53 protein-coding genes (2 of these 53 cut by a window edge) are annotated in these 57671 nt (G+C 38.0%); 11 read left to right on the plus strand and 42 right to left on the minus strand.

Annotation, left to right across the window (positions count from 1 at the left end; genetic code table 11):
- The 10 genes from C9J29_RS16985 to C9J29_RS17025 all read right to left on the minus strand — a co-directional run.
- A protein-coding gene (locus C9J29_RS16985; protein ID WP_090002633.1) for a lipid II flippase Amj family protein crosses the window boundary here: on the minus strand, nucleotides 1-363 show its beginning. Its footprint begins 426 nt before the window's first position; the window shows 363 of its 789 coding nt (coding positions 1-363); its start codon is at nucleotides 361-363; its stop codon lies off the left edge, out of view.
- Between the two features lie 189 nt (nucleotides 364-552).
- A complete protein-coding gene (locus tag C9J29_RS16990; RefSeq protein ID WP_107922492.1) occupies nucleotides 553-1821 on the minus strand; it encodes an MFS transporter in 1269 nt (422 codons plus the stop codon).
- Between the two features lie 70 nt (nucleotides 1822-1891).
- Nucleotides 1892-2542, minus strand: a complete 651-nt coding sequence (locus tag C9J29_RS16995) for an ArsR/SmtB family transcription factor (protein ID WP_090002618.1) — start codon at nucleotides 2540-2542, stop codon at nucleotides 1892-1894.
- Nucleotides 2543-2697: 155 nt separating this feature from the next.
- Nucleotides 2698-3885 (minus strand): MFS transporter, encoded by a 1188-nt coding sequence (locus C9J29_RS17000; RefSeq protein WP_107922493.1) that lies wholly within the window; start codon nucleotides 3883-3885, stop codon nucleotides 2698-2700.
- A gap of 226 nt (nucleotides 3886-4111) precedes the next feature.
- Complete coding sequence (locus C9J29_RS17005; RefSeq protein WP_008178609.1) at nucleotides 4112-4981, minus strand: metal ABC transporter permease; 870 nt, start codon at nucleotides 4979-4981, stop codon at nucleotides 4112-4114.
- Nucleotides 4978-5850: a metal ABC transporter permease gene (locus C9J29_RS17010; protein ID WP_090002617.1), complete on the minus strand. Its 873-nt coding sequence runs from the start codon at nucleotides 5848-5850 to the stop codon at nucleotides 4978-4980. Before C9J29_RS17010 ends, C9J29_RS17005 begins: the two co-directional genes overlap by 4 nt.
- A 12-nt stretch (nucleotides 5851-5862) precedes the next feature.
- Nucleotides 5863-6591 (minus strand): metal ABC transporter ATP-binding protein, encoded by a 729-nt coding sequence (locus tag C9J29_RS17015; RefSeq protein WP_107922494.1) that lies wholly within the window; start codon nucleotides 6589-6591, stop codon nucleotides 5863-5865.
- Nucleotides 6592-6600: 9 nt separating this feature from the next.
- The gene (locus C9J29_RS17020; RefSeq protein ID WP_008180974.1) at nucleotides 6601-7515 is read right to left on the minus strand and encodes a metal ABC transporter solute-binding protein, Zn/Mn family; all 915 of its coding nucleotides are present in this window, start codon (nucleotides 7513-7515) and stop codon (nucleotides 6601-6603) included.
- Between the two features lie 165 nt (nucleotides 7516-7680).
- On the minus strand, nucleotides 7681-7836 hold the full coding sequence (locus tag C9J29_RS24370) for a hypothetical protein (RefSeq protein WP_008180975.1): 156 nt from the start codon (nucleotides 7834-7836) through the stop codon (nucleotides 7681-7683).
- Nucleotides 7837-8033: 197 nt separating this feature from the next.
- Nucleotides 8034-8666 carry a TetR/AcrR family transcriptional regulator gene (locus C9J29_RS17025; protein ID WP_170844134.1) on the minus strand — a complete coding sequence of 211 codons (633 nt, stop codon included), beginning with the start codon at nucleotides 8664-8666 and terminating at the stop codon, nucleotides 8034-8036.
- Nucleotides 8667-8802: 136 nt separating this feature from the next.
- Between C9J29_RS17025 and C9J29_RS17030 the strand changes: the two genes are divergently transcribed.
- Both C9J29_RS17030 and C9J29_RS17035 read left to right on the plus strand, forming a co-directional pair.
- Nucleotides 8803-9540, plus strand: coding sequence for an SDR family NAD(P)-dependent oxidoreductase (locus C9J29_RS17030; protein WP_089986349.1), 738 nt, complete (start codon nucleotides 8803-8805; stop codon nucleotides 9538-9540).
- A 126-nt stretch (nucleotides 9541-9666) separates the two neighbouring features.
- Nucleotides 9667-10695, plus strand: coding sequence for an S-layer homology domain-containing protein (locus C9J29_RS17035; protein ID WP_089986348.1), 1029 nt, complete (start codon nucleotides 9667-9669; stop codon nucleotides 10693-10695).
- 22 nt (nucleotides 10696-10717) lie between these two features.
- On the opposite strand, the gene C9J29_RS17040 is transcribed toward C9J29_RS17035, so the two are convergent.
- From C9J29_RS17040 to C9J29_RS17070, 7 genes are all read right to left on the minus strand, one after another.
- Nucleotides 10718-11617 carry a LysR family transcriptional regulator gene (locus tag C9J29_RS17040; RefSeq protein WP_107922495.1) on the minus strand — a complete coding sequence of 300 codons (900 nt, stop codon included), beginning with the start codon at nucleotides 11615-11617 and terminating at the stop codon, nucleotides 10718-10720.
- 178 nt (nucleotides 11618-11795) lie between these two features.
- The gene (locus C9J29_RS17045) at nucleotides 11796-12335 is read right to left on the minus strand and encodes a flavodoxin family protein (protein WP_089986347.1); all 540 of its coding nucleotides are present in this window, start codon (nucleotides 12333-12335) and stop codon (nucleotides 11796-11798) included.
- A gap of 233 nt (nucleotides 12336-12568) precedes the next feature.
- Entirely contained in the window at nucleotides 12569-13669 is a 1101-nt protein-coding gene (locus tag C9J29_RS17050) for an alpha/beta hydrolase (protein WP_107922496.1), read from the minus strand.
- A gap of 111 nt (nucleotides 13670-13780) precedes the next feature.
- Nucleotides 13781-15178: a right-handed parallel beta-helix repeat-containing protein gene (locus C9J29_RS17055; RefSeq protein WP_008180996.1), complete on the minus strand. Its 1398-nt coding sequence runs from the start codon at nucleotides 15176-15178 to the stop codon at nucleotides 13781-13783.
- A 48-nt stretch (nucleotides 15179-15226) separates the two neighbouring features.
- Nucleotides 15227-15844, minus strand: a complete 618-nt coding sequence (locus tag C9J29_RS17060; RefSeq protein WP_164908724.1) for a DUF2306 domain-containing protein — start codon at nucleotides 15842-15844, stop codon at nucleotides 15227-15229.
- Between the two features lie 201 nt (nucleotides 15845-16045).
- Nucleotides 16046-17791, minus strand: coding sequence for an adenine deaminase (ade, locus tag C9J29_RS17065; RefSeq protein WP_107922498.1), 1746 nt, complete (start codon nucleotides 17789-17791; stop codon nucleotides 16046-16048).
- Nucleotides 17792-17886: 95 nt separating this feature from the next.
- Nucleotides 17887-18309, minus strand: a complete 423-nt coding sequence (locus C9J29_RS17070; protein ID WP_008181001.1) for a pyridoxamine 5'-phosphate oxidase family protein — start codon at nucleotides 18307-18309, stop codon at nucleotides 17887-17889.
- A 163-nt stretch (nucleotides 18310-18472) separates the two neighbouring features.
- Here C9J29_RS17070 and C9J29_RS17075 point away from each other — a divergent pair, with 163 nt between their 5' ends.
- The gene (locus C9J29_RS17075; RefSeq protein WP_107922499.1) at nucleotides 18473-19099 is read left to right on the plus strand and encodes a YczE/YyaS/YitT family protein; all 627 of its coding nucleotides are present in this window, start codon (nucleotides 18473-18475) and stop codon (nucleotides 19097-19099) included.
- An 84-nt stretch (nucleotides 19100-19183) separates the two neighbouring features.
- Here the strand turns inward: C9J29_RS17075 and C9J29_RS17080 are convergent, their stop codons facing one another.
- Both C9J29_RS17080 and C9J29_RS17085 read right to left on the minus strand, forming a co-directional pair.
- Nucleotides 19184-19819: a 50S ribosomal protein L25/general stress protein Ctc gene (locus tag C9J29_RS17080; RefSeq protein WP_036148871.1), complete on the minus strand. Its 636-nt coding sequence runs from the start codon at nucleotides 19817-19819 to the stop codon at nucleotides 19184-19186.
- 139 nt (nucleotides 19820-19958) lie between these two features.
- Entirely contained in the window at nucleotides 19959-20660 is a 702-nt protein-coding gene (locus C9J29_RS17085) for a YjjG family noncanonical pyrimidine nucleotidase (RefSeq protein WP_008181008.1), read from the minus strand.
- Between the two features lie 275 nt (nucleotides 20661-20935).
- Here C9J29_RS17085 and yfkAB point away from each other — a divergent pair, with 275 nt between their 5' ends.
- Nucleotides 20936-22048, plus strand: coding sequence for a radical SAM/CxCxxxxC motif protein YfkAB (gene yfkAB / locus C9J29_RS17090; protein WP_089986342.1), 1113 nt, complete (start codon nucleotides 20936-20938; stop codon nucleotides 22046-22048).
- 394 nt (nucleotides 22049-22442) lie between these two features.
- On the opposite strand, the gene C9J29_RS17095 is transcribed toward yfkAB, so the two are convergent.
- Nucleotides 22443-23435: an LLM class flavin-dependent oxidoreductase gene (locus C9J29_RS17095; RefSeq protein ID WP_008181014.1), complete on the minus strand. Its 993-nt coding sequence runs from the start codon at nucleotides 23433-23435 to the stop codon at nucleotides 22443-22445.
- Between the two features lie 76 nt (nucleotides 23436-23511).
- On the minus strand, nucleotides 23512-23937 hold the full coding sequence (locus tag C9J29_RS17100; protein WP_043990776.1) for a hypothetical protein: 426 nt from the start codon (nucleotides 23935-23937) through the stop codon (nucleotides 23512-23514).
- Nucleotides 23938-24139: 202 nt separating this feature from the next.
- On the opposite strand from C9J29_RS17100, the gene C9J29_RS17105 reads away from it, so the two are divergent.
- The 5 genes from C9J29_RS17105 (at nucleotide 24140) to C9J29_RS17125 (ending at nucleotide 29214) form a co-directional block, all read left to right on the plus strand.
- A complete protein-coding gene (locus C9J29_RS17105) occupies nucleotides 24140-24907 on the plus strand; it encodes a TSUP family transporter (protein ID WP_107922500.1) in 768 nt (255 codons plus the stop codon).
- A 156-nt stretch (nucleotides 24908-25063) separates the two neighbouring features.
- Nucleotides 25064-25582, plus strand: a complete 519-nt coding sequence (locus C9J29_RS17110; RefSeq protein ID WP_025116216.1) for a sigma-70 family RNA polymerase sigma factor — start codon at nucleotides 25064-25066, stop codon at nucleotides 25580-25582.
- A complete protein-coding gene (gene rsiV / locus C9J29_RS17115; protein WP_107922501.1) occupies nucleotides 25575-26468 on the plus strand; it encodes an anti-sigma-V factor RsiV in 894 nt (297 codons plus the stop codon). Before C9J29_RS17110 ends, rsiV begins: the two co-directional genes overlap by 8 nt.
- Before the next feature lie 143 nt (nucleotides 26469-26611).
- Complete coding sequence (locus tag C9J29_RS17120; protein WP_107922502.1) at nucleotides 26612-27727, plus strand: endospore germination permease; 1116 nt, start codon at nucleotides 26612-26614, stop codon at nucleotides 27725-27727.
- Nucleotides 27727-29214, plus strand: coding sequence for a spore germination protein (locus C9J29_RS17125; protein WP_008181802.1), 1488 nt, complete (start codon nucleotides 27727-27729; stop codon nucleotides 29212-29214). Before C9J29_RS17120 ends, C9J29_RS17125 begins: the two co-directional genes overlap by 1 nt.
- A gap of 39 nt (nucleotides 29215-29253) precedes the next feature.
- On the opposite strand, the gene C9J29_RS17130 is transcribed toward C9J29_RS17125, so the two are convergent.
- Nucleotides 29254-29673 (minus strand): SRPBCC family protein, encoded by a 420-nt coding sequence (locus tag C9J29_RS17130; RefSeq protein ID WP_008181801.1) that lies wholly within the window; start codon nucleotides 29671-29673, stop codon nucleotides 29254-29256.
- A 175-nt stretch (nucleotides 29674-29848) separates the two neighbouring features.
- The gene (locus tag C9J29_RS17135) at nucleotides 29849-31609 is read right to left on the minus strand and encodes an ABC transporter ATP-binding protein (RefSeq protein WP_090002614.1); all 1761 of its coding nucleotides are present in this window, start codon (nucleotides 31607-31609) and stop codon (nucleotides 29849-29851) included.
- A 416-nt stretch (nucleotides 31610-32025) separates the two neighbouring features.
- Here C9J29_RS17135 and C9J29_RS17140 point away from each other — a divergent pair, with 416 nt between their 5' ends.
- Both C9J29_RS17140 and C9J29_RS17145 read left to right on the plus strand, forming a co-directional pair.
- Complete coding sequence (locus tag C9J29_RS17140) at nucleotides 32026-32787, plus strand: TerC family protein (RefSeq protein ID WP_008180519.1); 762 nt, start codon at nucleotides 32026-32028, stop codon at nucleotides 32785-32787.
- Nucleotides 32788-33127: 340 nt separating this feature from the next.
- A complete protein-coding gene (locus C9J29_RS17145; RefSeq protein WP_069481808.1) occupies nucleotides 33128-33637 on the plus strand; it encodes a ferritin in 510 nt (169 codons plus the stop codon).
- 94 nt (nucleotides 33638-33731) lie between these two features.
- Here C9J29_RS17145 and C9J29_RS17150 read toward each other — a convergent pair whose 3' ends face one another.
- The 19 genes from C9J29_RS17150 to C9J29_RS17235 all read right to left on the minus strand — a co-directional run.
- The gene (locus C9J29_RS17150; RefSeq protein WP_107922503.1) at nucleotides 33732-35816 is read right to left on the minus strand and encodes an ankyrin repeat domain-containing protein; all 2085 of its coding nucleotides are present in this window, start codon (nucleotides 35814-35816) and stop codon (nucleotides 33732-33734) included.
- Between the two features lie 13 nt (nucleotides 35817-35829).
- On the minus strand, nucleotides 35830-36168 hold the full coding sequence (locus C9J29_RS17155; protein WP_107922504.1) for a hypothetical protein: 339 nt from the start codon (nucleotides 36166-36168) through the stop codon (nucleotides 35830-35832).
- Between the two features lie 351 nt (nucleotides 36169-36519).
- Nucleotides 36520-37701: an iron-containing alcohol dehydrogenase gene (locus tag C9J29_RS17160; RefSeq protein ID WP_107922505.1), complete on the minus strand. Its 1182-nt coding sequence runs from the start codon at nucleotides 37699-37701 to the stop codon at nucleotides 36520-36522.
- A 17-nt stretch (nucleotides 37702-37718) separates the two neighbouring features.
- A complete protein-coding gene (ahlS, locus tag C9J29_RS17165; RefSeq protein ID WP_346037839.1) occupies nucleotides 37719-38564 on the minus strand; it encodes an AhlS family quorum-quenching N-acyl homoserine lactonase in 846 nt (281 codons plus the stop codon).
- A gap of 21 nt (nucleotides 38565-38585) precedes the next feature.
- Nucleotides 38586-40007, minus strand: a complete 1422-nt coding sequence (locus C9J29_RS17170) for an aldehyde dehydrogenase family protein (RefSeq protein ID WP_107922506.1) — start codon at nucleotides 40005-40007, stop codon at nucleotides 38586-38588.
- Nucleotides 40008-40102: 95 nt separating this feature from the next.
- Nucleotides 40103-41101: a LacI family DNA-binding transcriptional regulator gene (locus C9J29_RS17175; RefSeq protein WP_090002613.1), complete on the minus strand. Its 999-nt coding sequence runs from the start codon at nucleotides 41099-41101 to the stop codon at nucleotides 40103-40105.
- 72 nt (nucleotides 41102-41173) lie between these two features.
- Nucleotides 41174-42391, minus strand: coding sequence for an RtcB family protein (locus tag C9J29_RS17180; protein ID WP_107922507.1), 1218 nt, complete (start codon nucleotides 42389-42391; stop codon nucleotides 41174-41176).
- 102 nt (nucleotides 42392-42493) lie between these two features.
- Complete coding sequence (locus tag C9J29_RS17185; RefSeq protein ID WP_089986331.1) at nucleotides 42494-44344, minus strand: dynamin family protein; 1851 nt, start codon at nucleotides 44342-44344, stop codon at nucleotides 42494-42496.
- Nucleotides 44345-44611: 267 nt separating this feature from the next.
- Nucleotides 44612-45496 (minus strand): ribokinase, encoded by an 885-nt coding sequence (rbsK, locus tag C9J29_RS17190; RefSeq protein WP_008180503.1) that lies wholly within the window; start codon nucleotides 45494-45496, stop codon nucleotides 44612-44614.
- 76 nt (nucleotides 45497-45572) lie between these two features.
- Nucleotides 45573-45743 (minus strand): hypothetical protein, encoded by a 171-nt coding sequence (locus C9J29_RS24375; protein ID WP_008180501.1) that lies wholly within the window; start codon nucleotides 45741-45743, stop codon nucleotides 45573-45575.
- 195 nt (nucleotides 45744-45938) lie between these two features.
- Nucleotides 45939-46529 carry a 3-isopropylmalate dehydratase small subunit gene (gene leuD, locus C9J29_RS17195; protein WP_043990735.1) on the minus strand — a complete coding sequence of 197 codons (591 nt, stop codon included), beginning with the start codon at nucleotides 46527-46529 and terminating at the stop codon, nucleotides 45939-45941.
- A 31-nt stretch (nucleotides 46530-46560) separates the two neighbouring features.
- A complete protein-coding gene (gene leuC / locus C9J29_RS17200; RefSeq protein WP_008180497.1) occupies nucleotides 46561-47970 on the minus strand; it encodes a 3-isopropylmalate dehydratase large subunit in 1410 nt (469 codons plus the stop codon).
- A gap of 17 nt (nucleotides 47971-47987) precedes the next feature.
- On the minus strand, nucleotides 47988-49088 hold the full coding sequence (leuB, locus tag C9J29_RS17205; RefSeq protein ID WP_043990737.1) for a 3-isopropylmalate dehydrogenase: 1101 nt from the start codon (nucleotides 49086-49088) through the stop codon (nucleotides 47988-47990).
- Between the two features lie 175 nt (nucleotides 49089-49263).
- On the minus strand, nucleotides 49264-50799 hold the full coding sequence (locus C9J29_RS17210; protein ID WP_089986330.1) for a 2-isopropylmalate synthase: 1536 nt from the start codon (nucleotides 50797-50799) through the stop codon (nucleotides 49264-49266).
- Nucleotides 50786-51820: a ketol-acid reductoisomerase gene (gene ilvC, locus C9J29_RS17215; RefSeq protein ID WP_008180491.1), complete on the minus strand. Its 1035-nt coding sequence runs from the start codon at nucleotides 51818-51820 to the stop codon at nucleotides 50786-50788. Before ilvC ends, C9J29_RS17210 begins: the two co-directional genes overlap by 14 nt.
- 105 nt (nucleotides 51821-51925) lie before the next feature.
- Complete coding sequence (gene ilvN, locus C9J29_RS17220) at nucleotides 51926-52441, minus strand: acetolactate synthase small subunit (protein ID WP_025116198.1); 516 nt, start codon at nucleotides 52439-52441, stop codon at nucleotides 51926-51928.
- Nucleotides 52438-54204: a biosynthetic-type acetolactate synthase large subunit gene (gene ilvB / locus C9J29_RS17225; protein WP_107922508.1), complete on the minus strand. Its 1767-nt coding sequence runs from the start codon at nucleotides 54202-54204 to the stop codon at nucleotides 52438-52440. Before ilvB ends, ilvN begins: the two co-directional genes overlap by 4 nt.
- A gap of 479 nt (nucleotides 54205-54683) precedes the next feature.
- Nucleotides 54684-56354 (minus strand): dihydroxy-acid dehydratase, encoded by a 1671-nt coding sequence (gene ilvD, locus C9J29_RS17230; protein WP_107922509.1) that lies wholly within the window; start codon nucleotides 56352-56354, stop codon nucleotides 54684-54686.
- A 369-nt stretch (nucleotides 56355-56723) separates the two neighbouring features.
- Nucleotides 56724-57671, minus strand: partial view of a D-arabinono-1,4-lactone oxidase gene (locus tag C9J29_RS17235; protein WP_089986327.1) — the 3' portion only. The gene runs 375 nt beyond the window's last position; only the last 948 of its 1323 coding nucleotides appear in the window; its start codon lies beyond the right edge, outside the window; its stop codon occupies nucleotides 56724-56726.

The raw sequence follows: 57671 nt of genomic DNA on the forward strand, positions 1-57671 counted from the left end.
AAAACCCTTTTTCATTAATGCTGGGATGGAGCCCCTTTCCTCAGCCAAATGGACGATAGCTCTTGAAAAAATGGCTACGAAAGTTGGGATGAGTAAGATACCTATGAGTGTACCAAGAGATGCCGCTCCAATAATGATTCGAAACTGCTGTTCTACATGTGTCAAGGCATCGTCCACAGGTGCAGTATCGACCAAACTACCCGTAAATGGCTGTTGCATCATATTAGCGAGCCGTGAAACCATGACCATTACATTAAAAAGAGCTAAAGCAGATGCTAGTAACCTGACACGCGCTCCAGATAAACGTACCGCATAGGCAAGCGTTTCAATGGCATGAATGATTAAAATAAACAAGGCAATCATTATTAATTTATTTGTTATTAAATCCACACTGTGTACCTACTCTTTGCTTTCTAACGATTTTACATACTGACGCAAAACAATCAAAATAGTTCCGATAGAAAAATCTTACCCCACAAATGAAAGGGTAAGATTTTTTTCCACTAGGCGTAAGGAGTACTAGTTTAGTTCCAGTCTCCTTCTCCCATTATATTAAACTGCTCTTCTAGACCAAATCACTACGGGAATGAGCAGTAACGACAATAGCCCTCCTGCTAAGGACAATGCCGCATAACTAGCATTCGCTACGACCATCCCTGAAAGAGCACCACCAGACGCCCCTGCCAATGCTACAAAAACATCCATTTTCCCTTGTGTTTTGGCTCGTGTAGACGGCTCGGTCGCATCAACGATTTGTGCGGTACCACTAATTAAACCGAAGTTCCAGCCTAACCCTAGTAAAGAAAGTGCTACTATTAATAAAATCATCGAATCGCTTGGAGCGAATGCCGCTAATAAACCCGCTAGTAGCAACGTAACACCGGCGGCAATACTCATGGCTGTTCGTCCAACTTTATCAACAAGAATACCTGTTACAAGCGATGGCAGATACATAGCACCTACATGAAATCCAATAACAATGCCTACTTCCGATAAACCATGTCCATGATGTTTCATATGTATGGGTGTCATCGTCATAATCGCTACCATAACAATTTGTGTTAAAACCATCACGGTTGCCCCTACTGCCAGGCCACGTTTATTCCCTATTGGATGTGTGGACTGTACTTGATGTTCCTGAGCATATTTTTGCTTATGTGCCTCTATTCCTTTAGCAATTTCTAAGGGATCAGGACGCAGCATCACAAATAGAACAAGTCCTGCTACTATAAAAGCAGCAGCAGATAATAGAAAAGGACCAGCAAGCGCGGGAATACCAATCGATAGCGCCACTTTTCCCATCAATTCTACTAAATTGGGACCTAAAACTGCGCCGAATGTTGTCATAAGCATAGTCGTACTAATAGCTGTCGCACGTTGTTTGTCATTCGCTAAGTCTGTACCTGCGTATCGTGCCTGTAAATTGGTTGCAGTTCCAGCTCCATAGATTAATAGAGAGATAAACAGCATACTAACACTATTAAATATCGCAGCCATGACGACTCCAATGGCTCCTAGCCCTCCAACAATAAAGCCAGTAGATAATCCTGTTCGACGGCCATAACGTTGTGATAATTTACCAACAATGAAAGCTGCACCAGCTGACCCTAACGTAAATAATGCGGATGGTACTCCTGCATAAGCATCAGTTCCAAGCATTTGTTGAGCTAATAAAGCACCTACTGTAATACCAGCTGCCAGCCCTGCTCCCCCAAATATTTGAGATAGGCTCACTACGATTAATACACGCCTGTATAAGCTTTTTAGTTTTTCTGGTGACTCTATATATGATTCTATCGTGACTTCCACTTTTCCAGACATTCTTTACCCCCTCTTTCTAGTTTGCACAAGATTTTATTTGCCCCTATATTTCATTCCAGCTAGCACTACGTTATTCTCCAGCCAACCTCTGCCAATCTAAAACACCCTCTTCTAGCCGGAAAGCCTTGATCCCTTTTTCCTTCAACATTTTTACAGCTTCGGCTGACATTAAGCAATAAGGCCCTCTACAGTAAGCTACAATATCAACATGAGTTGGTATTGTAGCTAATTGATCCTCTAACTCTTCGATAGGCATAGAAACGGCTCCTGGAATATGTGCTTGTTCAAATTCTTCTTTTGGTCGAACATCGAGTAATAGCACTTCTCCCTTATCCATCCGTGTTACGAGATCCGAAAGCGATACCCCCTCTATGCCAAGATGCTCATTAAAAAATTCTTCTTTTATTTGTTGAACCTGAATCAATTGCTTTTCAGATAGTGCATGTAATGTTGTTAAGAATTTAGCAATCACTTCATCTGCCAATTCGTAAATAACAAAATTACCTTCCTTTGAAAACTTTACTAATCTGGCATTAAAAAGTGTCTTTAAATGCTGAGACACATTAGCTACGGACATATCTGTACTTTTAGCTAATGCATCAACAGACTTTGGACCTTGAGAGAGAATATCAAGTATTTCTAATCGTTTAGGACTGGATAAACTTTTGCCAATTCTAGCGAACTCTTGATATAACAAGTCCTTTAAATGTCGTTCATGCAATTTCGAGTCCCACCTTTCAACTATTCAATTAATTTATTGAATAGTTGAATCTTAATTCTTTATTTTACCATTGTCAAGTACTTAATGTTACGAAGAAAACCATTATTTAAGCACAAAAAAAGAACATGTTTTAAAAACATGTTCTTTCAATAGGACTAGAGGGCATGCATAACGACTTTCTTCTTCTTAGAATACAATAAAAATGTCGTCGTTAAGCTTAAACTAATAATGCCGAACACAAGCCCCATTCCACTTAAGCCAATTAAATCTAGCATCATACCTGTAGACAACAGCACGACCTGAAAGACCACCGAATCGATCATATTTCGGAAAGAGAAAAAACGCCCATGGAATTGTTTAGGAACCTGTTTCTGAAAAATAACCATAGTAGTTGGGAAGAAACAGCCTACTGTAAAGCCAAATACCCCAAAAGCTACTAAAGCAAAAAGTTTGATATCTGCTAGTAACAGCAAGAGCTCCATAGATCCAATAATAAATGCCAATGTAAAGAGGAGCGTACCCATTTGTACTCGATCAGCAATTATTTTTAAGCCTGCAGCACCTAGCATAAAGCCAATCCCCTCCACTGTATACAACAAACCTGAAATCGTTGTAGATCGATGCATTTCCGAAATTTTCATAATGACTAAATTAAAAGAGCCTAAAAATAACGTTGGAATTAACATAAGAACCAAAGTCATTAGAACCATTGGATGCTCTTTTACCATCGGTAATACCTCTTTAAAGTTTCCTTTTTCTTTATTCGTTACTGTTTCATTTGTCGTTTCATCTAGTTGTAATAAGCTAGTAATCACAAACATGACGATATAAACGATGATTGAAATGATATATAACCACTTTAAATCAAAAAAGCTTAGCATAAATCCTGCTGCGGCCGTGCCGATGATTCTAGAAATAGTTCTAGCATTCATTTGCCAAGCATTTAGCGTAATTAAATCTTGCTCCTTTGCAATCATTGGAATAATCGATTGCAGTGCAGGCATATAAAAGGCAGCTGCTATTTGCAATGTAATTAAAAATAAAATCATCCATACGACCGAATTGGTATAAAGTGCGATAAACATAAATAAAACACTCACGATTCGCCCAATACTTGCCATTTGTACAACTGTTTTTTTCTTCGATTGATCGATAATGCGACCAGCCATAGGCCCTACGACCAAGCCCGCTAAAATCCCACAAGAAATAATTAATGATTTGTGAAAGTCTGAAGGTACTACCTCTTGCATAAAGGCGAGATTTCCAATAATACCAGCCCACAAGCCTAGACCTACGACAAATTCACCTAATAAAATAATCCATACATTTCGATTTCGCCACATGCTGTTCTCCTCGTTGATCTTACAATGTCATAAAACCTATCGTAACAAAATTTTAAATATTCGTACATAGCGATATAAAAAAATATTACTAGCTTCTATGCCATTCCACCCAATTCAATCTTTTTTAAAGAGTATACTATTTTTCCTATAAAAAATACTCATCCAAAAGTTTGAATTATTCAAGCAAAAAACACCGTTTGATGAAAGTATCAAACGATGTTTTTTATTATGATAGTTCTAGTTTATGCACAAGCGCTTTTCTTCTGCGCTCGATTATTTTTTGACTAATTAATGTAATGATAAATAATAAGCCTACAGTTGTGGCCATCATCCCTGCTATAGAGGTATCCCATAGCTTCGCTAAATAATAGCCAATGACAGAAGCACCAGCACCAAAGAGCATACTGTAGATAAACATTTGCTTAATCGTCTTACTAATTAAATAAGAAGTTGCGGCTGGTCCAATTAGCATGGCAACGACTAAAATGGCTCCTACGCTATCAAATGCTGCAACCGTTGTAAATGAAATCGAGGTCATAAATCCATAGTGGAGAAAGACTACGGGTATACCAATTGTTGCGGCATAGACAGGGTCAAAGGTTGCAAGCTTCATTTCCTTAAAGAATAGTAGCAAAAATACAATATTGATGACTAATACGAGTAAAAGCATCCATACAGCCTTAGGCATGGCTAGACCTAAAACCGTCCATCGATCCCATGGAACGAAAGCAATTTCTCCCATTAAAACATGCTCTACATCCAAATGGACATTACTTGCAAATAATGTAATGAGCAGGACACCCGCCGCGAATAAGGATGTAAATACCACCCCTATCGCTGCATCTTCTTGAATACCAGAAGAATGTAATAATTGTACGAGATAAGCAGTTAAAATACCCGCAACTGCTGCACCTATTAGCATCCAAAAGCCATTCAATGATTGGGTAATGATATAGGCCATCACAATACCAAAGAGGACAGTATGGCTAATGGCATCGGCTATCATAGACATTTTACGCAAAATAAGAAAAACGCCTGCAATCCCACATGTTACACCCACTAATAAGCCAGTTAATACAACCCAAAACTCTATCATCCTATATCACCCTGCTTTCGAAATTGCATTTTTCTACGATATTGATTAATTTGACCAGCAGGACTTATAAAATAGGAGATAAAGAATATACCAGCCGCCACTAGAACGATAATTGGACCAGTTGATAATCCTGTTCGAATCGCGCTAATAAAAGTACCTGTAACACCTGAAATACCTCCAATCGCTGCACTCAACAGGAGCATCGTACTCAGTTTTTTCGTCCATAATTTGGCGCTTGCAGCAGGGATAATTAATAAAGCTGACATTAATATTACACCTACAGCTTGGATACCTGTAACAATCGTCATGACAATTAATACGGTTAGCGTAGCCTTTAAAGCCTCAATCGGTAAGCCAATCCCTTTTGCATAAACAGGATCAAAGATGAGTAATTTCCATTCCTTATAAAAGAACAGACTAACTAAAATAATTACGGCTGCACTAATGAACAGCCACATTAAATCAGCCTTTGTCATCGTTGCGGCTTTACCAAAAATAAAGTTATTAAGACCACTCTGGTTTCCAATTGGACTTCTGTTAACAACAGTTAAAAACACAACACCGATGCCAAAAAATACGGTCAGTACTAACCCAATAGCCGCATCCGCCTTCAACTTTGAAAAAGACACAATCCATTGTATACAATACACAGATAAAGCAGATGTAATACCCGCTCCGAGCATCAAAATTGGTAATTCCTTTTGCCCTGTAAGGAGGAATGCAAGCGCGATGCCTGGTAATGCTGCATGTGCCGCAGCATCGCCCACTAAGCTTTGTTTTTGCAAGAAGGAGAAGGTACCTGTTATGCCTGCAGCTATACCGAGTAACATAGTGCCACTAAGTACCCACAATAAGTTACCACTTATCATCCTGATCCCTCCCTACGCATGCTGCATCATGAATAGTTTACCACCATATGTTTTTTGCAATTGTTCTGGTGTAAAAACTTCTTCTGTTGCACCTGATGCTAATATCGTTTTGTTTAATAGAATTGTATAATCAAAATATTCTTTCACCGTTTGAAGGTCGTGATGCACGACAAAAATACTTTTTCCCTGATCCTTTAATTCTTTTAAAATATCAATGATCGTTTTTTCTGTTGCAGCATCGACCCCAGCAAAGGGTTCATCTAAGAAATAAATATCTGCATTTTGTGCTAAAGCTCTTGCTAGGAATACACGCTGCTGCTGTCCACCCGAAAGCTGACCTATAGAACGCTCTGCAAAGTCCAGCATCCCTACACTTGCTAATGCTTGCCGAGCGACTAGTTTATCCTGTTTCGTCGGTCTTTTAAATAAACCTGTATGACCATATCTCCCCATTAACACAACATCGAGAGCATTTGTCGGGAAATCCCAATCAACGGCATTTCGCTGTGGTACATACCCAACTACTAAACTTTTTGGCTCAAAGATTTTTCCTAAAATTTCTACTTTTCCAACTTTATTTGGAAGTTGGTTTAATATAGCCTTTAAAAACGTTGATTTTCCGGCACCATTTGGCCCGATAATCGCAGCTAGATGACCTTTAGGAACCGTCACACAGGCATTTTCCAATACTGTTTTCTTATCATAAGCTACTGAAAGATTTTCCACTGTTAATGCATCCATTTTATCCACCTACTTTAATGCATCGACAATTGTGTCGATGTTATATTGATACATCCCTATATACGTACCTTCTGTTGTGCCTTCCGCACCCATTGCATCCGAAAATAGTTCTCCACCGATCACAATGTCATGTCCCTTTTCTTTAGCCCCTTCTATAACCGCCTTCATCGCTTTATCAGATACACTAGACTCGATAAAAATTGCCTTGATTTTATGAGCGACTAAGAAATCAACCATTTCCTGAACGTCTTTGACTCCATACTCTGAATCTGTACTTAAGCCTTGTAAGCCACGCACTTCAAAGCCTTGACTTCGACCGAAATAATTAAAAGCATCATGGGCAGTTACTAAAATCCTTTGCGGCTCTGGAATTTCTTCGACACGTTTTTTTGCATAGCTTTGTAAATCATCTAGCTTTTTTAAGTAAGACATTTCATTCTGTTGAAAATCCTCTTTGAATTCTGGGTATTCTTCTTGGAGTTGCAAACTGATTGCTTGGACAACTCCCTTCCAAAGTTCAATATCGAACCATATATGAGGATCATGTAGCATGGCATCACTATCACTAGCAAGTAATTGCTTAGTATCTAATGTTTCCCCAACAGCTAACACGGTTTTATCTTTTGCCATTTGTTCAAAAATGTCGAGCATCTGTCCTTCTAAATGTAAACCATTGTAAAAAATAACTTCGGCCTTATCCAATTTCGATAAATCGCTTTGGGTAGCCTTGTATAAATGGGGGTCAACCCCTGGTCCCATTAATGCTGATACTTGTAAATGATCGCCACTAATTTCTTTTATAGCATCTGCAATTTGTCCTGTTGTGGCGACAACAATTCCTTTTTTTTCTCCATCTGCTTCAGTTGAACAACCGAATAACAGAAGTGAGAGTGATAGTACGAATACACCTAACCATTGTTTCATTGACTTACCTCTACTTTCATTTTATTAGTCATTGCTTGAAAAAAAGCGGTCATGCTGCACCTATAAAGGGGGTGGCGGACATGCCTTATTAAATCTTTCGGCTACGCCCGCCTTGTCAGACTTGCATCATTACATGCATCGCTCTTTCTCATACTGCCACTTTATTTATATAATTTTCCGAATAAACTGGCGCCAGCTCATCCAGAAAAGGATTAATATTATGCCTGCTCCTACAGACTCTGTAAGTTTCCAAAGAATCGTAAGAAGTAATAAAACAACCATTGGAAGAATCGTCAGCTTGAATTCACCTAACTCTTTCATTCACGCACTCTTCTTTCTTTAGAGATATTTTGTTTCCCTTAGGAAAAATATATGCTTAAAACAAAAATAATTCAACTACTTTATGAAAATTTCTTTAAAAAATTTTTTTTCTAGAGGAAAATTTACTTTCGCCCAAACAAAAAAATCTCTAATGCTATGATTAGAGATTTTTTATAAAATAGTGATATTAAATACGGTCAATCGTTGATTGCTAGCGGTTTTCCTATATATTCAAATGCATAAATATGCGTCCGAGTCAATTCAATGACGTCTTTTATTAAAGCTTCTTCTGATTTTTCATAGCCGGTTGCAATCCATTGCATCATTAATCCGTAGAAGCCGTAAGAGGTATAATGTTTGAACATATCCATATTCACTGGTTGATTGTTTATGGTCTCAAAGTTAAATTGCTCTTGATAAATTTTAGTAATCGTCAAAGGCATGCGCGTATGCAATCCAGGAATCGTATCTTCAAAATTTAATAGCTCAAAAAATGTACGATTCTGATACATGTAATGAATAATATTAAATGAAGGAGCTTTGAGCTTCGTTGTGTACACTCTTTCACCAAATAAATATGGTTCCCCCACTGCTTGTTCTAGTCCATTCAACATCTGCTCTAGCAAATTTTCTGCTAGCTCAACTTTATCCTGAAAATGCACATAAAAAGTACTACGATTATAGCCTGCTTGTTCTACAATATCCTTTACTGTAATTGCCTGAAATCCTTTTTTTTTAATTAAATCAACTAAAGTGCTATAAAAATGACGACGGGTTCTTTCCTGTCTTTGTGTCCATTTTGTCACTATTTCTTCCTCCCTTTTAGACATTTTATATAGATATGTCTACTAGTTAGACACTTGCCATAACATTAATGATTGTTTCTGTTTTATAGAGTTTTACAATAAAAGTACACCGTGATTGACACAGTGTGCAAGAAAATTTACTTTTATGGGAGTGTCATATATGGGGAAATTACAAGATAAAGTCGCAATTATTACAGGTGGTGCTTCAGGAATTGGTGCAGCAACTGCTGAATTATTTGTAGCAGAAGGTGCTAAAGTAGTACTTGTAGATCTTAATGAAGAAAAAGGCCAAGCATTTGCAGCCCAACTGCAGGCAGGCGGAGCAGAGGCTCTCTTTATTAAAGCGAATGTAACAGATGAAAATGAAGTGGCCGCTATTTATCAAACAACACTAGAGACATTTGGCAAAGTCGATGTTCTATTTAATAATGCAGGAATTGGACGAGTAACGCCAACTGAGGAGTTACCTTATGCAGAATGGCGTCAAACAGTGAATGTAGATTTAGATGGTGTATTTTTAATGGCACAGGCTGCCATTAAGGAAATGCTAAAAGCGCAAGGCGGGACAATTGTCAATACTGCCTCCATGTATGGATGGGTTGGTTCACCAGGGTCTGCAGCCTATAATGCAGCGAAAGGTGGCGTTATCAACTTAACACGTTCACTAGCACTAGAGTTTGCTACGCGCGGCATCCGTGTCAATGCCCTTTGCCCTGGTTTTATTGATACACCGATTATTCCTGAAGAAAGCAAAGAGCCATTACGTCAAGTAACACCCATGCAACGTTTAGGTCAACCAGAGGAAATGGCAAAAGCCGTTTTATTCATGGCCTGCGATGATTCAACATTTATGACAGGCAACACATTAACGGTGGATGGTGGCTATACTGCCCAATAAATAACACTAAATAATCGCTTCCCCTGTAGAGGGTAGCGATTATTTTTTTATTAAGAAAAATTTGCAGTTTTTATCCATTTCCTGCAAACTATTAACATATCGAGCAGGAAAGGATGAAGATGACAAATGAAAAAATTAATAGGTATATTATTATTTTCCATTCTTATCGTAGGCAGTGCAAGCAATGTACAAGCTGCTGGTTTTAAAGATGTGTCAGAGGATCATTATGCCTATGAAGCTATCTTATGGGCAGAAGAATATGATATTGTGAATGGTTTTGCTGATGGTACATTTAAACCGAATGCTACTATTACCGAACAGCAATTAGCTAAACTTTTAGCTATCTTTTACGAGCTTGAATCTCCCATCGATGAATTAAAAAAACAGACCCCTTCTGCCATCTGGTCGGATGAATTTTATAACCAGCTTGCTAGCTATGGTGTCCCTTTAAACGGCTATTTCGATAATCGGCTACGAGCTGCTACCGTGAAGCGTGGTGTCGTGGCACAGGCTATTACTCATTTAGCCAGTGGAAAAAAAGGATTAGATTCATCTATTCAATTTTTACTTGATTACTATATTTCTTCTGGGCAAAACCCACAGTATGAAGACCGTAATTTACAAAAGTTTTATGGTGTGACCAACAATATGACACGAGCACAGGTTGTGACAATGCTGTATCGCATGGATGAACGAAATTTTTATGAAATTTCAGGGGATGCACAAGCCATTCAAGACAATGCCAACAAATTATCGTTAAACACTCGTGCTAAAAATGCCCAAAATCAGCTCGATAAATCAATGCAACAAACTACACCTAGCAAGAGTGCTTGGGAAGGGGTTTATACGTATTATTATAAATGGGGTAAAGGAACAAATGACTTTAACCGTCGAGATGCTATCATTTCAAACGCCACAAGCAATAGCTTTTCCATTGCTTTAACTGCGAATGATGGGACAGCTACAGGGAAAGTCAACGGAACTGCCACGATAACAAGTTCGAATAAGGCATTAATGAATAAGTCCTCTAACGGCAATCGTTGTGTCGTTGAGCTAGAGCGATTAACAAATAATGCGCTGAAAGTTACAGAAGTGGATTGCCGTGCAGAGCGTAGTGAAGGCACCAATTATTCTGGTACACTAAAACAACAATAGTACACAAAAGAGTCTGATTCGTTCAGGCTCTTTTTTGAGCACCAAAAATTTTATATTGCTCCTTGGCTATGGCAATAAAATCTAGAAGGCAAGGCTGCATATGTTTATCTTTATGCCAAGCAATGTCTGTAAAGATTGGTGCTAAGTTGATTGTCGAGTGAATTTCCTCTAATTGTCCATTTGCTAATTCCTTTTCTACGACCATTCTCGGTAAAAATGTAATACCTAAACCAGCCATCACACATTGCTTAATCGCTTCTATGCTCGCAAACTCTATCATTTGTAGAGGCAAAATATTTTCCTGCTGTAGCTGTGCTTCTAAATGATTGCGATAGGAGCACCCCGTTTCCGTTAGTAGCATGGTTTCTGTTGAAAGATGAGAAGCGACGAGAGGCTCTCTTCTAGCTTTCGAGGCACTCACAAAAATAAGCTGTTCTTCGAGTAAACGTTCTCGATGTAGCATCGCTGTTTCCTGATATGTATCTGTAATAAAGGCCACATCTAACTTACCTGATTGCAATAACTCCTTGGCAATGTCAGTCGTATGCACAGGCTTAAATATAATTTTCACATGGGGATGCGCCTGTTGAAATTGCTGCAAAATGCTTGGAAGTCGATAAACACATTGACTTTCCTGTGCCCCTACTTTTAACACTACTTGTTCTTGTTCATTGGACATCGCCTTTTTCATTTCACGATCTAGCTCTAACATTTTTTCAGCATATTGTTGGAAACGCTTGCCTTCCTCTGTTAAAATGATCCGCTTCCCAAGCCTCTCAAAAAGTATACCCCCTAACTCTTGTTCCAATGTTTTAATTTGCGCAGTAATACTTGATTGAGCGTAGTCTAGGCGCTGTGCCGTTTGTGTAAAGCTTAATGTGTCTGCTGCTGTTAAAAATGTTTGAAGCTGCTTTATATCCATTTCCGCACCCCTCTTAAACAACTTTTTCGATATATTTTTATGAATCATTCACATTTATCGATAGTAAATCCAGTTTACACTAGCTTAGCAAAAATAAATAACTTTTCAACCAAACGAGGTCCATTAAACAGAAAAGGATTTGGAAACTTTATCGTCCAAATCCTTTTTTAATCTAATGCTATTGCAGTTCTTTTCTAAGACATTCGGCTGCTGACATCGCTTTTAAATCTTGAACTATATCTCCTGGTTTATTTCCTTCTCCTAAAATATATCCTTCAAATGATGTCCCCATAAAGTCAAAGATGTGTTGAAACTGCTGGATCATTGGTAGCCCTTTTATATAGGGCATATCACCACCAACTGCAATGACATACGCTTTTTTAGAAGACATATTGTCCTTGAAATTGGGGTAATTTGAATCTCTTAAAGTTTGTGACCAACGATCAATAAAGTTTTTCATCGGCCCTGTCATGCTATACCAATAAATAGGTGTAGAAAATAGTAGAATATCATGCGGAAGTATACGTTCAATGATGGAATTATAATCATCATTGACTGTAGAAAAACCCTCCTCTGTATGGCGTTTATCTATTATAGGTAGAATTGAATAATCCTTTAGATAAATTTCTTCAACTTTTAAATCTTGAGTGACTAATTTTGTTAACGTTTCTGCATTGCCATTCGGACGATTTCCACCATAAATAACGGCTATTGACATGTTGGTGATCCCTTCTTCCTTAAAGTTTTCTAGTATTATTCCCGAATAGTTATATCTTATTATGATTTCACAAATCGATAAAGATGATTATTTCGATAAAATGAATCGAAAAAATCGATTATAGAGAAGTGACTAGCATGGGAAATACATCATGAAAAATTTCAGAAAAAGGATTTTTTTAATGGGATAAATGGCTATCCTCTTGAATGATTCTTCATGATTAGACCTCCACATTATACAGAATCAAAAATTTTCTTTACCCATTCAAGATACTCACGCATATAGTATTGCTGCTTAAAGCCATGATTCTGACCTTCTGCTACAATCACAGTGACATCCGCATCTGCATTTCGTGCGGACTGAATATATTCCTGAGGTCCTTTTACCCCAACTGCTGAATCCTTTGTTCCATAAGCAATAAATTGAGGGATATGAGCCGTTCTGAAATGCTTGGATAAATCAGTCTTAAGCAAAAGCTCTTCTCGTTCTTCTGGATCTCTAACCACTTTATCATCAAAAGATGCAAAGAGCATTGGGATATTATAGCGGTACGTCAATGCAGGGTAAATCATAGCTGCAGATGCTACTTGGTCATCAACTGCATCGATAGCATCAAGCTGATAATTTTTTGGAAGCCGTTTTTCTCCCTGAATGAGATTAATAAAACTTCCTGTTTGAAAACCACCTGCACTAAAGCCTATCAATCCAATTTTATTAGGATGTATACCATAATTATTTGCATGATAACGTAGATAACGGACAGCACGCTGCACATCTAATTGGGGAATGGGCCATTCATAGGGATTGGAACGATAGTGTAGAACGAACGCGTTGATACCTGCCTTATTTAATGATTCAGCGATATCTTTTCCTTCAGTAGTGCCGCCATCCATTTCCTTAAAGCCATAGCCACCACCTGGAATCACAATGACCGCACTATCACTGTTTGACACCGTATATGGAATCAAATATGGCTCATCCTCATAGGTAGACTTTTCATAGCCTCCCTCTATTTCATGGACATATGTAAACGTATCAATGGCAGCCTCATTATTTTGATAGTCTTCTCCTACAATATTGCCGATAAATTTAAATGTAGCCAGCAGTCTATTAGGATTGCCTTTAATATTCATATCGTCTAGCTTGCTTCCAGAATGATTACCTGCAACTTCTTCTCCCCAAATTTCAACCTTACGTTCAATATCGGCAACTGGCTTACCTGGTTTATTGCCAAATGGATTAATCTCAAGAAAAGCATAACCAAACCCTATGATCAAAACCAATATAGCTAGCAATATTCCCACAAACTTGGCTGTTTTCTTCATTATTTTCATAATCACTAACCTCCGTAAGTAGTGAAAAAAGTTTGACGAGCATCTACGAATTACCCAAAGATGATTTTATTGACAACTCAAGCATCTTTTTAGCCTTAGCCTTCGTATTTTTTACTTCACTATATGTTCTGCAGGTGAATCTTTTTCAAGTCTAAAATCAAATTTGTCCATGTTTTTATATTGAGGATCTAGATAACTAGATGTCGCATCACTATTAGAAGCGATTTTAAACTTTTTAAACGAATCATATTCGGTATCCTTCCATATCCAAATACCATCCTCCCCTTTTTCTTGATGAAACACATTCCTCGCCAATTTATTATTTTTATTACTAGTAAAATAGTTAGCTATAAATATTCGAGATGATCCAGCTGTTAGTATATTTTTTTCGATTACATTATTTTGAGTATCATACTGTAATAAAAGCTGTCCTCCATTTAATTCCATCGTATCATTACGGTAAATAATATTGTGTGAGATAATCGAATTTTTCGTCCCTCCTCTTTCTTCATCATACCCACCAATCGATATTCCTGTGAAAAAATTATTATATACTGTATTATTTAGTACTTTTATATTATCTGCATACTTATTTGCATGTTCAGATGTTACTTCAATTCCGATATCATTCTTATAAAGAGTATTGTTCTCAATCGTTATATTCTTTCCACCATCGACATATATCCCCCCAGCAGAATAATTCTCGCCATATGCTGGATTACCATAGGAGGAAATTTCATAAACTTGATTATTTTTTACAACACCGTTTCGTACATAGTCCAATTTTTTATCATTTGAAATTCCTTCAAACCCAATCAGATCAATTCCGATATTATTGCTTCGACGAACTACATTATTTTCTATTGTAAATCCATCAATGTTTCCATTCAGGACCATCGATTCACTTGCACCTACTATTAAATCTTCCACTGTATTACCTACAATATTTATATCTCTCATTGAACCTGTTCCATAGACAGCAATACCATGGCCATTTCCATCCTCGGCAAAGGTTTTTATTCTTTTCACATGATTATTCGCTACGGTAATATGGCTACTGGAGCCTGTTACATAGATTCCCATCACTGTTTCATCTTGTTGTTCCGTCGTTAAATCCTGGATAGTGAATCCACTAATGGTAATGTAATTTTTATTCTTTATCGTTACAAGAGTTGCATCATCGTCAGTATTTTCCATCGACTCTCCACTAAGAATAACTTCTTCATTTTCATACGCCTTGAAAATAACGGGGTTTAATTTTGTACCACTATGTATAACAGAAAGCTTTTCCTTATAAATGCCTTTCCGTATCAATACGGTTGTCCCTGCTTCCGCTTCTAATGCTGCCTTTTTTAGTGTTCGGTATGGGCTTAATTTCGTACCATTATTAGAATCATTTCCATTGCTGTCTACAAATATTGTCCTATCCTGTTTTGTTTCTGTATCATTCGTCGTTAAAACGATCATCACAGCAGCTATAATCAAAAAAAATAAAATCCATTTTTTCATATATTCTCCCTTTTCACGATAATTTCTAAAATCTTTTTTGAAACGACGTTAAATGGTCGATTTTCTAATCACAATCTCTGCCAATACTAAATTAATCATAAAGGCTAACCACGCTCCTAACGAATACGAAAATCCATATGAAAGACCCGCTACATATTGAAATATCGTCACAAGTATGTAAATAGTTAGATTGGCAAACGTTAAGAAAAAGCTTCTTAGCATCCAGCTCCGATGACGATGAACTTGTCCTTTTCTTATAAAGCGATAACCGTTTATCGTCGTAAGCAACCAGAGTGTATTTAAAATGAGAAAACCAATCGTACTCCATATACCCCCATTTGCGTAGAGAGCTACATAATATCCTGGAAGTATATTAAATACAATCACCATTACGTAGATTCGACCATTCCAGCGGTGTAGATGAGGGTTTTTCATTCTCATCACTCTCGAAAGACCTAATGGCCCAGTAATTAAAGCAATAATGGCTAAAGCGATATGTAGTTGGATCATGACAATCCATAATTTTTCATTCGGAAGTTCTATTTCCTTGTTCGAAAGAAATGTCGAAAATGTCGGATCGACCATAAAATTTTTAGATGTTGTATGTAAAATCCACATTACAGCTATCACCGATAAACTAATGACTAAGCCTTTTCTACTTCTCATGTCCTGCTTCCTCTCTGTTTGTAAAGTGCCCTTTAGATACACTAGTGTCCGATCAAAATGGTACATCTGTCTATCTCAAAGTATCTATAAACAGTCTATCATTAAGGACTCTTCTTCCGATACTAATCATTCACCTTTGTTACTAGACAATTTTAAGCAAAAAAACGACCTAATCGCTCTCCGCAACTAGGTCGTTTTTTTCTATGCTTCCACTGCTATATGCTGGAAGGTTGTTACATCAAATAACCCTGTATCTGTTAATTTTAAAACAGGAATTACTGGTAATGCTACAAAAGAGAATGTCAGTAGAAAATGAAAATCTAAAGTTGGGTTGAGCTTCTGTAAAGCACCGTGTAAGCCAGCTAGCTGTTCCTTCGCCTGCTGTGCTGGTACATCTGTCATTAAGCCCCCAATTGTTAAAGGCATCTCCGCGAGAATTTCACCGTCTGCTACAATAACGAAGCCACCTTGGATTTCCTGAATGCGGGAAAGTGCCAGAACCATATCCTCATCATTTGTGCCTACAACAAGAGCATTATGTGAATCATGGGCTACTGTAGTAGCTACTGCGCCTTTTTGTAACCCAAATCCCTTCACTATGCCTAAGCCTGTCGTATGCAATTGATGATGGCGTTCGATAACCGCTAATTTCAGTAAATCTTCCTCTACCGATGGGACAAATACGCCGTCTTTCACAGGTACATCTATGACTAAATGATTGGTAATTAGCTGATTCGGCACAATTTCCATTACATTCGCCTTCGTTCCCTTGGTGAATGATAATTGTAGTCTATCCTTTGTGATGCTTGGTAAATGAACAGAGTGATGAATATGGGCAGGAACTATTGTCTCCTGACGATTTGTCAGCATGTTGCCATTTTCAGCAACTTTATGACCATTCTTCCAAACTGCTTTTGCCTGCATCGTCGATAAATCATCTATACACACAAAATCAGCTTTATAGCCTGGTGCCAGTACCCCTCGATCAAATAAACGATAGCATTCTGCTGTGTTCACGGTTGCTAGCTGGATTGCCTGCAATGGTGTCATCCCCTCCTCTATTGCCATCGCAACATCGTAATTGATGCTACCTTCATCAATCAGCTCATCCACATATTTATCATCCGTACAAAAACCAAAGCGACGTGCAGTGTGTGGCTGAACGGCCGGTAATAAATCACGTAAATTTTTCGCTGCTGATCCCTCTCGAATAAGTACATACATCCCCTGCTCTACACGGTCAATGGCTTCTTCGGCTGTCACACATTCATGATCCGTCTGAATACCTGCAGCCCGATAGCCTGTAATTTGCTCACTTTGTAAGCCCGCACAATGCCCATCAATAACTAGATTTGCTTCCTTTGATAATACAATTTTTTGAAGCATTCCCTCTTCTCCATTTAACACGGCTGGGAAATCCATAACCTCCGCTAAGCCAAGAACTTGTTCATGGTGCAGAAATGGCTCCAAATCTTGGGCTGTTAATGTTGCGCCAGCGTTTTCAAACTGTGTCCCTGGTACACTTGAAGGAAGCATTACAAAAATATCCATATCAGCTTTTTGTGCATCATCCAGCATAAATTGGATTCCTTCTGCTCCTGCTACGTTTGCGATCTCATGTGGATCTGTAATCACGGTTGTAATACCATGAGGAATTAAGACACGACTGAATTCCCCCGGTGTTAGCATCGAAGATTCAATATGTATATGGCCATCTATTAATCCAGGAATGACGTAGCTCCCCGCTGCATCCTCTACCACTTTTGCATGAAATCTGTTGTTAGTATCCAGTGCCACAATCATGCCATTCTTCACAACAATGTCCGCTTTCTTCCACGTTAATGTAAAGACATCGGCAACTTGTGCATTTTTAAGAATAAAATCTGCCTCTAATTTACCTTGAGATGATAAAATATTTTGCGTTAATTGTTGTAATTTTGTTGTCATAGCCTATACTCCTTTTTCTTTTAAGAACTATCATGCCTGAAAGTTGTCTATCATTGCAACTATTAATCGTCAAGTCAGTAAAAAACGACCATTGTTTAATGGTCGCTCGAAAATTCTAGCTCTTTTGGTGGTTGTCCTTTTTTATTCATCAAACGCATACGAATAGGTTCAATTTTTAAGGTCACCATTTCATCCTGATTGCCAATAAAAATACTCGTGAAAATTTCTGCAATTTTATTTTTGATTCCTTCTTCGTGTACTTCCGTGAGCTTGCCCTCTATCTCCACATAGGAATCACCAAAGCCTCCATTTTCATAGCCATATAAAATATGGGTATATGGATTTTGACGGAGCTCCTCCATTTTCTCAGAATGCTTATTTGTCACAGTATATAACACAAAATCCTCATGCTGGAACGTCATATAGCGCGAATAAGGTTTCCCGTTTTCTACAGTAGCCATTGTTCCAATTTTTTCACGGTTCAATACTTCTAAAATTTCTTCGCGTACAGAAGTCATTTCATCCCATCCTTTCTTCTATACCTATATTTTGCCCTCTCCACCTAAAGCTAAACTGTTTTTTTTGAAAAATGTGAAATGACAAACTTCGGACAAATTGAAAATCTCTTGTTATAATAATTGGATGGACAACAGGAATTTACGGATGAATGAGGGTTAAAAAATGAAACAAGCTTTTTTTACGCGCTGTTTATTTTTCATAACAGGCATTATCGTGCTATCTTTTGGCATCACATTAACCATTAAAGGGCAGCTTTTTGGCGTAGGCTCTTGGGATGTTTTACATATTGGCTTAACCAAAACACTCGGGCTAACAATCGGTTCATGGTCCATCATTTTAGGACTGGCTATTTTAGCGTTTGATATGATAATAACAAAAAAATTCCCATTGCCAGGAACTTTTATCGATATGTTTTTAGCTGGCATCTTCATTGATATTTTTAATTATTGGCTACCTGATATCGATGGCTTTTGGATGCAACTTGTTTCTTACCTAACAGGGTTAGTATTACTAGGCTGGGGCTGCGGTATGTATATGGTGGCTAATTTAGGAATTGGTCCTCGTGATACCTTAATGCTAATGATGGTTCATAAACTTGGCTGGAGCGTCACACGTTCCCGTACAACCATGGAAGTTACGGTCGCTGTACTCGGCTTCTTACTTGGCGGTCCTATCGGCATTGGTACGGTGATTATGGCCTTTGGACTTGGACCAATTGTACAATTTGCCTTAACTTATAACGAAAAATTATTTATGAGATGGACGGGCGTGAAAAGCGCCGTCATTTAAGCTTTATGACAATGCAAAGAATGCATTGTCTTTTTTTAGGGAAATAACAAGGAGCCATGTTGGGAAATGGCTCCTTGTTTCACGCTATGCTTCTGGCTCAGACGTATTTTGCCCTGTCGCTTCAATCACTTCAGGCGTGTCGTCCACAGTGTCGTCTTCTTGAACATTTTCAGCAGATGGCGGTGTAATCGTCACCAGTGTATAGTCATCTTCTTGTAAAATTTCAAATGAAAATTGTTGACGTATATCTCCTACGTATAGGGACGTCCCAATTGCTACATTCGTGACATCGATTTCGATTGTTTCGGGAATTTCTGTTGGCTTCACTTTAATACGAACCTCACGATTAGGCTGTAAGAGGAAGCCTCCATCTGCTACTCCGATGGCATCACCGATTACGGTTACTGGAATTTCTACTTCCAGCTCTTCTGACATATTGATCGATTTAAAATCAACATGTTTAATATTCCCCTTTAAAGCACAGCGCTGAACTTCTGATAAAACAGCATTAATACGCTTTCCATCAACATCTAATTGAAAAACACTTTTTGTACCATGCGCTGCAAGTAATTTCGCAAATACTCTTGCGTCTAATGTAATGGCTGTTGATTCCATTTGAAAGCCATAGACAACACCTGGGATGGCACCGTTTTGTCGAAGTTGTGTTAATGAGGATTGACGTCCTTTTTGGCGTTTATTGGCTGTTAAAACCGTATTCATCGAATATTTCCCCTTTCATGGAAACTAGTCTCATAAATGGTTTTGCCCTTTCCTCGGTTTTTTATACCTGCATGACCTGTACTGAGCAAAAAGAAAGCACCTCTCTGTCTAAAAAACAAAGAAGGTGCCTGATGATTACTTATAGTGCTACTTTTTGATTCAGTAAGTCATGTAAGTCCTGCAATTTTTTAATTTCATAATGCGGTTCAATGCCACTTGTGTTTTCAACATTGCGGATATTAAACCAACAAGTATCGATACCGGACTGTAAACCACCCTTTATATCGGATGTCAAAGAATCGCCAATAATTAACGCTTTTTCTTTATCAAAATTATCAATTCGTTCAAACACATAATCGAAAAAGTCGGGCATAGGCTTTTGATAGCCTGTTTGCTCCGAAATAAAAATGCCTTTAAAATATTGCGCTAAATTCGCATCCACAAGACGTTTATTTTGTGTAACGGTTACCCCATTCGATACGACATATAAATGATAATGATTGGCTAGCTGAGCGATTACCTCATAAGCACCCTCAACATAATGGTGGGCCTCACGTAAATATTTTTGGAAAAGTGATTCAAAATAGGTCCCATCAACTTCTATGCCAAATTCCTTTAAAGCAATCGAAAAACGGGTATTATGTAATGTATTTTTCGTTACTTCTCCACGCTCAAAAGCTCGCCACATCGACTCATTAATTTCTTTGTAACGTGCAATCATCTCGGAAGTAACTACTATGTTTTCTTCTTTAAACATGCGGTCAAGTGCAGCATTTTCAGCCAAATCAAAATCTAGTAACGTATCATCCACGTCAAATAATAATATTTCATATTTCGTCATGTCCGTACCTACTTTCTATGATGCATTGTGCTATTTTCTCTATCCATGATAACGTTTTTTTAGAAAAATAACAGTAAAACCACCTTTTTCAGAATAGTAGGACTTGTAGGCGCTTTATCTTCATCCATTTCAGTGTTATTGGATTTGCAAGTATTTTCCTTTATTGGGTAAAAAAATGTTCATCTAATCCTAAAATAGCCCTTTCAGTAATTTCATATTTGAAATTATCGATGAATATGAGACAATAGAATGCTAGAAAGGAAGATGTACGAAAGATGACGACCTTACAAAAAATAACGCCTATCTTTGATCCATGGGAAGCGTATTTAGATGTTGAACAACATGGACAAATGACTCTATCCAATATTGAATTTACAACAACTAACCTTTGTAATATGCGTTGTGCACACTGTGCAGTCGGCTATACATTACAAAATAAAGACCCTGAGGCATTGCCAATAGATTTAATTTTACGTCGCTTAGACGAAATACCTCATTTAAAAACACTTAGTATTACAGGTGGAGAACCGATGATGAGTAAAAAGTCGGTACAAAATTACGTGTTGCCACTTTTGAAATATGCTCATGAACGAGGTGTACGCACACAAATTAACTCTAATTTAACATTGGAGCCGGCACGATACTTATTAATTGCCCCGTATTTAGATGTTTTGCATATTTCACATAACTGGGGTACTATCGATGAATTCGTTGAAACAGGCTTTGCCATGATGGAGCGCAAGCCTACCTATGACCAACGTGCAGCTCTGTTCCAACGTATGATTGATAACTCAAAAATGCTTGCGGAACACGGTGTCATGGTTTCAGCCGAAACCATGCTAAACAAAAAAACTTTACCATACTTAGATCATATTCATAACCAAATCATCCATGAAATGAAATGTGCACGTCATGAGGTGCATCCTATGTACCCATCAGATTTTGCTAGTGCCCTGACATCCCTTTCACTAGAGGAAACACGTGAAGCGATCCATCATCTACTAGATATTCGTGATGACAATACATGGATGTTATTCGGAACACTTCCATTTTACCCTTGCAGTACGAATGAGGAAGATCGACGATTACTTCAACGTCTTCGTACAGCGAAAAATGTCACAATGCGTAATGACCCAGATGGCCGTTCACGTTTGAATATCAACATTTTTACGGGCGATGTCATCGTTACTGATTTCGGTGATACACCAGCTCTAGGTAACATTGTACATGACAAGCTTCCAGCTGTGTTTGATAAATGGATGGCAACTGATCTGGCTAAATCACTCAATTGTCATTGTCCAGCTGTTAAATGCCTTGGCCCTAACGTTTTAGTAAAAAATATGTATTATCAAGATCAAGCGTTTGTTAGTGGCTCTGGCCGCGTTTAAGCGACTTATAACTAAAGAAACTCCTTTTGAAGAATCTGTATCAAAATGGAGTTTTTTTTTATTGTTTAAAAAAATTTCTCAACAATGTATAAAAAATATGTTGTGGTCTATACTATTAAAGATTTCACTTCAAATCCTATGACTAGGAGGGTTAACCCGATGAGTGCGATTGATCGATAACTCAAAAGGACCATCAAAGCTGAGTAAAGTACAGTTCTTAGGAATATCTTAAGATTCTATGCGGAAGCGAGGCAGTGTGTCATGGAGTATTTAATGTAAGTGGTAATCGAACCCGGAAATTTATTTCCGGGTTTTTCTATTTTATGTATGGTAAAAAGCTGTCAAGCGCCCAATAAAAATCACCTCGAAGCGTAACAACGAGGTGATTTTCGTTTTATAATAATTCCTTTGCAAGGAATTTATACGTATTTAAACGACTTGCTAATTCATATTGATTACAGTTCAGCATGACTTCATCAAAGCCATAGTGTTCTTGTTCTTTCACTAAAAATGCGGCAATATCCTTTGGTGTGCCGACAAGATTTGCTTTGCGATTATTGGCGATTGTCATTTTATCCATTTCTGTTAATGGATAATCCTTTGCTTCTTCGGGTGATATAGTTTGAATAATTTGCCCCTTCATCAGCTGAAGACGAGAAATATCGATTGGTTTTGCCAAGTATTCCGCTTCCTCTAAAGTAGGAGCCACCGTCGCCGCATAGGTCACAATGATTTGTGGTTTTTCCATATAATAAGAAGGCGTAAAATAGGCTTTATAGGCATCAAAAATATCCTTCGACATATTGCCTGTGAAAAATTGGGCATAGGAATAACCAACACCTAGCTGTCCTGCCTGCATCGCACTTTGACCACTTGAGCCTAGTAGCCACGCCTCAGGTAATGTAATATGAACCGGTGCCGCCACGACTTGATCATAGACATGTTCACCCGTTTTTTGATTATTCATCAGCTTTAAAATAATTTCAAGCTTATCATATTGCTCAGTGAAGCGTTGTCTTCTTCCTTCTGCAAGCGCATAAATAGAGGCATGATCACCACCTGGCGCTCTCCCCACTCCGAAATCAATTCGATGAGGTGCTAATCCTGACAATGTTTTAAAAACCTCTGCAATCTTATATGGTGAATAATGCATCATCATGACGCCACCCGTCCCAATGCGAAGTCGCTTCGTTTTCGCAGCTAAAAAAGCAGCGGTTACTTCGGGAGCTGAACTTGCCAGCGACTGACTATTATGGTGTTCAGCTAGCCACATACGATGATAACCGAGTTCTTCCCCTAATAAAGCTAGTTGTTCTGTACGTTGGAAGGCTTCCTCTGCCGAATGACCTTTTGGTATAGGCATTTGATCTAAAATACTTAACTTCATTCAAAACATCCTCTCTGTCTGTAAGCTCCCCCTTTTAACTGTAATATAGTTCTGCTTATTTACAAAGCAAAAAACCTTACTCATAAGCTAGTTGTTTCATTTCCCATGTTTGATAGACCATGCCGACGAGTTTCTGTTTTTGTTCAGCATTTAGAACTTTTTCATTAAATTTCATCGCACGAAGGGAAAATTGCGTTGTTTGTTCGTCAACGACGAATTGTAAAATAGCATGTCCTTTTTCATCTTGAAACGTAATATCACCTGATAATTCTACAACTTGCTCCCCTGTTTTCGCTTGATAATATCGCCAATATGGTTCAAAGAATGCATAGTTAAATGCATTACGAACCGTGACATCAGAAAAATTTTCCAAATAACCTTCTTTGACAATATCAATATACTCATGATCTGTTATATCTTTTTTAGCATTAAAGACATATCCAACAAGCATCCCCATAAACACGACACAGAGAAATACACGTATATGATTTGCTAAACTCATGTCATCACGTCCCCTTTACGTAAAAACACCACCATTTACATAATACATCAAATTTCTAACTCCAAGTAGAAAATATTTGATTATTGTAGAAATTTTACGAAAACTCATTATACAAGCTCCGCAAAATTATAGAAAGAGTATTTACAGCCCAACCTCAGTTCGCTACTATCAGATTATTATGATAGAAAAGAGATGACCTGTTGTGCCATTTGATTTAGATTTAAATATTTTAGTCATTCTTATCGTTTTTGGTTTTTTAGCCGCATTCATTGATTCAGTTGTTGGCGGCGGTGGACTTATTTCTTTACCAGCCCTTATGTTTGTAGGTCTCCCACCTTCTAGCGCTGTAGCAACCAATAAATTAGCAGGTACAATGGGATCACTTACAAGTACTTTGACATTTTATCGCTCTGGCAAGCTTGATATTAAAGCGGTCTATAAGCTATTTCCATTTGTCTTTTTCGGATCAATGCTTGGAGCTTGGGTTGTCCACTTAATGGATCCTAGTGTCCTGAAGCCGCTCATGCTGTTTATGCTGGCTGCCGTAGCTATCTATACGATCTTTAAAAAGGATTGGGGAAGCATCACTACCTTTAAAAAGTTAACACCAAAACGTTATTTATTTTTTGTAGTAGTAATTACTGGCATTGGTTTTTATGATGGTTTTTTAGGTCCTGGTACAGGTTCATTTTTATTATTTGCCTTTCTCATGGTCGGTTTTGATTTTTTACAATCTGCAGGTAATGCGAAATTTTTAAATTTCGGTAGTAATGTTGCAGCCCTTCTTATGTTTATATACTTAGGGCAAATTAATTATGCCTATGGTTTACCAATGGGGCTTGCGCAAATTGCTGGGGCCATTGTGGGCTCCAAATTTGCGATTAAACGTGGCAGCGGTTATGTACGTAAGTTATTTATCGTTGTGTCCATTCTATTACTCTTGAAAAATACATATGACTATTTCTCATAATCATCTGTTATGCTGACGTATGCCAACAATATAGAAGGCTAAAACTTATCTCATATTGGGGTAAGTTTTTTTAATGGCTTTCAACTTTTTCCCTCATTTCGTACGTCTAGTACATGTATACAATTTGACAATGTTAAAAAAGGAGCTTCTTTGGACATGAAAACAAGAAATGCATTTCAACATGAAGAGGTGTTTGTCCAATTCATTCGTGAACAAAAAGAGCGTTTTTATTTGCTCGCGTATAGCTATACAAAAAATGAACAGGACGCACTAGATGTTGTACAGGACAGTGTTCAAAAAGCCATGCTGTCATTAGATCGACTTGAAAATGTTGATTATATGAAAAGCTGGTTTTATAAAATAGTCGTTCGTACAGCCATTGATTTTTTACGAAAGCATAAACGCTTACAAGTAACTGATGATGATACTTTGCAATATTTAACCCCCGCTCAAGAGGATGTCTATGAAAACGTCGATTTAGAGCATGCGTTAGATGAGCTACCGCAAATGTATCGAGAGGTTGTGATTCTCCATTATTTCGAGGATTTAAAGCTCGCAGACGTTGCGAACATCCTCGATATTAAGTTAAGTACAGCCAAATCGCGTCTTTATAAAGCATTAAAACTATTGAAAATACAATTGGAAGATGTGAAGGGAGAAACTGCACATGGATAAAAAATTAAAAAATTTAGAAAAACAATATACAGATGTTTCCATTCCTAAGGAATTAGATTTGGTGGTAGAACGAGCATTAAAGCAAGGTCGAAAAAAGAAAAAAAACCGTACTCCTCAATGGTTGCTTGGTTCGGCAGCTGCAGCTATGCTATTTACTGCTAGTTTAAATGTGAGTCCAGCAATGGCTCGAACACTTTCAGACATACCTGTTGTAGGAAGTGTTGTCAAAGTATTAACTTGGACAGAATATGAGGTGGCAGAAGATAATTTTGATGCCAATATTAAAGTACCTGCTATTGAAAATTTAGACAATCAAGATCTTGCCAATACATTAAATGAAAAATATCGTGCAGAAGGGAAAGCTCTTTACGATGAATTTATCACTGAAGTGGGTGATTTAAAAGCCAGTGGTAGTGGTGGTCATTTAGGCGTTGATAGTGGCTTTGAAATTAAAACTGATAATGACCAAATTTTATCGATTGGTCGTTATGTGGTAAATACTGTCGGCTCTTCTTCCACTGTGATGGAATACGATACGATTGACAAAGAAAACGAAATTTTAATTACTTTACCTATGCTTTTTAAAGATAAAAATTATATTGAAGCTATTAGTGAAAATATTAAGGAACAAATGCGTACGCAAATCGCTGAATCCAATCAGGATAAAGTTTATTGGGTGAAGGGTGCTGGCATGGCCGATGAAGATTTGATGGAGGAATTTACAGCCATTCAACCTGATCAGCAGTTCTACATTTCAGATAAAGGTAAGCTTGTGATTTCCTTTGATAAATATGAAGTGGCACCAGGCTTTATGGGCGTTGTGGAATTTGAAATCCCAACAGACGTCTTAAAGGATGATCTTGTGAGCGCAAAATACATCCATTAATTATATAGGACTTAACGAGGTATTTGACGATTACATCATCAAATACCTCGTTTTTTCATGGAGAAGAACCCATTTTCTGCTTATAAAGCTACTGTTTTTTGTCTAAGCTAATATGTATCAATCAATGTTAGAGGGTTTTCATCATGAAAAGTGTAGGATCCATCAGTATTTTACATGTAATCTTCCTATCAATGACCGTTATTGGCTTAAAAAATCATGTAACTATTATTCCTCCACTGCTAGATGCCGCCAAAAGAGATGGCTGGCTATCTGTACTATTTGCTGGGGGTGTTATTTTCTTTTGGTTATTTTTATTAGTTTACATCCAAAAAAAATCTAAACAGGAACCCATTCGAGACTGGCTCAGCGAAAAAATAGGAAAAGTCGCTTCTACTACCATCATCTATATTGTCGCCATTTTTCTATTGATTATCGCAGCATTTACAATGGTGGAAACATTACAATGGGTAAATAGCACATTTTTACCTGTCCTTATATTATTGTTTGTTTATACTATTCTTTGCATTTTACTTGTGACAACTAGCTTACAAACAATTGTTATTGTCAATGTCTTTGTATTATTTGGAGTTGTAATCCTTGGTTTTTTTGTCGCCTTTACCAATATACAAGTAAAAGATTATAGTTTATTGCGCCCCTTTTTTGAGCATGGTTTTCAGCCTATCATACATGGTATGATTTTTCCTGCTTCAGGATTTATAGAGCTATTATTACTATTATTTTTGCAGCACCAATTTAAAGAACGTCTTCGTTGGTACCATTTCACTATTATACTGGCTATCTTAATTGGCCTTACATTAGGTCCATTAATTGGAGCCATTACTGAATTCGGACCAAGTGAAGCATCGAAACAACGTTATCCTGCTTATGAAGAATGGGGATTAGTGACCATCGGACGCTATATTGAGCATTTAGACTTCTTCTCTATTTACCAATGGTTAACAGGGACTTTCATTCGTGTAAGTTTCCTCTTATATATTGTGGCAGACTTATTAAAAATGACTGGCGATCCAAAGCGTATTTGGCAAATGCTCGCTCCACCCTTCTTCATCATTTGTTTACCGTTAATTATGTTAAATGAAAGCTTATTTTTAAAAGTAAAGGGACATTATATTTTAAGTGCTACGTTTATTTTCTTTTTTGCTTTATCAATTTTTTTCATTGTCGTTGCTTACTTATCGGATAATTCTTCTAAAAAGGGGAAAACTGAAAAACAAGACATGAAAAGTGGTGAATCATAATGTCTCAACAGGAGCATGAGTTAGAGATAGATTTAAATACAATAAAAAAACTATTTCAAAAATCTGCAGATATACAATTTCAGGAATATAGCTTTAATGAACAAAAGGTACAATTTATCACATGTGATGCCATGATTGATCAGCAAATGCTGAATGGTGTCATTATTCAGCGGACCCAGTATTTGTATGATCATTTGGATGACGTTTCTTTTGAGGAAAATATAGCGAGGCATCTCCATGTTCCAAGCCTTCAAAAAATCCAAGATAAGGAACAGCTTATTTCATCCGTTTATAGTGGCTTCCTGTTGATGTATTTTGAGCAAGATCATCTGTTATATGCAAGCAATATCGCTAAAAAGCCTAATCGTAAGCCGGAAGAAACACGTATGGAGGTTCTTATTAAAGGGCCAAGGGATAACTTTATTGAAGATATCCGCGTCAATATCGCTTTAATTCGCAAACGATTACCGACCAATTCATTTTGCGTCGAAAAGGTGGAGCTCGGAAAACGCTCAAAAACAACAGTGGCGATTCTGTACTTTGAAGATATTGTGGATATGGACATTCTACATGGTATTAAGAAACAGCTAGCTGCGGTCGATACAGATATCGTTTTTAGTGGCGATTTATTGATGGAACGCGTGAATAAAAATTCTAAATTATTTCCAAAGTTCGATTATACAGGGCGACCCGATTATGCCGTTCAAGCATTAGCAAGGGGCCGCTTTGTTATTTTCGTAGATGGTGTCGCTTATTGTATTATCACGCCTGTGAATCTCTTCTTATTATTGAAATCTGCGGAAGATAATGAATATCCGGTCATTTTTAGTTCTGTAGAACGAGTACTACGGATACTCGGTATTCTTATAGGATTACTACTGCCTGCCTTTTGGCTTGCCTTAACAACCTACCATCAAAATCAATTGCCATTACAGTTACTGGCAACCGTTGTACAGGCCAAAGCTGGATTACCCCTCCCTTCTTCACTTGAAATGCTACTAATGCTTTTGATGTTTGAATTGTTCCGTGAAGCAGGGTTACGGCTTCCTTCAGTAATTGGGGGAACCATCAGTGTTGTAGGTGGAATCATTATTGGAGATGCTGCAATTCGAGCAGGTGTAACAAGTCCTGAAATGATTGTTGTTATCGCCATCTCTACCATCGCTTCATTTACCTTGGTCAATCAATCCCTAGTGACATCCGTCAGCATATTACGTGTTGCCTTTATCCTAGCTAGTGCCTTTTTCGGATTATTTGGCTTCTTTGTTTCTTTATATTTGACACTTCTTTACTTATGCAATATCCGTATTTACGGCTACTCTTACATGAACCTTGCAACAGATTTAAACTGGTCTACCATCAAAAAATCTATTTTTCGTCTATCACCAAAAGGTTACACGGAGCGCAATAAAGCACTTGCTCCTCAGGATGCAACCCGTTCAGCTGATGCTCATAGCGTAGACAAAAAAGACCAAGAAAATAACTAGCATCCCCTCACATATTGAGGAGATGCTAGTTATTTTTGGCTACATCTTTTGTATGCTCTCTTCGATAGATGCTAACCTCGATTCCCAATATCGCTTCATTTCTTCTCTTATTTGCTGATTAGCAAGATGTTCCTGATGAAAACTAATGGTCGTTTTATTATTTTCTTTGGATAGGATTCGAATTTGTATGGTAGAAGGTCGTTGCCACTCCTCTTTTTTCCAAGTAAGACGGAGTTGCAAAAGTGGTTTGACGATCCGAATTTCTCCGGTTCCCACCGTTGTACGATACTGATGACCAGGTTTAAGGATTATATTTCCCCCTCCTCCTAACCATGCATTCAAACCTTCCTCCGCTGTAATAAGTGACCATGCTTGCTGTTGCGAGATTGGAAACGTTTTTCTAACCCCTACTTGATAACCAACTGTTTTGGTTAGTCCAATACTTTTGTGGCTGTCCATGTCTTAACCTCCATCTATTAATCTGTCATTGTCTATTCACTACTAATAATTCCTCCCCTCTTCTAAAATTCCTTGTCCTATTAGTCCTTATCCTTTGCGATAAATATATAAAAATAGGAAAAGACAGAAATGCTCTCACACATTTCTGCCTTTTAATAATCGGGCCGACATACTGTTACGTCAGCTCTACATAATCATTTTGTATGCTTTGTTCGTTTTGTCCCTTACGGAATTGAATGTGATGGAGCTTCGCAAAGATACCATTGTGAGCCACTAACTCATCATAAGTACCATCTTCCTCAATACCTTTTGGCGTCACGACCATTACCCGATCTGCGTTTCTAATAGTTGCCAGGCGATGGGCAATAACTAACGTAGTACGGTTTTCAGCTAGCTCTGATAAAGATTGCTGAATAATCATCTCTGTTTCGGTATCTAATGCAGAGGTCGCTTCATCTAAAATTAAAATTGGTGGGTTTTTCAAGAACATACGCGCAATGGCTAATCGTTGTTTTTGTCCACCGGATAATTTCAAGCCTCGTTCCCCAATTTGCGTATCATAACCATCAGGTAGCTCAGCGATGAATGCCTCTAAATGGGCCTTTTTCGCTGCTTCACGAATTTCTTCTTCACTGGCGTTTAGCTTTCCATAGGCAATGTTTTCACGAATTGTCCCTGTAAATAAGAAGACATCCTGCTGTACGATACCAATTTGAGATCGTAAGGAAGCCTGGGTCATATTGCGAATATCGATACCGTCAATCGAAATAGCACCTTTTGAAACCTCATAGAAGCGAGGAATTAACGAACAAATGGTCGTTTTACCGGCACCTGAAGGGCCAACAAAAGCAATAGTTTGTCCAGCCTTTACATCGAATGAAATATCTTTTAAAACCTGTTTCGAAGTATCGTAATTAAAGTGAACATTATTGAAGGAAATATTACCATCTAAATGGTTAATGACCTTCGCATTCTCATGATCTTGAATTTCTGGTTCCTGCTCAATTAATTCACGGAATCTCTTAAAACCAGCCATCCCCTTCGGATAAAGCTCTAATAAAGCACTAATCTTATCAATTGGTTTAATGAGTACATTTGTATATAAAACAAAGCTCACTAGCTCCCCGTAAGATAATTTTCCATTAAAGCTTAGCCAAGCGCCGACTACTAACACCATTAATGTAAGGAGGCGTGTCATCATGTAAATACTCGAGTGGGTTCCTGCCATTATTTTATAGGCATATAATTTAGCCGTACGGAAAAATCCATTCTGCTCCTTAAAGCGTTTGATTTCAAAATCTTCATTTGTAAAGGATTTCACAACACGGACTCCGGACACACTATCCTCTACACGTCCGTTAACATCAGCAATTTTGCCATACATCGTTTTCCAAGCATTATTCATTTTTATATTACTAAATGTCACAAGCCATGTTAAAAATGGCACCATGATCGCTGCAATTAAAGCGAGTGTTGGGTTCACATTAAACATAATAGCAAAGGCCCCAACAAAGGTCATAATGGCAATGAATAAATCCTCAGGTCCATGATGGGCAAATTCCCCAATATCAAATAAATCATTGGTAATACGGCTCATGATATGACCTGTTTTCGTATTATCAAAGAATCGGAATGATTGCCTTTGTACATGCGTAAATAATTCCTGACGCATATCTGTCTCAATATTAATCCCCAATTTATGCCCTAAATAGTTCACGATAAAGTTTAAAAACGTACTTATTGCGTACACTAGCAGCAATAATACACTTATTTTTACAATCATTCCCCAATCGCCTGTTGGTAATAGCTCATCAATAAACCACTGAACGGCTAATGGAAAGGCGAGCTCTAAAATGGCTACAATGATTGCACTTGAAAAATCGATGACAAACAATCGTTTATGCGGCTTATAATAGGAAAAAAATTTTCTATACATGTTTGTCTCCTTTCTAAGTTGTAAAAATTTCGCCTATCTTTTAATAGTACCATTTGTGCAAACGTAACGGAAAAGTATTTTTTCTCCATAGCAGTATATTTTTATTTACTTTCAGTTTTTCGCATGCTATGATTGGTGTAAGAATTGAATAGCTTTTGACTTTATTGTCAAAGGGGAGTAGCTAGCGGATGCGATCGAAGCATCTGATTCACATTCGTCATTACATGGTTTCGTACCATCGGGTGTGATGGCATAAATTGTCTCACAGAATAATTTCTGTGCAACGAACAGTAAATTGCTTAGCAAGACCTTTGCCTATTTTTTAGGCAGGGGTCTTTTTCTTTTGCTTAAAATTGGGAAGAATATGTTAGAAGCAACCATTCATTTCTGTTCAATAATTAAAGGAGGAAACAAATTTGGAGGCAATTATTTTAGAATACGCATGGGTACTCGTCGTATTAATTGTATTAGAAGGATTGTTGGCAGCTGACAACGCAGTGGTAATGGCAGTTATGGTTAAGCATTTACCAAAAGCACAACAACAAAAAGCTTTGTTATATGGATTAGTGGGGGCATTTGTTTTCCGCTTCGCCGCATTATTCCTTATTACAACACTCGTTAATTTCTGGCAAATTCAAGCAATAGGTGCAGCTTATCTATTGTTTATGTCTATTAAGCATATTTATGATTCACGGAAAGCATCGCAAAGCTCCGATGAGATCCAAGAGCCGAAAAAGCAATCCGGCTTCTGGATGACGGTTGTAAAAGTAGAACTTGCTGATATCGCGTTCGCGGTAGATTCTATTCTAGCTGCGGTTGCTATTGCTGTAACATTACCACATATCGGTGATTTTGATATTGGTGGTATTAATGCAGGACAGTTCGCCGTTATGTTCTTAGGTGGTCTTATCGGGGTTATCATGATGCGATTCGCGGCTCGTTGGTTCGTGAAAGTTCTTGATAAATTCCCTTCACTAGAAACGGCTGCCTTCCTAATCGTTGGTTGGGTTGGTGTGAAATTAGCTGTGTTAACATTAGCACATGAAAAATTAGGCATTATTCCACATGAGTTCCCACATTCTACAATTTGGAAAGCTATTTTCTGGATTGTCCTAGTAGCAATTGCCCTAGGTGGTTACTTAATTGGGGTCAAAAACCAAAAAACTCAAGCACAATAATGATTAAAAAAATCGCCACGACCTATGTCGAGGCGATTTTCTATTTTATATGTAACATTTTATTTTATTAACAGCGCCATGCTAAATAAATTTTCATGTCATTGTAACCTCGCTAGGTCGCCCTATCCAATTCCCCCGACTAATACTTGACTTTACAAACGACACAATAGCCTTTCCTGCCGTTGTATCGAAAAATAAAGAAGTGTAAATTTTCTAATTGAGAACAAATATCAATTAAGTTTTGCACATATTTCCATGAAATTTAAAATTTTTGTATGAAGAACCTCTAACATTGTATACTAGTGAAGAAGGCATTTACTGCAAAAGGAGGAAAACTTTTATGTTATCTGAAAAACTACACACAGCACTTAACGAACAAATGAATTTTGAATTTTACTCGGCTCATGCTTACATGGCAATGGCGGCTTATTGCACAGACCAGGATTACGATGGTTTCGCTAACTTCTTTTTAGTACAAGCCGAAGAAGAACGCTTCCATGCGATGAAATTTTACAACTTCTTAAGTGATATGGGCTACCGTGCAACAATTCAAGGCTTTGAAAGCCCAGGCAATCATTTTGAATCGATTTTAGATGCCTTTAAAACAGCTCTTTCTCATGAAAAAGAAGTGACGCGCCGTATATATAATTTATCAGATATCGCTTTAGATGAACGTGAGCATGCGACAATGGCCTTTTTAAAATGGTTCATCGATGAGCAAGTAGAGGAAGAATCTACATTTGATACATTAATTCGTAAAATCGAACGTATCGAAAACGACTCCAACGCTATCTTTATGCTAGATGCAGAATTAGCTACGCGTACATTTACGCCTGATGCAGAAGCATAACATACTTACTAAATTAGCTAACCCATGACAAAGGCTACGAAGTTTCATCAAAGAAGCTTCGTAGCCTGATTTTTAGGCTTTAAATATACTAATCCTACTGGTACAAATTATTATAAAATTCATAGCCTGCATAATAAAGAAACCCTATTTCTTCTTTTGGTTTTAATAGCAGTAATTGTTCCGTTCCCTTTAGATAATATAACGGAGCATCATCATCGATAAACGGTTTTCCTAAATCTTTATACCATTTTTCATTTAGCTGTTTAGGATATAAGTTAAACGAAATATATTCAATCTTATCGCTTATACCTATATAAGAACAATAATGCGTCTCTATATCTTTTTCGGTACTATCTTTTAGATAATAAATATTACAGTCTATGTCACCATCTATAGATTCGAATTGTTTCCTCTTAGCAGGGTTTCCTAACTTATTAACTACGTCTTTTCTTGAATTGCCCAAGGTAACCCCACTTACTAAGAAAACATTCTTTTGTTTATCATGCTTAATTGTAAACCTATCTTGCTCAAATAATTCTACCAATGATTTATTATACTTTTCGGCAATATCTTTAGCAGAGTCCCCATTACTATTGACAATATTTTTATCCACCTTAAGTTTAAGTAGCCCCTCAACAGTTTTTTTATCCCCGTTTAGGATCGCTAAATACAATGGTGTTTGTCCTTGTTTATTAAGTCCATTTACAGCCGTTCCTTTAGTTATTAATTCTGCCAAATAAGTCAGATTGTCTTTTTTGTGATTAAGGAGAATGTGAATCGCATTATTTCCTAATTCATCAACCTGATTAAGATCTAATCCTTTATCTATAAATAGTTGAACTATCTCTTTATTTTGAGTAAGTATAGCTGTTGTGTATGTATTTTGACCACCTATATTCACTTTTTTTAAATCAATGTCCAAGTTTAGTAAATCCTTGATTAATGCTGTATTGTTTAATGGCTGTAATAAGGCTACTTGAACAATATTGTTACCGTCATTATCCACTTCTTGAAGATTTACTTTCCATTCATAAATAAGGTATTCAAGTATCTCTCTATTCCCTGTCTGCAAAGCAGAATATAGTACAGTATGCCCCATCTCATTCTTTACGTTCATATCAACTTCGAATTTATGAAGCTCTTTTAGTATCTCATATTGTTCATTTTTAACTGCAACATGTGCAAGACTATCCTCTTCTTTTCCTACTCTAATATTTCCCATATCTTTATTCATTAAGGAAATAACTAACTTTTTATTCGGTAATTCGATGGCTTTACTAATTGAATTTTCGCCATCCCTATTTACAAAATTAGCGTTGGCCCCATTTTCAATCAAAAAATTTATATCATTCAAATTTTGGTTTTTTACTGCCTCAATCAAAGCGTTGTCCTTATCTTTTAACAAAAGATAATTATCCCATGAAAAAGTAAATTTTGTTATAAAACCATAGGTTGCAATACCAATAAGCAATAGAAAAAAGATTATCACAGAGCTATATTTTACTATTCTCTTTACTTTTTTCCTAAATGTTTCATGTTGACGTTCTTTTTCTAATAGCTCTTGCTTTTTTTCCTCTTCTATTTGTTCTTCATATAACTTAATATTTTCACTAATCGTTTTTTCATTCATATAAATGGAAAGAACATTATCTTTTTCTCTTTTGCAACGTTTACATATTTTCGTGTTCTCCAAGTTCAAACGTCCACATACACATGTCCATTTATCATTTATCAATTGTGAATAATATTTTGCATCATTTCCTTCATGCGTTTGTACAAACATTAATTGACCTGGATCGTTAAATTGTTTTAGTTCTACTTTCTCTAACTCTGATTCCGTTTTTGTCCATATTGTTTCATCACTAAAAAGTACTTTCTCAAAGACTATATCTATGCTTCTGGCATGAGAAAAACTATCTAATGCAATTTTTTCATTGTTATCAAATGCTTGGTTAGGTTCTATTGATTCACTTAGATGCAGTTTATATTCAATGTTAGTTGATTCCCAGCCAACTGGTTCACCAAATTGATCAAAACAATAAATAGTAGCATTTAAGCCTTTTATTCTTTTTTCTGAAATATTATTAAACTTCAATGAACAATAAACTTTACCCGTTTTCTTACTTCTATATAGCTGATACTCAAGTAATTCAACTGGACAATTTATATCAACTAACATTCGTTTCCTCCTATTAATTCAACAATTCGAACTCTTCTTCTTGAGGCTTATTTGTAACCTTGGAATTTATGTCTTGAAGCAATGCAATAATTTTTGCTATTGCAAGAAAGAATATTCCTGTTAGTACCATGGATATTGCTGATACTAAGGTTGTTGTAAGATGTGAGCTATATATATTTTTAACAACAAAATATCTTTCTTCAATTAGGTTGTTATCATAATGTTCTTTAGCTGCTTCTTCCCAGTATTCCATATCCTCTTTTTCTTCCTTTAAGATTGATATTTGAGATAAACTAAAAACTATAGCTGCAATAAATAATATATAACTTGATATCTGTAGTACTAGTTTCATTAGCACACCCTCCATATATTGAAAAATAATTAATATTATATACTAATTACCTATTATTTACTATAAATTTTAAAATAACTAAGAGAAAATATTCATAAATATAAATTTTTGAATATTATTTTATATATAAAAAAAACGCTCTAAATGATGATTTATTCTTGCTGTTTCTTAAGTAATTTAGTCATAAAACCTTTCATTTCAAAGTGGGTGGGGTATGTACGTTTTCTCCAATCTCCAATCTCTCTTCCTTTAATAAATCTCATACTTTTAGGACGCAAATTAATAAGTTTAATTTTGAATACCTGCATAAAAAAAGAAAAACGTCAACAATCAACGTTTCTCTTTTCTTCTTTATGATTTAGCTGGCTCTCGGACTTCTCCATCGAATGCAGCCCGATAAATAGCATAAATATCTTCTCGTTCTAATGGCATCGGACTTCGAGCTAAAATTCTTGTTTGCTTTGTTGCATCGTCAGTTAATTGTCCTAGGGCTTCTTCTGGTATATTAAATCCCTTTAACGTGGAAGGAATTTTTACATCTTGAACGAGCTGTTGTAATGCATCCACACATTTATAGGAAGCCTCTTCTTGCGATAAGTAGGCAGATGATAAACCCATGGCATCTAAAATATCTTTCATTCGTTTTTCACAGCTTTGACGAATATACCCCATGACATATGGTAATAGTACGGCATTGGAATCGCCATGGGCTATATGAAATTGACCTCCTAAAGGATAAGCTAAAGCATGAACACCGGCTACTCCTGCATTGAAAAATGCCAAACCAGCTAAATAACTACCATAGCTCATATCTGAACGTGCCTGCTTATTCTCCCCTTCCAGCACAGCCGTACGAATAGAGCCACTAATTAGGCGAATAGCTTGTAGTGCAAGTGCATCCGTTACTTCATTGGCATTGACTGAAACATATGCCTCAATGGCATGTGTTAAAGCATCAACCCCCGTTGCAGCTGTTACCTTTGGTGGTAATGAAATCGTTAGCTCTGGGTCTACAATCGCACTGTCCGCCAATAAGTAGTCGTGTGTCACAACGTCTTTTGTTGTGTCGAGGGACAGGACTGAGATATTTGTCACTTCTGAGCCTGTTCCAGATGTAGTTGGTATTAAAATTTTAGGTAATCCTTTTTGTTCAAGTGCTTTTGTGCCTGTTAAATTTAAATAATCCGCTACTTTCCCATCATGTACGGCTAAAACAGCAGCAAGCTTAGCTAAATCAAGAGCACTTCCTCCACCTAAACCGATGACCAAATCAAATTGATGTTTTCTAGTAAAATCAACTAGCTTTTCTCCAATAGCAAGTGGGGGCTCTGGGGCAATATCTGTATAAATGGTCGTTGCATATCCTTTTGAACGCAAGGGCTGCTGGACTTTATCTGCTAGCCCTAATTCCTTTAAAAATGGGTCTGTGACAATTAAAATATTTGTAGCTTTAAATCTTTCTACTTCAGGCAGAAGCTGATTTAAACATCCCCAACCTGTATAGCTTACAGGCGTAAAGGTTAATTTATGCATGGCTTCTCTACTCCTATCTATTCATAATATCCTTCTGTCGATTTTCTAAATGATTTAAATTGGACAGGGTCATGACCAAACCAAACCTGAGAATTCGTTTCATTGGCAAGTCGGCGAATGCGTTCAACTGTAGAATTATAGCCAACCGAATCATAAATAATGCCCGGTGGCTTAACAGGTGGGCCAAAGCTTTCCGCCGTATAGATGGCATCTGACGCTAAAATAATTCCACCTGTGTCTGGCATATTAATGTGCAGACCGAGCATACCCCACGCATGGCCACTACCAAAGTTTAATACTTGAATGCCTTCTGCAAGCTTCACATGATCTTCACCACGTTTAATAAGGCGCCATTGTAAATTATTTTTAATCCACATATCAATGTCGCCCCAAATGTAGGCACCGTCTTTAACATTTCTTGCATACGTTTGTAATGTGCCGTTAAACTCATCTTCTTGTACAATGATCGTCGCATTCGTAAATAATTCTAAGCAGCCTGCATGGTCGAGATGCAAGTGGGATGCTACAACATATTTGATATCCTCAGGACGAACATTTAATTCTTCTAATCGATGATGTAAATAGCATTCTTCTGGCATATTAATAGGGAACGCTTTTTGTGTAAATTCTCCCCAACGTCCATCGGGTCCCATAGCGTTTGGATTACACGCCGTATCAAATAAAATTTTGCCCTCTGGATGATCAATAAGTACTGTATAAACGGGGAATTCTACAAATTCATTTGGTTGATTTGGATGATCGATTGTTGCTGGATTGTGCATGGCAATCATATAATTCTTATCCATTCGCATCGTACCGTTGTCCATTACATACAATTTTGGGTGTTGTTTGATCATTTTCATGTTTCCCATCTCCATTCGTGATTATTGGTTATTCCAAATAATGAGCTTCATTTCTGTCATTTCTTCCATTGCATATTTAATGCCTTCACGGCCTGTACCACTTTCCTTCACGCCACCATATGGCATATGATCTACACGATAAGTTGGCACATCATTAATAAGGACGCCCCCTACCTGTAATGCTTTGGAAGCTTTAAAAGCCGTCTCAATTGATGGTGTAAAAATACCTGCCTGTAGTCCATAATGAGAATCGTTAATAGCTTCTATTGCCTTCTCTATAGTAGATACTGAATTCACGATAACAACTGGCGCAAAAATTTCTTCACAGGATACCTTACTTTGTGAAGATACGTTCGATAAAACAGTTGGCAATAAAACCTGATTGTCAATATAACCACCAGCAATGATTTTAGCCCCTTCAGCAACTGCTTCTTCAATCCACTCATGGGCTCGTTCTTGTTCTGCTGCTGAAATCATCATGGCTATATCCGTTGTTTCATCAAGAGGATCACCAATGACTAGCTGTGCCACTTTAGCGCTGAGCTTGTCTAAAAACTCATTTACGATACTTTCCATTACATATATTCGCTGCAATGAAATGCATACCTGACCTTGATTTGAAAATGCCCCCATAATTATTCGGTCCATAATCTGATCAAGTTGAACGCCTTCGTCAACAATCACTCCTGCATTCGACCCTAATTCTAACGTTACCTTTTTTAAACCTGCACGATTTCGTAGCGAAATCCCTACAGCAGGACTTCCCGTAAACGTTATCATTTTCACATGAGGATGTGCTAAAAATACATCTCCTACTAATTTCCCCTGCCCAGTCACTAGATTAAAAGCTCCCGCCGGTAAATTGGTTTGTGCCAATAGTTTTGCTAGAAAATGAGCGGATAGAGCCGTTTGAGTAGCTGGCTTTAACACAATCGTATTACCTGCCGCTAAAGCAGGACCTACTTTATGCGCAACTAAATTTTGTGGGAAATTAAACGGTGTAATTGCTGCAATTACGCCGATTGGCTCTCGAATGGTATAGGCAAAACGCCCTTCCCCATTTTTAGAAGCGTCCATCGGAATCATTTCGCCAGATAATCGTTTAGCCTCCTCTGCGGCAAATTTATAGGTTTCAATGGTGCGATCAATTTCAGCATAGGCATACTTGAGCGGTTTTGCTGATTCTAGTGAAATAATACTAGCTGCCTCTTCTCGATTTTCCAAAAAGAGTGTCGATAAATGCTCCAAAATTTCTGCTCGTTGAAAAGCCGTTAACGCAGCCATGCTCTTCGCAGCTATTTGTGCACTTGCAATGGCCTCATGTATATCTTGTTCAGTGGCCATTGCAAAATGGGCAATCACCTCTTGTGAATGCGGGGCTTGAACCTCCATATACTCTGCAGTCATCTTCCATTCTCCATGAATCCATAAGCCCCTTTTCAAGACTTATCTCACTCCTTTCATTTATGGTTACGTATTCATTTCTGAAAATAAAGAAATGAATACGTAACCATTTCGGTGCAAAAAATAAACTGACGTTAAATCAGTTCATTTTTACACGTTGTATTTCTTGGGAAAAGTTTAACAGACTCTGTTTGCTGGATGCAAGTATTTTTTTTCTCCATAACCTCAAATAATTTTTCAATCGCTAAAAATCCTAAGTTTTCTTCTGATGTAATCCCTACTGTTGTCAAAGCAATGGAATGATGTTTACTAAGCTCCACATTATCAATGCCGATCACATTGAAATCCCTAGGAACCTGAAAGCCTCTTTCTAAACAAAGGTTCAAAATTTCTATAGCGATGGCATCTGTTGCTGCACAAATTGCTGTAGGTCTTCTGTCCAGTTTTAATAGTTCCTCAAAAGCCTTTTCGATATCTTCCTTATTCGTATTGGTAAAAAATGTAGGTACAGATTTAGCTTCTATTTCATGATCCTTTAGTGCCTTTTCAAACCCATGGTAGCGACCAAAAAAAGTACTCATTTGATGTGGACCACCAATCCAGCACAGTGATTGATGCCCTAATGATAAAATATGATTAGCTGCTAGATATCCTGCTTGCACATTATCTATTTCTACAAAATGTCTATTTTCTTGATGCTTACGATTAAACATAATAAATGGAATTCCTAGTTTTTCTAATGTAAAAAATAAATCATCTTGATAGAGCATCGAAGATAATATAATGGCATCTGCCTTCGTTTCTAAAACTGCATTGTAAATCGAGTGTAAATTATCTTCTGTACCAAAATAAACGTTAACTTTATAGCCACGGGCGTTGACATAATTAACGATAGCGGTCGTCGTATCAACAAAAAAAGGATTGTGTAAAGGACCTGATATTAATGTTATAATGCCTGTCTTTTTCTGAACAAGCGATCTAGCTATATCATTTGGAATATAGTTTAAGTCCTCAATCGCTTTCATCACTTTTTCAACTGTTTTTGGCTTTACTAGCTCTGGTGTATTCAACACTCTTGACACGGTTGTTTGAGATACACCAGCATGCTTTGCCACATCTTTTGAAGAAACCAAAAAACCACCCATTTCATTGTTGTAAAGCTATATTATACCATACATACCTATTGATGATAGGGAGTTAGGGTGTCACTTTCTCTCATAAGGCTTTACCGCTTCACTCGCTTTGAAATTGTAGACAGGCTTAATCATCTTAATAATATCCACTGTTTCTCCAATAGCAGATGTAATTTCTGCCATAGGCTTATAGGCCATTGGTGCCTCGTCTAATGTTTCTTCATTGACTGATGTTGTCCAGATTCCCTCCATCGTCTCTTTAAAATCTTCCATATTCAACGCTTTTTTAGCGGCACGGCGTGAGTACATACGTCCTGCACCATGTGGGGCTGAATTATTCCAATCAGCATTGCCTTTCCCTATACAAATAAGTGATCCATCGCGCATATTCATAGGAATGACAAGCTTCTCTCCTTTATTGGCACGGACGGCTCCCTTACGTAGCGTCATTGTCTCTGTCTCAATATAGTTATGAATCGTATCAAATGTATCTATCAACTGCCAATTCATATGTTTTGCAATGGTTTCAGCAATAGTCCAACGATTCATCTGCGCAAATTGCTGCGCGATTTTCATATCATGAATATAGTCATGGAAATGTTCGCCCTCCAGATAGGCTAACTCTTTCGGAACCACAGGGTGTTTCTCTTTATAGGCTTGAATCATCGCTTGGATTTCCTTTTCTCGCCCTTGTTGTTTAAAGCCCTCTATTTTTTCAGTCAAATCTTGCTGACGTAAATTGTCATAGGCTCTTTTTTGATGCCAGTTTGCTACTTTTGCCCCCACATAACGTGAACCAGTATGAATTAGTAAATAGAACTGATTTTCCTCATCTTTAGCCAATTCAATAAAATGATTGCCTCCACCAAGTGTCCCTAACGATAGATTCGTATACTCATCCTTAAAGCCACTTGCTTTGAACTGTTTACCTTCGAACGCTAAAAATTGTCGGTCAGGCGATAGTTCCTTATGAACCTCTTGACCGCTCGGTACATACGTTCGAATGACAGTATCGAGTTTCTCATAATCTACCTTCGTTACATCTAATTGCGCTACAAATACACCACAGCCCACATCCACACCGACCAAATTTGGCACAACCCGCTCCTGTAGGTGAATGGTCGTGCCAATAACACAGCCTTTCCCTGCATGATAATCAGGCATAATACGTACCTTTGTACCTGACATAAACGCCTGATTCGTCAATTCTTGAATTTGATCGATCGCTGATGGCAATGCTGTTTCAGCATAAATTTTAGCCTCCGTGTAACGTCCTTTAATTTCAATCATTTTTACCCCTCCTTACCATTTATACGTACAAATGGAATGATATGTTTCATTCCATAAAAAAACGCCCTAAAAGATTCATTCTTTTAGAACGTTTTGTAAAGTTTATTCTGCATATTGTATGGCTAGTTTATTTGGTATCTCTGGAATATCATTCGATTTCACATCTTCTTCTTGTAACGTTAAGCATTGCTGTGGATACATTTCCTCCACCTCAAAAGGTATAGCAATACTCTCCATTTTATTATTCATTTGACTACGTGCCAATAAACCATTCCTCGAAAGATCGATGTTCAAAATAGCCTGCACCGTTTCTTCAAGCATTTCTAGGTCCTTTGCTTTCAGTGGCATTTGTTCCTGCATTAAGAAAGGTTGAAGATGTTCCTTAATATAGCCCTGTGCTTCAATTAAACATGAAAATTCATTTAATTTTTCAGCATAGCGCTTTAATTGTCGCTTCTCTTTCGCACGTTGTTGATTTAATTCCTGCACTTTTTGTTCAATACGACTCATACGTTCCTTTACTAAATTGACTAAATAAGGTTGAATGTCTCGAACTGCTTGCAACATGGACGTTTCTGCTTGCAGTACATTGTCGTATTGAGCTACACAAACCACTTGCTGCTCATTTAATTTTTGCACACGCTCTTTGAAAAATTCATTTTGGGTATGCTGACCGAAGATAGCCTTCATAAGCCCTTTACCATGAATCTTTTTATGCTGTGCATCTAGGCGTTCATATTCTCGTGAATACTCACTGTGCATAGAACGATACTCCCGTAACATTTGTTGATAATATACAGCGATTTCAGTAAATTTTTCTACCTTCTCATCTTGTAAATAATCATGCTGCGAGATAGTTTGTAAGAGCTGATAAAGGGTTTGAACATGTGTAAATGTATTGGCCACCTGCTCATATTCTTGCTCATATTCCTTAACTATCGCTAAGTCACGCTGATAGCGAGAAAACTCAAATTGGGTATCACCTGCGTATTTTTCAATATTCTCAACAGCAGACTGAAATGGGTCACGTCGTGGAATAACAGTTAATTCGAAGCGGAACCGTTCAAGCCATTGCAAGAAGCGAATTAAAATGGCATAGGTTTTTTTTTCACTATTTTCAGCCACACGATGTATGTGAGCTATTAAATGGTCATATTGACTTTTCTGCCAAAGCTCAAGGTTGCCCGTTTGCTTGGCTGCCAGTGCATTCGTTGCGGAAATAGCTATAAAATCACTCATCAAATGGCCAATACGCTGTTGTTCAGCAGTAATAAATGCGTCTGCATGCTCATCAGCATCAATACCATTGATGACACATAAAGGCTCCACTCCTTTATGCTTTAACGTATCCATTAATAAAAGCTCAGCATCAATCGCCCTAGAGCCGGCACGTAAAACCCAGAAAATCTCATCTACACGGTTCATCAGTGCTTCAGAGAAATAGGCCATTTCACCTCCCCCAGCTTCTAAGGAAACCGAGTCAATGATTGTCACAGATTTTAATAAATCATTTTTTAAATATACTTCCAAGTAATCTAAATGTTCACGTAAAATCTGCGAAGCAAATGTATCACCTGTTGTTAGTAGTTCTAATTTACTAAGATCAAATATGGCTACAACGCCATCTAAAAAATAGGCTTTAATCTCTTCTTGTTCGCCATATCGAATAAATGTATTGACACCTGTCGGATGTTGATCATTTACAGATAAAACCTCACGTCCGAGGAGTCCGTTGACTAGTGTCGTTTTGCCTACTCGTTGTTTACCGACGATTAAAATCATCGTTTGGTTATTAGCATCTTGAATAATACGATTTAAATGTTTAGCTGTATCTTTCACATATGTATTTTGGACAATAATACCGTACAATTGTCGAAGTTGATCAACAAATTGTGGCAATATATTATTCGCTGAGGTTGTATATTCGATTGGCGTATGGTCAATGTTCGTCATCCTCAAAACCTCTTTTCGTATGCATCTATAAGACCATTATAAATGATACTAATGCTTTACTAATATATAGATCAACGAAAAGAGGACAATATACTTATGCATTTATACGACAAATAGGAATTCATCCTTATACCGTTGTAATGTCATTTCACATTTCATTCACAATTCAGACTAAAAGAAATAGCCAATTTTATGAATTTTACTAAAATCGCCAGCGTAAATAACCTTTATTATAGCTATTTAGATCTACCTGTTCTTTTTGGAATACTATTCCCCGGTGCCTGCCATACGCGCGTAAACTTCCCCAAGTGTAGGCATGCCTCCCTGTGCACTAAATTTTTCAACAGACAATGAGGCAGCAAGATTAGCAAAGTACACTGCCTCATCTAATGATTGACCCTCTACTAAGGCATAAGCTAGTGCACCGTTAAAGGTATCACCTGCACCAGTTGTATCCACAGCAGTCGTCATATAGCCTGGTATATGAACGGGAAATATACCATCAAAATAACGCGCACCATCACTTCCTAGCGTTATAATGAGCTTATTAGGATACTTTTCTAGCAGCTGATCGATGGGCTCGTTAAAAATTTCTGCACATTCTGTTTCATTTGGCGTTAAATAGGCGATATCCTTCATCCACTGTTTATCAAAATTTGCCGCTGGTGCAGGATTTAATAATATTGGCACTCCCGCCTCTTTACATAGTTGAATGGCATATGCTGTTGTCTCTTTTGGAATTTCCAGTTGAATGATCACCATTTGGCTTTTTTGTATCAACTCTTTGGATGCCTCAATATGTGTAGGTGCTAATTCATAGTTTGCGCCAGGCACCACTACAATTCGATTATCTTGATTGTAAATAAGTATATTAGCAATACCTGTTGGAGCTGTAGCACTATGAACAATGGCATCTGTGTTTACTTGCTCTTGCTGTAAACCTGCACATAATGTTTCACCAAAGCTATCCTGACCGACACAGCCAATCATCGCCACGTCACTCCCAAGTCGAGCAGCCGCAACTGACTGATTTGCCCCTTTTCCTCCTGGAACTGTTTGAAATGCATGGCCAAGAATGGTTTCTCCTTGCTTTGGAAAAGCATTCATTTGTACAACTAAATCCATATTCAAACTTCCTATAACTGTAATCATTAATGTCCCTACCTTTCTTCTAAGCTCTATTTTAATGGAGAAAAAAGGTCAAGGACAGGGTGTTTTAATAGCCTTTTTAAAGTTTTCCTAATAATCCTTTTCTAGCCTCACGTTCAATTTTACTATCACAATCTTCGCAGGAGAATTTTCCTTTCATATTTCTTTTATACAAGGTATATTTCCTTGTCCCTTCCACAACCTCAAACGTCTTTTTGCAAAAAATACAGGAAACTGAATAAGTAATCATAATCTATTCTCCTTTCAAATAACTTGCTACTTCCACATTATCAAAAAATACCATTTATTCACAATGTTTATATTCAGAATATTCTTGTCAAACTTACTTCTATTCACATTCTATCCATAATTATTAGTATGGTTATTTGCTAACGCAAAAAAACTGAAGACAACTCTCAGTTTGTCTTCAGTCTCCAATAATATATTAATAGGCTACTCGCTTCTCTTCATAAGTAGCGATATGTTCTTCGTATTTAAAAGTTAAGGCAATCTCATCCCAACCATTTAGCAATGTTTCCTTGTAGTACGGATCAATTGTGAAATGATAGACTGTTCCATCATCATTTGATACCGTTTGTGCTGCAAGATTCACTTCCACTGAATATGGATTTGCTTTGCCCTTCGCTAGAATTTCATCACATTCTGCTTCTGTTAGCTTAATAGGAAGAATCCCATTTTTAAAGCAGTTATTATGGAAAATATCTGCAAAGGAAGGCGCAATGACGACATTAAATCCATAATCCAATATGGCCCATGGTGCGTGCTCTCGAGAAGAACCACAGCCGAAATTATCCTGTGCCACTAGAATCTTTGACTCTTTAAATTCTGGTTTATTTAATACAAAGTCTTTTATTTCATTGCCGTCTGCATCAAAGCGCCAGTGATAAAATAAATACTGTCCAAAGCCTGTGCGCTCAATACGCTTTAAAAACTCTTTTGAAATAATTTGGTCTGTATCCACATTTTTACGATCCAGTGGTGTAATAACACTCTTTACGATATTAATTGGTTCCATTTTCAACATCCCTTCCGTGTAAAAACAAGCTTTACACAGTTTCCTTTACAAATTCACGTACATCTACAAAATGCCCTGCAATTGCGGCTGCAGCTGCCATTGGTGGAGATACTAAATGTGTACGAGAACCAGCTCCCTGACGCCCTTCAAAGTTGCGGTTGGATGTGGAGGCACAGCGTTCACCAGCTGGGACTACATCATCATTCATCGCTAAACACATGGAGCAACCTGACTCTCGCCATTCGAAGCCGGCGTCTATAAAGATTTTATCTAAACCTTCTGCCTCTGCTTGTTTTTTCGTAGTATGAGAGCCTGGAACAACGATTGCTGTAACATCGCCATGTACCTTTCTTCCTTTAATAACATCAGCAGCTGCACGTAAATCACTAATACGCGAGTTTGTACAGGAGCCAATAAAGACATGCTGGATATCAATGGACGTTAATGGTTGCCCTTCCTCTAAGCCCATATAATCAAGAGCTTTTTGAAGTGCTGCCTTATCGGATTCATCTTTATAATCTGCTCGTGTTGGGACGTGGCCAGAAACTCCTGTACCCATCGATGGATTGGTTCCCCATGTAATGATAGGCTCGATTTCTTCCGCATGAATAATACGAACTGTATCGTAAGTAGCATCCTCATCAGAAGCTAGGCTTAACCAATAGTTAGCTGCTTCCTCAAATTGTTCACCTTGTGGGGCATATTTACGACCACGAATATAGTCTACCGTTGTTTGATCAGGGGAAATAAGCCCTGCCTTGGCACCAGCTTCAATCGACATATTACAAATCGTCATCCGTTCTTCCATGGACAGTTTGTGGATAGCTTCTCCAGTAAATTCCACAATATATCCTGTGCCGACTCCAATTCCGAATTTTGCAATAATCGCTAAAATAATATCTTTAGCGGCTACTCCGACTGATAGCTCCCCTTCAACACGAATTTCCATTGTCTTTGGCTTATTTTGCCATAATGTTTGCGTCGATAATACATGCTCTACCTCAGAAGTTCCAATACCAAAGGCAATCGCTCCAAATGCACCATGTGTGGATGTATGTGAGTCACCACAGACAATCGTTTTGCCAGGCTGTGTAAGCCCTAGCTCTGGTCCAATAACATGGACAATTCCTTGATCAGGATGGCCCATACCTGCAAGCTCAACACCAAACTCCTCAGCATTTTTGGCTAAAGTTTCAATTTGGTTACGTGCAATCGGATCATGGATGGTTGGTAAATTTTTTGTTGGAACATTATGATCCATTGTTGCAAAGCTTAAATCTGGGCGACGTACTTGACGTCCAGTCATCCGAAGTCCTTCAAAAGCTTGCGGAGAAGTTACTTCATGAATTAAATGAAGATCAATATATAACAGGTCCGGTTTGCCCTCTTCCTGATAAACAACATGTTTATCCCAAATCTTTTCAATTATATTTTTACCCATTGTCTTCACCTATTTCTTTAGATATATGTTGTCATAATGCTTTGTGAAACAAAACTAGTATCAATTTCATTAATAACCTTGTCTGTCCATTCATTTGTTGATAAAACTCTACTGCCATCACGGGCAAGATCTGCTGTAAAATAACCATCATCAAATACCGCACTTACGGCACGTTCAATTTCTGCTGCTTCTTCCTTTAAGCCAAACGAGTATTGAAGCATCATCGCTACAGAAAGAATGGTTGCTGCAGGATTTGCCACTCCTTGCCCTGCAATCTCAGGTGCTGACCCGTGTACTGGCTCATATAGGCCAAAATTATCTCCACGAATAGATGCCGACGGTAATACACCTAAAGAACCCGTAATAACAGATGCTTCATCACTTAAAATATCCCCGAACATGTTTTCTGTAACTACTACATCATAGTGTCCAGGATTTGTAATCAGTTTCATCGCTACAGAATCTACTAGGTTATGTTCCACCAAAACATCTGGATATTCTTTTTTCTTTGCTTCTACGACTTCTCGCCATAAACGACTTGTTTCAAGAACATTCGCCTTGTCAACAGAGCATAACTTGCCTCCACGTAAACGTGCTAGCTCAAAGGCATTTTCAACGATACGCTCTACTTCTGCTTTCGAGTAAACAGTTGTATCAATTGCGCCATTTTCAGTACGCATACGTGGTTCCCCGAAGTATACGCCACCTGTTAGTTCACGAACTATCATTAAATCAACGTTTTCAGCTACTTCACGCTTCAATGGTGAAGCATCTAGTAAACTCGGGAACGCCTTTACAGGACGTAGATTAGCAAATAAATCAAAGTGTTTGCGAATTCGCAATAATCCCTTTTCAGGGCGTAATTCAGGTGGATTCTGATCCCACTTTGGCCCTCCAACAGCTCCTAGTAGAACCGCATCACTATTCTCACACATCTCAATTGTTTCATCTGGTAGTGGATTATTGTGTTGGTCGATGGCAGCGCCCCCGATTGTTCCATACCCTAAATGGAAAGTATGATTAAATCTTTTACCAATCACTTGTAATACACGCACAGCAGAAGCAACAACCTCTGGCCCAATTCCGTCACCAGGAAGTACTGTAATTTTTTTCTCCATCATCAAAACACCCTTCTTTATATAGCGCATTCGCTAATTTTGTAAAGACGCTCACCAAATATATGAGTGATGAGCGTATTCAATTTTCTTGATTAACCTTATACGCCATGATTATTGCATCCGACTTGTGAATGGTACCTCACACATTTCACTACTTGTAAAACTGGACGATTAATTAAACTGGATGTGCACGAAGACTTTCTTTTATTAAATGACGGTTAATAGCATTTAAATAAGCTTTCGCCGATGCTTCCAAAACATCCTGAGAGGAGTTGCGGCCAGTCGTCGATACATGATCATAACGAATATTTATAACAGCTTCACCAAGTGCATCACGGCCTTTCCCCACTGATGTCACACGGTAATCAATCACATGAACAGCACTTGGTACTAGCTGCTCTAGCGTGTTAAAAATGGCTTCTACTGACCCAGAACCAGTGGCAACTACTGTTTTCTCTAATCCCTCTGGTGTTAGCACAATGGCTGTGGCCGTCGGAATATTTTCTGTACCATATTGCACTTGAACCATTTTCAATTCAAATAGTGGCACATCCTCTAACTGAATTTGCTGTTCCGTAAGAAGAGTCAGTAAATCTTCCTCAGTAATTTCCTTTTTACGATCCGCCAATTTTTTGAATTTCAAAAACGCCTTATTCAACTTTTCATCTGATAGATCAAAGCCCATTGTTTCAGCTCGATCACGGAAGGCTGCTCGACCAGAATGTTTTCCAAGAACTAAAGGTATTTCACCTTCACCGATCAGTGCAGGTGAAATAATTTCATAAGTTTCTGGATTTTTTAACACACCATCCTGATGAATACCAGATTCGTGTGCAAATGCATTTTTCCCAACAATCGCTTTGTTTGGCTGAATCACGACGTTTGTCAATTTACTGACTAATTGGGACGTACGTTTAATCTCTTGCAGCTGTATCCCTGTCTCTACCTGATAAAAATCCTTACGTATATGAAGGGCTACGGCAATTTCTTCTAACGCTACATTGCCTGCTCGCTCTCCAATGCCATTAATTGTTCCCTCCACTTGTGCAGCACCATTTTCAATTGCCGCCAATGTGTTGGCTGTTGCCATTCCTAGGTCGTCATGACAATGGGCAGAAAATTTGACTTTATCAGCGCCTTTTACGTTTTCCAGCAAATACTTAAATAATGCACCATATTCGTAAGGGGAGGCATAGCCAACTGTATCAGGGACGTTAATTGTTGTGGCCCCAGCGGCAACCACTTCATTCATAATTCGTACTAAAAATTCACGATCTGAACGGAATGCATCCTCAGCAGACCATTGTACAAGGGGAAAGTATTTTTTCGCATATTTAACCGCTTCAACCGCTTGCTCGATGACTTGTTCTGGTGATTTTTTCAGCTTGTATTCCATATGGATGGGTGAAGTAGCTAGAAAAATATGAATATGTGGTTGTTGAGCTACTTTAATAGCTTCCCATGTCGTATCAATATCCTTTTGGATACAACGAGCAAGGCCCGTTACGACTGAATTTTTTACTGTTTCAGCAATGCGATGGACTGCATCAAAGTCACCGGGTGACGAAGCAGGAAACCCTGCTTCAATAATTGTCACACCAAGGCGCTCTAACTGTTTAGCAATTTCTATTTTCTCTGCTGTATTTAAATTGATACCAGCAGATTGTTCACCATCGCGAAGCGTAGTATCGAAAATATCAATTTTTCGCACTTGTCGCCACTTCTCTTACCACTTTTTCTTTACCTTCGTTGATGAATGGCATCATCTCACGTAGTTTTGCGCCTACTTCTTCGATTTGATGGTTCGCACCTGCCTCTTTGAACTTTGTATATTCAGGACGACCATTTTCATTTTCTTGAATCCAACGGCGAGCAAACGTACCATCTTGGATATCCGTTAACACGTCTTTCATACGAGCTTTTACAGACTCATCGATGATGCGTGGTCCTGCCACATAATCTCCCCACTCAGCTGTATCTGATACGGAGTAACGCATTGTTGCCATTCCACCTTCAAACATTAGATCAACAATTAGCTTTAACTCATGTAGTGTTTCGAAGTATGCTAATTCTGGTTGGTAGCCTGCTTCCACTAACGTTTCAAATCCTGCTTTTACTAGCTGCGTTGCGCCACCACAAAGTACTGCTTGCTCGCCAAATAAATCTGTCTCTGTTTCTTCTTTAAATGTTGTTTCAAGAAGGCCACCACGTGCGGCACCAATGCCTTTACCGTAAGCAAGTGCTAAATCTTTTGCTTGGCCCGTTGCATCTTGGTGGATAGCAAATAAACCTGGTACACCAGCACCTTCTTGGAATTGACGACGAACTAAATGCCCTGGTCCTTTTGGCGCTACTAAAAATACGTCTACATCTGCTGGTGGTGTAATTTGCCCAAAGTGAATATTGAAGCCGTGTGCAAACATTAGCGCTTTCCCTGCTTGTAAATGTGGAGCAATTTCTGCTTCATACACAGCTTTTTGTCGCTCATCTGGTAGTAGAATTTGGATTACATCTGCTTCTTGTGCTGCTTCAGCCACTGTTTTTACGTCAACACCATCTGCTTTAGCAGCATCAAAAGATCCACCTGGGCGAACCCCTACTACTACGTCAAAGCCTGATTCTTTTAGGTTTAATGCATGTGCATGACCTTGTGAGCCGTATCCGATAATAGCGATTTTCTTTCCTTTTAATACTTCCTCGTTAATATTTTGTTCATAGTACATTGTAGCCATTGTTGTTTCCTCCTAGAATTTGGTTTATTTTCACAGCTCTAGATGCATGACATTTTGGTAGTACTCACATCTATCACATCTAAAGCTATCAATTTTATAGGCAAACTATTTTAAAATAGAGAGCTGCGGATTCGAGATCTTTTGTGTTTCACGAACTGAGGCAGTTGCTCCTGTCCGTGTAAGTTCTTTAATGCCATATGGTCGAATGAGTTCAATAAAGGCATCTATTTTGTCTGGGTGTCCTACGACTTGATACGTCACTACATTTTTAGCTGTGTCAATTATTTGAGCGCGGAACGGTTCGACAATCGAATTCATTTCCAAGCGTAAATTTGGTGGTGAAATAACCTTTACTAGTGCTAGTTCTCGCAGGACAATTGATTTATCAGTAATATCATTGACCTTTAATACATCAATTTGTTTGGATAATTGCTTCACCAGTTGTTCAATTTTGCCTTCATCCTCTACATTGACAACAAAGGTCATTTTTGAAAAATTCGGTTGCTCTGTATGACCAACTGTAATGGATTCAATATTAAACTGACGTTTCATAAGTAAACCTGTTAATCGGTTTAACACACCACTTTGGTTAATCACAGTTACGGTAATTACTCGTTTCAATTCTTTTTCACCCCAATCATTTCATGTAGGCCTTTGCCTGGTGCTACCATTGGGTATACACATTCAAGCTGTTTCACACGACAATCGATTAACACAGGCTCATCAGAAAGTAATGCCTCTCGGAAAATAGCTTCCGCTTCATCAATTGTGTTAATGCGATAGCCTTTAATGCTATACGCATCCGCCAATTTAACAAAATCCGGTTGGATTGGCATAAGTGAGGATGAATAGCGCTCTTCATAGAATGTTTCTTGCCATTGGCGAACCATTCCTAAACAGCTATTATTCAAAATCACTATTTTTACTGGTAAGTTAAATTCCTGTAGAATGGACAGCTCCTGTGCAGTCATTTGAAACCCTGCATCTCCTACAATCGAAATAACTTTTTTGTCTGGCTTCGCAAATCGGGCACCAATTGCGGCTGGGAAGCCGAAGCCCATCGTACCAAGTCCACCAGACGTTACCCAGGCATGATCGTTATTTAAATGATAGTATTGCGCTGTCCACATTTGATGCTGCCCAACATCTGTTGTCACAATGGCATCACCCTCTGTAATTTTATGAACTAATCGCAATGCCTCTTGTGGTAAGATTTCCTGATCATGATCATTCTTGCAATACCATAATGGAAATTCATTGGCGTGATTTCTTAAATAGGCTAGCCAATCCGTTGTATCAGGACCATCGAAATCCTTTTTCAGTATCGCTTTCAATGCTTCTTTTGCATCTGCCACAATCGGAATATCTGTCGGTACGTTTTTACCAATTTCAGCAGGATCAATATCGATATGAACAATAGTCGCATTTGGTGCAAATGTAGCTAAATTACCTGTTAAGCGATCGTCAAATCGAGCACCAATATTAAGTAATAAATCTGCCTTTGTTATTGCTGTGTTCGCTGTTGCCGTACCGTGCATGCCGGCCATCCCTAGGAATAATTCATGTTCACCGTGGATGGAGCCTAAGCCTAGTAAAGTATTCGTTACAGGGATACGGTATTTTTCAGCGAATGTCGTTAATTCTTCACGTGCGTCTGCAAAAAGAACACCTGCACCAGCTAAGATGACTGGATTTTTTGCTAAAGAAATTGCTTGTATCGCCTTTTGGATTTGTAAGTAGTTAGGCTTATAGGTTGGTTGATAGCCTGGTAAATAAATTTCATCCGGTGCTTGAGGCGGATTTTCTACATCAAACAGCATTTGTGAAACGTCCTTTGGAAAGTCAACGACAACTGGCCCCTTACGACCTGTGCTGGCAATATGGAAAGCTTCTTTGACAATACGTGGGATGTCATTTACATCTTGTACTTGATAATTATGCTTGGTAATGGGTGTAGTAATACCCATAATATCAGCTTCTTGGAAAGCATCTGTGCCAATAACAGAAGTAGCAACCTGACCAGTGAATACCACTAAAGGTATGGAATCAATCATGGCATCGGCTATCCCTGTAACAAGATTTGTTGCGCCTGGGCCACTTGTAGCAATGACAACACCTGTTTTCCCTGAAACACGCGCATAGCCTTCCGCCGCATGGATAGCACCCTGCTCATGTCTTGTTAAAATATGACGGATTGGATTTTTATACATCGCATCATAAATTGGTAATACAGCACCACCTGGATAGCCAAAGATGATTTCAACGCCCTGATCGTGCAATGCCTGCACTAGTACATCGGCCCCGTCCTTTGCTTGATAGGTTTGCTCAACTGTTGCAGTTGTTGCTAATTGTTCTTTTTCATTAATTGAAACATTCGCACTCATCAATATGCCTCCTTTATTTCTTTCAAACTCACACATCAGTGTTGTAGATTAATGAAGTGTCACTAGCTGGTTAGTCTATGCTCTCCTGAAGAAGGAGAGTTAGCTCATTCCATTATGAAAATAATAAAAAGCCTTTTTCTCCACACGCAAAGAACTACCTTACGTAGGGATGAAAAAGACTTTCCATGGTACCACCCTTTTTTATAGCAAATAATTGCTACCTCGCGAATAAATGACAGCATTTATGTGCACCCATGCGGAATATACCGCATCCAATAGGGTGTCATAAAACATTTATTCATTAATAACGAGCACTTTCGACTATGCCCGAAGCTATCTAATGGTGTAAACACGTTTAATAGCTCACTCCGAGGGGATGTCGGATCTAGTTGTATCGCCGGCTTCCAGCACGACCGGCTCTCTGGTAGATACAAGGCTCTAGAACCTTTAACCTCATCAACGTTTTCATTTATCTAGTTTTAAATCTTCATAACGCCACCAGTGGAAGCGTTCGTCACTAATTTTGAGTATCTTGCGAGCCAACCTCGTTTGATTTTAGGCTCAAAGACTGGTAATTTTGCTCGACGTTCAGCTAAAACTTCCTCTGAAATTTGTAAATTAATCGTACGATTTGGTAGATCAATTTCAATCATATCTCCGTCTTCTACTAAAGCAATTGGACCACCCTCAGCAGCTTCTGGTGAAATATGTCCGATTGAAATACCGCGTGATGCCCCTGAGAAACGACCATCTGTGATTAAAGCCACCTTTGTACCAAGGCCACGACCTTGAATCGCAGATGTTGGTGCCAGCATTTCCGGCATTCCTGGGCCACCTTTAGGACCTTCATAGCGAATGACGACGACATGGCCCTCTTTCACTATTCCATTATCAATATTTTCTTGTGCTGCCTCCTGTGAATCAAAAACGATGGCTTGACCTTTGAATACTTGGATGGAAGGATCTACTGCGCCGACTTTAATCACGGAGCCTTCTGGTGCGATGTTACCGAATAACACCGATAAACCACCTACAGCACTATATGGATTTTCTTTCGTTCGAATGACTTGATTATTCGTAATGTGATGATCTTTAACTAACTCACCCATTGTCACTCCTGCCACTGTTGGACGATTAGGATGTATAGCACCTGGAATAGACACCAATTCATTAATAATGGCACTAACGCCACCAGCTTTATTAATATCATCCATTGAAATATCGGAAGCAGGCATGATTTTTGCTAAATAAGGTACTCGTTCTGCAACTTTATTAATATCCTCAATGTTGTAATCTATTTCCGCTTCATTGGCAATGGCTAATGTATGTAGAACCGTGTTAGTAGATCCACCCATAGCCATATCTAATGCAAAAGCATCGTCAATTGCCTCTTTTGTAATAATATCGCGTGGCTTAATATCTTCCTTTACCATACGAATTAATTGTTTCGCCGCTTCTTTAATGAGCTTATGACGCTCTTCAGAAGTAGCTACGATTGTTCCATTACCTGGTAAAGCAACACCTAGCATTTCCATTAAACAGTTCATAGAGTTTGCGGTAAACATCCCTGAGCAGGAACCGCAAGTCGGACAAGCATTATTTTCAATATCTAATAGCTCTTCGGCAGACATATTTCCAGATTTATGAGCACCGACACCTTCAAAAACAGACGTTAATGAAAGCTGTTTGCCTGATGCAGATGTACCGGCCTCCATTGGACCACCAGACACAAAAATTGATGGTACGTTGGTACGAACTGCTGCCATAAGCATACCTGGTGTAATTTTGTCACAGTTTGGAATATAAAATACGCCATCAAACCAGTGTGCATTAATAACCGTCTCAGCTGAGTCTGCTATAATTTCACGACTTGGTAATGAATAGCGCATACCAATATGCCCCATTGCAATACCATCATCGACCCCAATTGTATTAAATTCGAATGGAATACCACCCGCTTCAATAATGGCTTCTTTTACAACATCAGCGAACGTACGTAAATGAACGTGACCTGGTATTATGTCGATATAAGAGTTACAAACCCCAATAAATGGCTTGCCTAAATCTTTTGCTTTTACTTTGCCTGTTGCATATAAAAGACTTCGATGTGGCGCTCGATCTACGCCTACTTTTATCATGTCACTTCTCATTTTAAACGCCCCTCATTTATTGCTTTCCATACTATGTTCGTTGCTATATACAAAATCAAAATCTTCTGTCTATTTATTTTTTGTTTATAGATAACAGCATTCTAGAGTACTATTGCTGTAACGAACGTGTTAAATTGTTGTTATCATAGTACGAAAAAAAGGTCTCGTCAACACTATTTTTTGAATTGTTTAAACAATTAAAAAAATCTATCAAAATTGAAATCGTTTACATGCTGATTAAGCATCAGTTTTATCTCGCTTTGATAAAAATTTTGACATTTCGTTCATATTTTAATTTTTCAAAAATATAGAACAATAATTTTCTAAATATGAACAAAGAGTTGGAAAGGGCGGAAAAGGAGATAGCGCTTACAATAGAAATAATTTTTTTAAATATCCTGTAAAAAACACATGATCGGGATCATATTGGTGTCGAATGTTTAAAAATTTTTCAATTTCAGGATATAATTCATAAACCTTTTGAGCGGTTAAATGATGTTGTTTGCCCCAATGTGGACGACCTTCATATTTCTGCATTAACGTATGCACCCATTTAAAATAGGGCTCCTCTGACATTCCTTTATACATATGGAAGGCGATAAAGGCTGATTCACGCCCCTGTGTAGGGCTTAAAAAACCTGCTTCCCCTGCAGTTGTTCGACATTCTAATGGAAAATGAACATTAAAAACACCCTTTTTAAAGGTTGCATGAATTTCCTCTAGACAAGCTTCAAATTGAGATAATGGGATGGCATATTCACTTTCCTGGAACTTCACACTACGAGGTGAAGGATAAATTTCATAGCTTATACCTATTTTTTCACTTTCCACCACATTAGCCGCTGCTATTTTACTCATGGCACCACTTAAAGCTGGTTTCCACTTACACAGCTCAGACATCGCAAAAAAAGCACCATTTTCTACAATTTGTAACTTGAGGTTCTCTATTTTCTTATTCCATTCGCTTTGATAGACAGGAGCCACAACATTCATTCGCTTTACTTGAATTGTCTCACTACCAGGGAAATAAAACCATTCCACATGACGATGTTGTTGGATATCCTCCGCAAACCCGGTGAGTCCATTAGCTAAAGTATCTCTTGCCCCCACATAATGCAGACCATATAATGGCATGACTTTAATCGTTACTTTAACAAGAATACCGAGCATTCCTAGCGCTACATGAAGTGCTTCAGACAAATCATCCAATCCTCGTCGATGCTCCTGATAAGTTCCCGTCCCATCTACAAATCCCCACGACATCACGGCTGAGGATAAGGAACCAAGTGTAACACCTGTGCCATGAGTCCCCGTTGA

Origin of the sequence: Lysinibacillus fusiformis, assembly GCF_003049525.1 — a bacterium.
Classification (GTDB): Bacteria; Bacillota; Bacilli; order Bacillales_A; family Planococcaceae; genus Lysinibacillus; species Lysinibacillus fusiformis.

Coding starts and splice junctions, on each gene's coding strand:
- C9J29_RS17020 (WP_008180974.1), bottom strand. CDS start 7,515: ATGAAACAATGGTTAGGTGTATTCGTACTATCACTCTCACTTCTGTTA.
- C9J29_RS24375 (WP_008180501.1), bottom strand. CDS start 45,743: ATGATTACTTATTCAGTTTCCTGTATTTTTTGCAAAAAGACGTTTGAG.
- leuC (WP_008180497.1), bottom strand. CDS start 47,970: ATGGGTAAAAATATAATTGAAAAGATTTGGGATAAACATGTTGTTTAT.
- C9J29_RS17030 (WP_089986349.1), top strand. CDS start 8,803: ATGGGGAAATTACAAGATAAAGTCGCAATTATTACAGGTGGTGCTTCA.
- C9J29_RS17080 (WP_036148871.1), bottom strand. CDS start 19,819: ATGAATACGGTTTTAACAGCCAATAAACGCCAAAAAGGACGTCAATCC.
- C9J29_RS17125 (WP_008181802.1), top strand. CDS start 27,727: ATGTCTCAACAGGAGCATGAGTTAGAGATAGATTTAAATACAATAAAA.
- rsiV (WP_107922501.1), top strand. CDS start 25,575: ATGGATAAAAAATTAAAAAATTTAGAAAAACAATATACAGATGTTTCC.
- C9J29_RS17145 (WP_069481808.1), top strand. CDS start 33,128: ATGTTATCTGAAAAACTACACACAGCACTTAACGAACAAATGAATTTT.
- C9J29_RS17085 (WP_008181008.1), bottom strand. CDS start 20,660: ATGACGAAATATGAAATATTATTATTTGACGTGGATGATACGTTACTA.
- C9J29_RS17000 (WP_107922493.1), bottom strand. CDS start 3,885: ATGTGGCGAAATCGAAATGTATGGATTATTTTATTAGGTGAATTTGTC.
- C9J29_RS17100 (WP_043990776.1), bottom strand. CDS start 23,937: ATGAGTTTAGCAAATCATATACGTGTATTTCTCTGTGTCGTGTTTATG.
- ilvC (WP_008180491.1), bottom strand. CDS start 51,820: ATGGCTACAATGTACTATGAACAAAATATTAACGAGGAAGTATTAAAA.
- C9J29_RS17095 (WP_008181014.1), bottom strand. CDS start 23,435: ATGAAGTTAAGTATTTTAGATCAAATGCCTATACCAAAAGGTCATTCG.
- C9J29_RS17150 (WP_107922503.1), bottom strand. CDS start 35,816: ATGTTAGTTGATATAAATTGTCCAGTTGAATTACTTGAGTATCAGCTA.
- C9J29_RS17060 (WP_164908724.1), bottom strand. CDS start 15,844: ATGAGAAGTAGAAAAGGCTTAGTCATTAGTTTATCGGTGATAGCTGTA.
- C9J29_RS17040 (WP_107922495.1), bottom strand. CDS start 11,617: ATGGATATAAAGCAGCTTCAAACATTTTTAACAGCAGCAGACACATTA.
- rbsK (WP_008180503.1), bottom strand. CDS start 45,496: ATGATTACAGTTATAGGAAGTTTGAATATGGATTTAGTTGTACAAATG.
- C9J29_RS17015 (WP_107922494.1), bottom strand. CDS start 6,591: ATGGATGCATTAACAGTGGAAAATCTTTCAGTAGCTTATGATAAGAAA.
- C9J29_RS17120 (WP_107922502.1), top strand. CDS start 26,612: ATGAAAAGTGTAGGATCCATCAGTATTTTACATGTAATCTTCCTATCA.
- C9J29_RS17025 (WP_170844134.1), bottom strand. CDS start 8,666: ATGTCTAAAAGGGAGGAAGAAATAGTGACAAAATGGACACAAAGACAG.
- C9J29_RS17185 (WP_089986331.1), bottom strand. CDS start 44,344: ATGACGAACATTGACCATACGCCAATCGAATATACAACCTCAGCGAAT.
- C9J29_RS17155 (WP_107922504.1), bottom strand. CDS start 36,168: ATGAAACTAGTACTACAGATATCAAGTTATATATTATTTATTGCAGCT.
- C9J29_RS17130 (WP_008181801.1), bottom strand. CDS start 29,673: ATGGACAGCCACAAAAGTATTGGACTAACCAAAACAGTTGGTTATCAA.
- C9J29_RS17075 (WP_107922499.1), top strand. CDS start 18,473: ATGAAACAAGCTTTTTTTACGCGCTGTTTATTTTTCATAACAGGCATT.
- ilvD (WP_107922509.1), bottom strand. CDS start 56,354: ATGAGAAGTGACATGATAAAAGTAGGCGTAGATCGAGCGCCACATCGA.
- C9J29_RS24370 (WP_008180975.1), bottom strand. CDS start 7,836: ATGAAAGAGTTAGGTGAATTCAAGCTGACGATTCTTCCAATGGTTGTT.
- yfkAB (WP_089986342.1), top strand. CDS start 20,936: ATGACGACCTTACAAAAAATAACGCCTATCTTTGATCCATGGGAAGCG.
- C9J29_RS17160 (WP_107922505.1), bottom strand. CDS start 37,701: ATGCATAAATTAACCTTTACGCCTGTAAGCTATACAGGTTGGGGATGT.
- C9J29_RS17010 (WP_090002617.1), bottom strand. CDS start 5,850: ATGATAAGTGGTAACTTATTGTGGGTACTTAGTGGCACTATGTTACTC.
- C9J29_RS17035 (WP_089986348.1), top strand. CDS start 9,667: ATGAAAAAATTAATAGGTATATTATTATTTTCCATTCTTATCGTAGGC.
- leuB (WP_043990737.1), bottom strand. CDS start 49,088: ATGGAGAAAAAAATTACAGTACTTCCTGGTGACGGAATTGGGCCAGAG.
- C9J29_RS17055 (WP_008180996.1), bottom strand. CDS start 15,178: ATGAAAAAATGGATTTTATTTTTTTTGATTATAGCTGCTGTGATGATC.
- leuD (WP_043990735.1), bottom strand. CDS start 46,529: ATGGAACCAATTAATATCGTAAAGAGTGTTATTACACCACTGGATCGT.
- C9J29_RS16990 (WP_107922492.1), bottom strand. CDS start 1,821: ATGTCTGGAAAAGTGGAAGTCACGATAGAATCATATATAGAGTCACCA.
- ade (WP_107922498.1), bottom strand. CDS start 17,791: ATGACAACAAAATTACAACAATTAACGCAAAATATTTTATCATCTCAA.
- C9J29_RS17180 (WP_107922507.1), bottom strand. CDS start 42,391: ATGATTGAAATTAAAGGACGTTACACGGAGGCTAAAATTTATGCTGAA.
- C9J29_RS17045 (WP_089986347.1), bottom strand. CDS start 12,335: ATGTCAATAGCCGTTATTTATGGTGGAAATCGTCCGAATGGCAATGCA.
- C9J29_RS17110 (WP_025116216.1), top strand. CDS start 25,064: ATGAAAACAAGAAATGCATTTCAACATGAAGAGGTGTTTGTCCAATTC.
- ilvB (WP_107922508.1), bottom strand. CDS start 54,204: ATGAGTGCGAATGTTTCAATTAATGAAAAAGAACAATTAGCAACAACT.
- C9J29_RS17070 (WP_008181001.1), bottom strand. CDS start 18,309: ATGACTTCTGTACGCGAAGAAATTTTAGAAGTATTGAACCGTGAAAAA.
- C9J29_RS17135 (WP_090002614.1), bottom strand. CDS start 31,609: ATGTATAGAAAATTTTTTTCCTATTATAAGCCGCATAAACGATTGTTT.
- ahlS (WP_346037839.1), bottom strand. CDS start 38,564: ATGAAAATGATCAAACAACACCCAAAATTGTATGTAATGGACAACGGT.
- C9J29_RS17050 (WP_107922496.1), bottom strand. CDS start 13,669: ATGAAAATAATGAAGAAAACAGCCAAGTTTGTGGGAATATTGCTAGCT.
- C9J29_RS17005 (WP_008178609.1), bottom strand. CDS start 4,981: ATGATAGAGTTTTGGGTTGTATTAACTGGCTTATTAGTGGGTGTAACA.